56 protein-coding genes (1 of these 56 cut by a window edge) are annotated in these 56,500 nt (G+C 60.1%); 28 read left to right on the top strand and 28 right to left on the bottom strand.

Annotation, left to right across the window (positions count from 1 at the left end):
• The first annotated feature begins 129 nt into the window (after positions 1-129).
• The gene (locus ASC96_RS13100; protein WP_060503499.1) at positions 130-918 is read left to right on the top strand and encodes an SDR family oxidoreductase; all 789 of its coding nucleotides are present in this window, start codon (positions 130-132) and stop codon (positions 916-918) included.
• Positions 915-2,942 (top strand): excinuclease ABC subunit UvrC, encoded by a 2,028-nt coding sequence (gene uvrC / locus ASC96_RS13105; protein ID WP_060503500.1) that lies wholly within the window; start codon positions 915-917, stop codon positions 2,940-2,942. The genes ASC96_RS13100 and uvrC overlap by 4 nt, the downstream gene beginning before the upstream one ends.
• A gap of 63 nt (positions 2,943-3,005) precedes the next feature.
• Here the strand turns inward: uvrC and ASC96_RS13110 are convergent, their stop codons facing one another.
• From ASC96_RS13110 to ASC96_RS13120, 3 genes are all read right to left on the bottom strand, one after another.
• Positions 3,006-3,692: an alpha/beta hydrolase gene (locus tag ASC96_RS13110; RefSeq protein WP_060503501.1), complete on the bottom strand. Its 687-nt coding sequence runs from the start codon at positions 3,690-3,692 to the stop codon at positions 3,006-3,008.
• 108 nt (positions 3,693-3,800) lie between these two features.
• Entirely contained in the window at positions 3,801-4,532 is a 732-nt protein-coding gene (locus ASC96_RS13115; RefSeq protein ID WP_156393790.1) for a helix-turn-helix transcriptional regulator, read from the bottom strand.
• Positions 4,505-4,891, bottom strand: coding sequence for a hypothetical protein (locus ASC96_RS13120; RefSeq protein ID WP_060503503.1), 387 nt, complete (start codon positions 4,889-4,891; stop codon positions 4,505-4,507). Before ASC96_RS13120 ends, ASC96_RS13115 begins: the two co-directional genes overlap by 28 nt.
• A gap of 214 nt (positions 4,892-5,105) precedes the next feature.
• Between ASC96_RS13120 and pgsA the strand changes: the two genes are divergently transcribed.
• From pgsA to ASC96_RS13135, 3 genes are read left to right on the top strand one after another with little or no spacing between them, the layout of a single operon-like run.
• A complete protein-coding gene (gene pgsA, locus ASC96_RS13125; protein WP_060503504.1) occupies positions 5,106-5,693 on the top strand; it encodes a CDP-diacylglycerol--glycerol-3-phosphate 3-phosphatidyltransferase in 588 nt (195 codons plus the stop codon).
• Complete coding sequence (moaD, locus tag ASC96_RS13130) at positions 5,693-5,953, top strand: molybdopterin converting factor subunit 1 (protein WP_060503505.1); 261 nt, start codon at positions 5,693-5,695, stop codon at positions 5,951-5,953. Before pgsA ends, moaD begins: the two co-directional genes overlap by 1 nt.
• A gap of 4 nt (positions 5,954-5,957) precedes the next feature.
• A complete protein-coding gene (locus ASC96_RS13135) occupies positions 5,958-6,422 on the top strand; it encodes a molybdenum cofactor biosynthesis protein MoaE (protein ID WP_060503506.1) in 465 nt (154 codons plus the stop codon).
• A gap of 12 nt (positions 6,423-6,434) precedes the next feature.
• Here ASC96_RS13135 and ASC96_RS13140 read toward each other — a convergent pair whose 3' ends face one another.
• On the bottom strand, positions 6,435-7,331 hold the full coding sequence (locus ASC96_RS13140; RefSeq protein WP_060503507.1) for a branched-chain amino acid ABC transporter permease: 897 nt from the start codon (positions 7,329-7,331) through the stop codon (positions 6,435-6,437).
• Between the two features lie 65 nt (positions 7,332-7,396).
• On the opposite strand from ASC96_RS13140, the gene ASC96_RS13145 reads away from it, so the two are divergent.
• Together ASC96_RS13145 and ASC96_RS13150 are read left to right on the top strand one after the other, a co-directional pair.
• Positions 7,397-7,957 (top strand): CGNR zinc finger domain-containing protein, encoded by a 561-nt coding sequence (locus ASC96_RS13145; protein WP_060503508.1) that lies wholly within the window; start codon positions 7,397-7,399, stop codon positions 7,955-7,957.
• Positions 7,954-8,463: a hypothetical protein gene (locus ASC96_RS13150; RefSeq protein WP_060503509.1), complete on the top strand. Its 510-nt coding sequence runs from the start codon at positions 7,954-7,956 to the stop codon at positions 8,461-8,463. The genes ASC96_RS13145 and ASC96_RS13150 overlap by 4 nt, the downstream gene beginning before the upstream one ends.
• A gap of 90 nt (positions 8,464-8,553) precedes the next feature.
• Here the strand turns inward: ASC96_RS13150 and ndk are convergent, their stop codons facing one another.
• Positions 8,554-8,976: a nucleoside-diphosphate kinase gene (gene ndk, locus ASC96_RS13155; RefSeq protein WP_037108924.1), complete on the bottom strand. Its 423-nt coding sequence runs from the start codon at positions 8,974-8,976 to the stop codon at positions 8,554-8,556.
• Between the two features lie 99 nt (positions 8,977-9,075).
• The gene (locus ASC96_RS13160) at positions 9,076-9,765 is read right to left on the bottom strand and encodes a glutathione S-transferase family protein (protein WP_060503510.1); all 690 of its coding nucleotides are present in this window, start codon (positions 9,763-9,765) and stop codon (positions 9,076-9,078) included.
• 142 nt (positions 9,766-9,907) lie between these two features.
• Between ASC96_RS13160 and ASC96_RS13165 the strand changes: the two genes are divergently transcribed.
• Both ASC96_RS13165 and ASC96_RS13170 read left to right on the top strand, forming a co-directional pair.
• The gene (locus tag ASC96_RS13165) at positions 9,908-10,423 is read left to right on the top strand and encodes a DinB family protein (protein ID WP_060503511.1); all 516 of its coding nucleotides are present in this window, start codon (positions 9,908-9,910) and stop codon (positions 10,421-10,423) included.
• A gap of 116 nt (positions 10,424-10,539) precedes the next feature.
• On the top strand, positions 10,540-10,761 hold the full coding sequence (locus ASC96_RS13170) for a hypothetical protein (protein ID WP_060503809.1): 222 nt from the start codon (positions 10,540-10,542) through the stop codon (positions 10,759-10,761).
• Between the two features lie 11 nt (positions 10,762-10,772).
• On the opposite strand, the gene ASC96_RS13175 is transcribed toward ASC96_RS13170, so the two are convergent.
• A complete protein-coding gene (locus ASC96_RS13175) occupies positions 10,773-11,951 on the bottom strand; it encodes a low temperature requirement protein A (protein ID WP_060503512.1) in 1,179 nt (392 codons plus the stop codon).
• Between the two features lie 253 nt (positions 11,952-12,204).
• Between ASC96_RS13175 and ASC96_RS13180 the strand changes: the two genes are divergently transcribed.
• The 3 genes from ASC96_RS13180 to ASC96_RS13190 all read left to right on the top strand — a co-directional run bounded on the left by ASC96_RS13180 (position 12,205) and on the right by ASC96_RS13190 (position 16,470).
• Entirely contained in the window at positions 12,205-13,284 is a 1,080-nt protein-coding gene (locus ASC96_RS13180) for a GGDEF domain-containing protein (protein WP_060503513.1), read from the top strand.
• A 58-nt stretch (positions 13,285-13,342) separates the two neighbouring features.
• Positions 13,343-15,232, top strand: coding sequence for an ABC-F family ATP-binding cassette domain-containing protein (locus tag ASC96_RS13185; protein ID WP_060503514.1), 1,890 nt, complete (start codon positions 13,343-13,345; stop codon positions 15,230-15,232).
• A gap of 218 nt (positions 15,233-15,450) precedes the next feature.
• Positions 15,451-16,470 (top strand): transporter, encoded by a 1,020-nt coding sequence (locus tag ASC96_RS13190; protein WP_060503515.1) that lies wholly within the window; start codon positions 15,451-15,453, stop codon positions 16,468-16,470.
• A gap of 181 nt (positions 16,471-16,651) precedes the next feature.
• On the opposite strand, the gene ASC96_RS13195 is transcribed toward ASC96_RS13190, so the two are convergent.
• Entirely contained in the window at positions 16,652-17,557 is a 906-nt protein-coding gene (locus ASC96_RS13195; protein ID WP_060503516.1) for an EamA family transporter, read from the bottom strand.
• Between the two features lie 134 nt (positions 17,558-17,691).
• A complete protein-coding gene (locus ASC96_RS13200) occupies positions 17,692-18,555 on the bottom strand; it encodes a DMT family transporter (protein WP_060503517.1) in 864 nt (287 codons plus the stop codon).
• Positions 18,556-18,637: 82 nt separating this feature from the next.
• Here ASC96_RS13200 and ASC96_RS13205 point away from each other — a divergent pair, with 82 nt between their 5' ends.
• Complete coding sequence (locus tag ASC96_RS13205) at positions 18,638-20,056, top strand: PLP-dependent aminotransferase family protein (RefSeq protein WP_060503518.1); 1,419 nt, start codon at positions 18,638-18,640, stop codon at positions 20,054-20,056.
• Between the two features lie 17 nt (positions 20,057-20,073).
• On the opposite strand, the gene ASC96_RS13210 is transcribed toward ASC96_RS13205, so the two are convergent.
• Positions 20,074-21,291, bottom strand: a complete 1,218-nt coding sequence (locus tag ASC96_RS13210; RefSeq protein ID WP_060503519.1) for an MFS transporter — start codon at positions 21,289-21,291, stop codon at positions 20,074-20,076.
• 119 nt (positions 21,292-21,410) lie between these two features.
• Here ASC96_RS13210 and gcvA point away from each other — a divergent pair, with 119 nt between their 5' ends.
• Positions 21,411-22,325 (top strand): transcriptional regulator GcvA, encoded by a 915-nt coding sequence (gene gcvA / locus ASC96_RS13215; protein ID WP_060503520.1) that lies wholly within the window; start codon positions 21,411-21,413, stop codon positions 22,323-22,325.
• 81 nt (positions 22,326-22,406) lie between these two features.
• Positions 22,407-22,625 (top strand): hypothetical protein, encoded by a 219-nt coding sequence (locus ASC96_RS13220; RefSeq protein WP_060503521.1) that lies wholly within the window; start codon positions 22,407-22,409, stop codon positions 22,623-22,625.
• Between the two features lie 6 nt (positions 22,626-22,631).
• Here ASC96_RS13220 and ASC96_RS13225 read toward each other — a convergent pair whose 3' ends face one another.
• Positions 22,632-23,474 (bottom strand): GNAT family N-acetyltransferase, encoded by an 843-nt coding sequence (locus ASC96_RS13225; RefSeq protein WP_060503522.1) that lies wholly within the window; start codon positions 23,472-23,474, stop codon positions 22,632-22,634.
• 176 nt (positions 23,475-23,650) lie between these two features.
• On the opposite strand from ASC96_RS13225, the gene ASC96_RS13230 reads away from it, so the two are divergent.
• On the top strand, positions 23,651-24,577 hold the full coding sequence (locus ASC96_RS13230) for a Gfo/Idh/MocA family oxidoreductase (protein WP_060503523.1): 927 nt from the start codon (positions 23,651-23,653) through the stop codon (positions 24,575-24,577).
• 270 nt (positions 24,578-24,847) lie between these two features.
• On the opposite strand, the gene ASC96_RS13235 is transcribed toward ASC96_RS13230, so the two are convergent.
• Both ASC96_RS13235 and ASC96_RS13240 read right to left on the bottom strand, forming a co-directional pair.
• Positions 24,848-25,741, bottom strand: coding sequence for an MBL fold metallo-hydrolase (locus ASC96_RS13235; protein WP_082512058.1), 894 nt, complete (start codon positions 25,739-25,741; stop codon positions 24,848-24,850).
• A 15-nt stretch (positions 25,742-25,756) separates the two neighbouring features.
• Positions 25,757-26,311 (bottom strand): cysteine hydrolase family protein, encoded by a 555-nt coding sequence (locus ASC96_RS13240; RefSeq protein ID WP_060503524.1) that lies wholly within the window; start codon positions 26,309-26,311, stop codon positions 25,757-25,759.
• Between the two features lie 55 nt (positions 26,312-26,366).
• Between ASC96_RS13240 and ASC96_RS13245 the strand changes: the two genes are divergently transcribed.
• On the top strand, positions 26,367-27,380 hold the full coding sequence (locus ASC96_RS13245) for a helix-turn-helix domain-containing protein (RefSeq protein ID WP_060503525.1): 1,014 nt from the start codon (positions 26,367-26,369) through the stop codon (positions 27,378-27,380).
• Here the strand turns inward: ASC96_RS13245 and ASC96_RS32645 are convergent.
• The 3 genes from ASC96_RS32645 to ASC96_RS13255 all read right to left on the bottom strand — a co-directional run bounded on the left by ASC96_RS32645 (position 27,337) and on the right by ASC96_RS13255 (position 29,628).
• Entirely contained in the window at positions 27,337-27,585 is a 249-nt protein-coding gene (locus ASC96_RS32645) for a hypothetical protein (protein WP_156393791.1), read from the bottom strand. The two genes, ASC96_RS13245 and ASC96_RS32645, sit on opposite strands and share 44 nt — an antisense overlap.
• An 88-nt stretch (positions 27,586-27,673) precedes the next feature.
• Positions 27,674-28,123 (bottom strand): DNA polymerase III subunit chi, encoded by a 450-nt coding sequence (locus ASC96_RS13250; RefSeq protein ID WP_060503526.1) that lies wholly within the window; start codon positions 28,121-28,123, stop codon positions 27,674-27,676.
• A gap of 8 nt (positions 28,124-28,131) precedes the next feature.
• The gene (locus tag ASC96_RS13255; protein ID WP_060503527.1) at positions 28,132-29,628 is read right to left on the bottom strand and encodes a leucyl aminopeptidase; all 1,497 of its coding nucleotides are present in this window, start codon (positions 29,626-29,628) and stop codon (positions 28,132-28,134) included.
• 323 nt (positions 29,629-29,951) lie between these two features.
• Here ASC96_RS13255 and lptF point away from each other — a divergent pair, with 323 nt between their 5' ends.
• The 6 genes from lptF (at position 29,952) to rsmA (ending at position 37,581) form a co-directional block, all read left to right on the top strand.
• Positions 29,952-31,127 carry an LPS export ABC transporter permease LptF gene (gene lptF, locus ASC96_RS13260; RefSeq protein WP_060503528.1) on the top strand — a complete coding sequence of 392 codons (1,176 nt, stop codon included), beginning with the start codon at positions 29,952-29,954 and terminating at the stop codon, positions 31,125-31,127.
• Positions 31,124-32,209, top strand: a complete 1,086-nt coding sequence (gene lptG / locus ASC96_RS13265; protein WP_060503529.1) for an LPS export ABC transporter permease LptG — start codon at positions 31,124-31,126, stop codon at positions 32,207-32,209. Before lptF ends, lptG begins: the two co-directional genes overlap by 4 nt.
• Positions 32,209-34,542: an LPS-assembly protein LptD gene (locus tag ASC96_RS13270; protein ID WP_060503530.1), complete on the top strand. Its 2,334-nt coding sequence runs from the start codon at positions 32,209-32,211 to the stop codon at positions 34,540-34,542. Before lptG ends, ASC96_RS13270 begins: the two co-directional genes overlap by 1 nt.
• Before the next feature lie 232 nt (positions 34,543-34,774).
• Entirely contained in the window at positions 34,775-35,716 is a 942-nt protein-coding gene (locus ASC96_RS13275; protein WP_060503531.1) for a molecular chaperone SurA, read from the top strand.
• A gap of 9 nt (positions 35,717-35,725) precedes the next feature.
• Positions 35,726-36,754, top strand: coding sequence for a 4-hydroxythreonine-4-phosphate dehydrogenase PdxA (gene pdxA, locus ASC96_RS13280; protein WP_060503532.1), 1,029 nt, complete (start codon positions 35,726-35,728; stop codon positions 36,752-36,754).
• The gene (gene rsmA, locus ASC96_RS13285) at positions 36,754-37,581 is read left to right on the top strand and encodes a 16S rRNA (adenine(1518)-N(6)/adenine(1519)-N(6))-dimethyltransferase RsmA (protein ID WP_060503533.1); all 828 of its coding nucleotides are present in this window, start codon (positions 36,754-36,756) and stop codon (positions 37,579-37,581) included. The genes pdxA and rsmA overlap by 1 nt, the downstream gene beginning before the upstream one ends.
• A gap of 169 nt (positions 37,582-37,750) precedes the next feature.
• Here rsmA and gmk read toward each other — a convergent pair whose 3' ends face one another.
• The 7 genes from gmk to fabD all read right to left on the bottom strand — a co-directional run bounded on the left by gmk (position 37,751) and on the right by fabD (position 44,694).
• Positions 37,751-38,416: a guanylate kinase gene (gene gmk, locus ASC96_RS13290; RefSeq protein WP_060503534.1), complete on the bottom strand. Its 666-nt coding sequence runs from the start codon at positions 38,414-38,416 to the stop codon at positions 37,751-37,753.
• On the bottom strand, positions 38,413-39,300 hold the full coding sequence (locus tag ASC96_RS13295; protein WP_060503535.1) for a YicC/YloC family endoribonuclease: 888 nt from the start codon (positions 39,298-39,300) through the stop codon (positions 38,413-38,415). The genes gmk and ASC96_RS13295 overlap by 4 nt, the downstream gene beginning before the upstream one ends.
• A 156-nt stretch (positions 39,301-39,456) precedes the next feature.
• Positions 39,457-40,635, bottom strand: a complete 1,179-nt coding sequence (mltG, locus tag ASC96_RS13300) for an endolytic transglycosylase MltG (protein ID WP_060503536.1) — start codon at positions 40,633-40,635, stop codon at positions 39,457-39,459.
• 308 nt (positions 40,636-40,943) lie between these two features.
• Positions 40,944-42,203 (bottom strand): beta-ketoacyl-ACP synthase II, encoded by a 1,260-nt coding sequence (gene fabF, locus ASC96_RS13305; protein WP_060503537.1) that lies wholly within the window; start codon positions 42,201-42,203, stop codon positions 40,944-40,946.
• Positions 42,204-42,423: 220 nt separating this feature from the next.
• Positions 42,424-42,660: an acyl carrier protein gene (locus ASC96_RS13310; RefSeq protein WP_018327362.1), complete on the bottom strand. Its 237-nt coding sequence runs from the start codon at positions 42,658-42,660 to the stop codon at positions 42,424-42,426.
• Positions 42,661-42,985: 325 nt separating this feature from the next.
• Positions 42,986-43,723 (bottom strand): 3-oxoacyl-[acyl-carrier-protein] reductase, encoded by a 738-nt coding sequence (fabG, locus tag ASC96_RS13315; RefSeq protein ID WP_060503538.1) that lies wholly within the window; start codon positions 43,721-43,723, stop codon positions 42,986-42,988.
• A gap of 26 nt (positions 43,724-43,749) precedes the next feature.
• On the bottom strand, positions 43,750-44,694 hold the full coding sequence (fabD, locus tag ASC96_RS13320; protein ID WP_060503539.1) for an ACP S-malonyltransferase: 945 nt from the start codon (positions 44,692-44,694) through the stop codon (positions 43,750-43,752).
• 229 nt (positions 44,695-44,923) lie between these two features.
• On the opposite strand from fabD, the gene ASC96_RS13325 reads away from it, so the two are divergent.
• A complete protein-coding gene (locus tag ASC96_RS13325) occupies positions 44,924-45,967 on the top strand; it encodes an aldo/keto reductase (protein WP_060503540.1) in 1,044 nt (347 codons plus the stop codon).
• A 93-nt stretch (positions 45,968-46,060) separates the two neighbouring features.
• Here ASC96_RS13325 and ASC96_RS13330 read toward each other — a convergent pair whose 3' ends face one another.
• The 3 genes from ASC96_RS13330 to ASC96_RS13345 all read right to left on the bottom strand — a co-directional run bounded on the left by ASC96_RS13330 (position 46,061) and on the right by ASC96_RS13345 (position 50,282).
• Positions 46,061-47,053, bottom strand: coding sequence for a DUF1254 domain-containing protein (locus tag ASC96_RS13330; protein ID WP_060503541.1), 993 nt, complete (start codon positions 47,051-47,053; stop codon positions 46,061-46,063).
• 165 nt (positions 47,054-47,218) lie between these two features.
• Positions 47,219-48,625, bottom strand: a complete 1,407-nt coding sequence (locus tag ASC96_RS13335) for a DUF1254 domain-containing protein (RefSeq protein WP_060503542.1) — start codon at positions 48,623-48,625, stop codon at positions 47,219-47,221.
• Between the two features lie 757 nt (positions 48,626-49,382).
• Positions 49,383-50,282 (bottom strand): LysR substrate-binding domain-containing protein, encoded by a 900-nt coding sequence (locus ASC96_RS13345; protein WP_060503544.1) that lies wholly within the window; start codon positions 50,280-50,282, stop codon positions 49,383-49,385.
• Between the two features lie 225 nt (positions 50,283-50,507).
• On the opposite strand from ASC96_RS13345, the gene ASC96_RS13350 reads away from it, so the two are divergent.
• From ASC96_RS13350 to ASC96_RS13360, 3 genes are all read left to right on the top strand, one after another.
• The gene (locus tag ASC96_RS13350) at positions 50,508-51,131 is read left to right on the top strand and encodes a glutathione S-transferase family protein (RefSeq protein ID WP_060503545.1); all 624 of its coding nucleotides are present in this window, start codon (positions 50,508-50,510) and stop codon (positions 51,129-51,131) included.
• Between the two features lie 27 nt (positions 51,132-51,158).
• Positions 51,159-52,208 (top strand): LLM class oxidoreductase, encoded by a 1,050-nt coding sequence (locus tag ASC96_RS13355; protein WP_060503546.1) that lies wholly within the window; start codon positions 51,159-51,161, stop codon positions 52,206-52,208.
• A 161-nt stretch (positions 52,209-52,369) separates the two neighbouring features.
• The gene (locus ASC96_RS13360; RefSeq protein WP_060503547.1) at positions 52,370-54,586 is read left to right on the top strand and encodes an adenylate/guanylate cyclase domain-containing protein; all 2,217 of its coding nucleotides are present in this window, start codon (positions 52,370-52,372) and stop codon (positions 54,584-54,586) included.
• Between the two features lie 32 nt (positions 54,587-54,618).
• Here the strand turns inward: ASC96_RS13360 and ASC96_RS13365 are convergent, their stop codons facing one another.
• Positions 54,619-55,143, bottom strand: coding sequence for a YHS domain-containing (seleno)protein (locus tag ASC96_RS13365; protein WP_060503548.1), 525 nt, complete (start codon positions 55,141-55,143; stop codon positions 54,619-54,621).
• Positions 55,144-55,187: 44 nt separating this feature from the next.
• Positions 55,188-55,778 carry an ankyrin repeat domain-containing protein gene (locus ASC96_RS13370; protein WP_060503549.1) on the bottom strand — a complete coding sequence of 197 codons (591 nt, stop codon included), beginning with the start codon at positions 55,776-55,778 and terminating at the stop codon, positions 55,188-55,190.
• A gap of 603 nt (positions 55,779-56,381) precedes the next feature.
• Between ASC96_RS13370 and rpsF the strand changes: the two genes are divergently transcribed.
• Positions 56,382-56,500: the 5' end (the start) of a 30S ribosomal protein S6 gene (gene rpsF / locus ASC96_RS13375; RefSeq protein WP_037107253.1), read on the top strand. 325 nt of this gene lie beyond the right edge of the window; only the first 119 of its 444 coding nucleotides appear in the window; it begins with the start codon at positions 56,382-56,384; its stop codon lies beyond the right edge, outside the window.

Below are 56,500 nucleotides of genomic sequence, written 5' to 3' on the forward strand. Positions count from 1 at the left end.
AACAATATTAATAAAAAATATACTATAACATCTGAAAACAATTCAATTTAGCGCTTTTGCATTAATTTTTCCGAAACGAATGCGTGGGGCGGTTTCGCAATATTGGCGTGCCTCCTATATCCTTGCCGTATGCACACACACGAATCGCACGGCGGGACGCTGCCTTTGAAAACTGCATTGGTGACGGGTGGCGCCCGGCGCATCGGCAAGGCAATCGTTGAAGATCTGGCCGCGCACGGCTTTGCCGTGGCCATCCACGCCAATACGTCGCTTGCCGAGGCCGAGGCTCTGGCGGCGAACATCCGGGCGGCAGGTGGCAAAGCCGCGGCGATCGCCGCGGATCTGGCCGATACGGCCGCAGCGCAGACGGTCGTCGGCAAGGCAGTTGCCGCACTCGGGCCGATCGGTCTGCTGGTCAACAATGCATCCCTGTTCAAGAAGGACAGCCTCGACGAATTCGACGAAGCGGTCTGGGACCGGCATTTCGCCTTGCATGTCAAAGCACCATCGCTGCTGGCCCGCGACTTTGCCGCGCAACTGCCCGGCGGGAATTCCGGCCTGATCATTAATATCATCGACCAGCGTGTCTGGGCTCCAAATCCGAGATTTTATTCCTATATGTTGTCGAAATCAGCACTTCTGACGGCAACGGGAACGATGGCACAGGCTTTAGCACCGGCAATCCGCGTCAACGGCATCGGCCCCGGTCCGACATTGCCGAACGAACGGCAGGATAAGGAGGATTTCGACACACAGGTCGAGGCACTCATCTTGAAGCGTGGTCCCGCGCTCGACGAATTCGGCCGGACGATCCGGTTCCTGTTCGACACGCCGTCGATCACCGGGCAGATGATTGCGCTCGACGGCGGCCAGCACCTTGCCTGGGAAACGCCGGATATTTTGGAGATCGTGGAATGAACGGGCGCGTGTCCGGCGATGGCGGCATTCTCTATGATGAAAATGCCAGCGACGACGAAGACCTGATCGAGACGCCGGACGCGGCTGCGCCGGCGGCTATCGTCGACTGGGCGGAGACCAGCGCCATTCCCGACGGCTTGCGCGGCGCCGACCTGATCCAGGCCTTCGTCAAGCTTCTGCCCAACAGTCCCGGCGTCTACCGCATGTTCAACGAGGCGGGCGATGTGCTGTATGTCGGCAAGGCGCGAAGCCTGAAGAAGCGCGTCAGCAATTATGCGCAAGGCCGCCTGCATTCCAATCGCCTGACCAAGATGGTGCGCGAAACCGCCAATATGGAATTCGTCACGACGCGCACCGAGATCGAGGCGCTGCTGCTCGAAGCCAACCTGATCAAGCGCCTGCGGCCGCGCTTCAACGTACTTCTGCGCGACGACAAGTCTTTTCCCTATATCCTCGTCACCGGGGACAGCCGCGCACCGGCGCTGTACAAGCACCGCGGCGCCCGCAGCCGCAAGGGTGATTTCTTCGGTCCCTTCGCGTCGGCAGGCGCCGTCGGCCGTACCATCAACTCGCTGCAGCGCGCCTTCCTGCTGCGCACCTGCACCGACAGCGTCTTTGAAAGCCGCACCCGCCCCTGCTTGCTGCACCAGATCAAGCGCTGCGCCGCCCCCTGCACCCATGAGGTCAGCGACGCCGATTACGCAGAGCTTGTCACCGAGGCCAAGGACTTCCTGTCGGGCAAGAGCCAGGCGGTGAAGGCGACGATCGCCGCGGCGATGAGCGAAGCATCCGAAAACCTCGATTTCGAGCGGGCAGCGCTTTACCGCGACCGGCTGGCGGCGTTGTCGCATGTCCAGAGCCACCAGGGCATCAATCCGTCCGGCGTCGAGGAAGCCGATGTCTTCGCCATCCATCACGAAGGCGGCGTCTCCTGCATCCAGGTGTTTTTCTTCCGCACCGGCCAGAACTGGGGCAACCGCGCCTATTTCCCCAAGGCCGATCCGACACTCAGTTCCGCCGAGGTGCTCAGCGCCTTTCTGGCGCAGTTCTATGACGACAAGCCCTGTCCGCGGCAGATCCTGCTCTGTGAGACCGTCGAGGAACAGGAACTGCTGGCCGAGGCGCTCAGCGAAAAATCCGGTTACAAGGTCGCCATTCATGTGCCGCAGCGCGGCGAGAAGAAGGATCTGGTCGAGCATGCCGTTGCCAATGCGCGCGAGGCGCATGGCCGCAAGCTGGCCGAAACGGCCTCGCAATCGCGCCTGCTCGAAGGCTTTGCCACGACATTCAAGCTCGAGCGCATACCGCGCCGCATCGATATCTACGATAACTCGCACATCATGGGCACGAATGCCGTCGGCGGCATGGTGGTCGCGGGGCCGGAAGGTTTCGTCAAAGGCCAGTACCGCAAGTTCAACATCAAATCGACCGACATCACCCCCGGCGACGATTTCGGCATGATGAAGGAAGTGATGACGCGGCGGTTTTCACGCCTGCTCAAGGAAGAGGGAAAACCCGACCGCAACATCGAGATCGCCGAAGATGCGGCCTTCCCAGCCTGGCCAGACGTCATCCTGATCGACGGTGGTCAGGGGCAGATGACAGCAGTTCGCGCTATCCTGAAAGAATTGGATATCGAGGATTGCGTCGTTGCCATCGGCGTCGCCAAGGGTGTCGATCGCGAGGCCGGCCGCGAGCGGTTCTTCCCGCCGGGCGGCAGCCGCGACGGCTTCACTCTACCGCCGCGCGACCCCGTTCTCTATTTCATTCAGCGCATGCGCGACGAGGCGCACCGCTTTGCTATTGGCTCGCACCGGGCGCGGCGCAAGAAGGAGATGGTCAAGAACCCGCTCGACGAGATCGGCGGCATCGGCCCGACGCGCAAGCGCGCCCTGCTCCACCATTTCGGCACCGCCAAGGCCGTATCCCGCGCCGGCATCAACGACCTGATCGCCGTCGAGGGCATTTCGGAGGCGGTGGCACGGCTGGTCTACGACCATTTTCATGAGGATGGCACGAAGTAAGAATGGCGGGCGTGCTTGCCCGCCACCATTGCAAGTCCGGTCCGGGGATGAGGCCGGCCGGTGCTAGGCTTTTGCCGCCTCATCGATCAAGGCCGCGACTTCGACCGGCATCGACGCCAGCGAAGCATGGCTCGCCTTCAGCGTGATCACCTTCTTTGCGCCCAAACGGCCCGACATCCAGCGCTGGTTGTCGGGATGGATCATGTGATCCTCGCTGGAAATCTGGTACCAGCTGCTCTTGTTCTTCCATGCCGGATTGCTGATCTCGTTGCCGAATGTGCTGGCAAGCGGCGCCTTCTGGGTGATGCCCATGACCAGCCCTTCGTTGGCAGTCAGGTCCTGGCAGAAACTCTCGTGAAATTTCTCCGGCTTGACCCAGAGATAGCCGTCGCTGTCGGGTGCCAGGTTGGCGGCGGCAGCGGGCGGATTTTTGCCGGTGATGCCGCCGGGGCTCTCGCCGGCGTCAGGCGCAAACGCGGCAATATAGACAAGCCCTGTGACATTCGGCTGATTGCCCGCCTGGGTAATGACCGCGCCGCCGTAGGAATGGCCAACAAGAAGAACAGGCCCGTCGACCTGGGCAATCATCTTGCGGGTGCGCTCGGCATCGTCAGCAAGCGATGTCAGCGGCAACTCGACAGCCTTGATTGATCGATGGCCCAGACGGGCGAGTTCCACGATAACTTTGCTCCAGTGGGCCGCCCCGCCCCAGAAGCCGTGAACGAGAAGAATCGTCGGAACTTGTGCCATAAATTAATCTCCAGGTTATCGGATTGGAAATGACTGACAAGGATGGGTTATAGTCCCATCCCCATGCTCAGAAAATCCCTTTTCCATGACCGGATTGTGGCGCCGCCATCACGTCGCCAGCCGCCCCAGACCGGACAGCATCCGGGTCAACTCCGCCTGACGCCGTGTCCCCGTCTTGAGAAAAATACGCTTCAGATAGGTACGCACCGTTTCAAGCTTTAATCCAAGCTTGATCGACACGGCTTCCAGGCTTGCCCCGGAGGCCAGTTCACGCGCGACCCGCGCTTCCCCGGGGGTCAGATCGAACAGCCCGCTGAGGACGCGCATATCCGGCGCTCCGGCCGCGCAGACCGGCGTTGCGATCAGCACCGCAAAGCTTCGGGAAAAAATGTCGCGCGCATTTCTTCGAACAGGCATCAGGTGCAGGATCAGGGCCGGCGCGTTTCCCTCCGCAGCCAACGGGATGGATTGCACGTTTGACACCTGCGCGACGCTCAATTGCTCCAGCGCGGTGAGAACCAGTCCATTCGCCGCAAGGTTTTTCAACGAAATCCTGTTGCCGGCGCCAGTGCGGATGCGCGGTGCAAGCGCCTCCATATCCCCGTTCATGGCCAGAACCCGATTGTCGTCGCTGAGGACGGCGGCGGGAAGGCCAATCAATGACAGCGTCGATGTGATGCTCTGTGCCTGGCGGAAAATCATGCGCGACGAGATCAGCGCAGCGCGGGCGAGATCGCCTTTCAGGCTGTTGATGCGATCAAGCGCCTGACTTGAGAACGGCCCGTCTTCGCTGCGGGCAAGAAAATCAAAGATCAACGTGTGGCCCGAAGGTTCGGGCAAGACTGCTCCCAGCTCCAGCCAAGCCCGATCGGCCGCAGGAACGTGTTGTAGATGGCATCGTCTGCAATCTCGTCTGCGGTCATGATATCCACGTCGCGGGCAAAGGCCATCGGCGCCAACAACATGGAGCGTTCCGGGCGCGGATTATGCGGCCTCGCATCCGTCCCGGCATAGCGCTCCATTGCCTCTTCGATGTTTGGGGAACAGACCCACCGGATTGCCCCGCCGGTGTCGGCGGTCAGGATGCAGGCTGAAAAACCGCTCACCTCTTCCGCCAGACTGACGCAGACATCCGGCCAAAGCTCGGGAATGACCGCGGCTTCGTAGATTCGATCGATCAACGTCATGGCATCGGACATTATCTGCTCTTTGTTGGAGCATTTATTCGATTGTGCCTCATGGCCAACCGTTTTGCCAAGCGCAATGCGCAAACCCACCAAAAATGGGGGGATTGGTTCACCGTGCGTTCAGACGAATTCCGCCATAATTCGAGCCGATCTCTAATGACTGGTTGACGCCGCAGTCACAAAGTCCTTCATCTGTCACCAAAGAAATCGCAGAGAACCCGAATCGATGTCCACCACGCCTGCCGCCTACAACATTCCCAATCTCCTGACATATGCCCGTATTCTGGCCGTGCCGTTGATCGTCCTGTGTTTCTTCGTGGAAGGCAGACTGCAGAGTTCGGACTTCGCCCGCTGGACAGCACTGGGGCTGTTTGCCTTCGCCTCGATCACCGACTTCTTCGATGGCTATCTGGCGCGCATCTGGAAGCAGACCTCGAATATCGGCCGCATGCTCGATCCGATCGCCGACAAGCTGCTGGTGGCGTCCGTCCTGCTGCTCGTTGCCGCCGATGGCACGATTGCCGGCTGGTCGATCTGGGCTGCCATCATCATTCTCTGCCGCGAGATCCTGGTTTCGGGCCTGCGTGAATATCTCGCCGCGCTGAAGGTCAGCGTGCCGGTCACCCGCATCGCCAAGTGGAAGACGACGATCCAGATGGTGGCCATCGCCTTCCTGCTGGCAGGCCCCGCCGGCGACAAGGTCCTGCCCTACACGACCGAAATGGGCATCGGCCTGCTTTGGCTTGCCGCAGGCATCACCCTCTATACCGGCTATGACTACTTCCGCGCCGGCCTGAAGCACATGGTGGACTGATGACCAGCGTCAACCTCGTCTATTTCGCGTGGGTGCGTGAGCGGATCGGCAGGGACGAAGAAACGCTGGAGCTTCCCGACAGTGTGGTGACGGCGGGCGATCTGCTCGCCCACCTGAAGACACTCGGCGACGAATACGAGGCAGCGCTTGAGCATGAAAATGTCATCCGCGTCGCCATCAACCATGAACATGTCGAGCACGACGAAAAAATCGCCGGCGCACGCGAGATCGCTCTTTTCCCACCGATGACCGGAGGCTGAGGCCGTGGCTCCCGTCAAGGTTCGCGTCCAGCGCGACGATTTCGAACTTGCTGCGGAAGTACAGGCACTTTTGGCCGGCCGCCACGATATCGGTGCAGTCGTCACCTTTTCCGGACTTTGCCGCGACGAAGCCGGAACGCTGAGCGCGCTGGAGCTGGAGCATTATCCGGGCATGGCGGAAGCAGAAATCCGCCGCATCTGCGAAGAAGCCGTTGGCCGCTTCAGCTTGCAGGCCGCAACCGCCATCCATCGTTATGGCAAGATCGCGCCCGGCGAAAACATCGTGCTCGTCGTCACCGCCTCGCCGCACCGGCAGGCCGCGTTCGACGGCGCAAATTTCATCATGGATTTCCTCAAGACCGCAGCCCCCTTCTGGAAGAAGGAACATGCCGCCGATGGCTCCACGCGCGGCTGGGTCAGCGCCAAGGACGAGGATGACAGCGCCAGGGACCGCTGGACGAAGGATTGACTGGTCCAGCCGTCAGGGCTGAAACTGCTCCTTGCGCGTCAGCACCAAAAGCAGGACGAGGAACGAAAAGATCGCAAAATCCCGCCACAGCATTGGCCCATAGGCGCTCCAGAGCGTTTCGCTCAGGCCCATGGCGGCCGCGCCAACGGCCGCCAGCACCGGCGCCGTCTGCCCGCCGATCGCGGCAATGAACAGCACCTTGACCCCGAACACGATACCGGCGCCGAAATCCATCGTGCCATAATAGGCCGTGGCGAGAATGCCCGCGATCGCTGCCAGAAGCGAAGATAGGCCATAGGCGGCAATGAAGATGCGCCTGCCGTCGATACCGCAGAGTGCAGCCGCGCCCGCATCGTCCGACACCGCCCGCCAGGCACGGCCCCAGGCCGAGCGTGCCAGAAACAGATGCCCTGCCCCGACGAGCACTAGCATCAGCACCGTGTTCAAGAGCTGCACCACCGTCAGCGTCACCGGAAACTGCGGATCGGACCAGAGGGTCACCGGCGTATTGAGAAAAGGCGGCAGCCACAGGCTGCGCGTCTGCGCCGCGATCCGCGACAGCTCCATCAGCACCAGCGCAATGCCGAGCGAGACGACCACCACCGTATTGGCCGAGGTTGTCGCCAGCCGGTGCATGACCGAACGGCCGATCAAAAGGCCGGCCCCGAGCGTATAGACCAGCGCCGAAACAGCGCCGACAGCCAGGGCCGCTGGCAGAACCAGCCAGAGACAGTTCCAGGCAAAATCCGAAAACAGCAGAAACATCTGACCCGCAAAACCGAACAGCGCGCCATAGGTGAGGTCTGCCCGGCGGGTTACGGAAAAGGCAATGGAATAGCCGAAGGCGAGCAGCGCATAGAGAGCTGCGATAGGCAGGGCGCTGGCAAGCTGCTGCAGGAAATAGGCCATGACACATCCACTGATGACAAAATCAGTATAACTGGTAAAATACGTTTTACCAGTTAGGATATCGCATGACATTTTCCTGGACCCAGCATCGTTTTGCCGGTGGCGCGCTCGCTCTCGATGTCGCCAATTCGGTGATCCTGCGCTTTGACCCCGAGCGCCGGATCGACCGCTATGCCGATCCCGTTGCCATGCGCGACTTTGCCGCCGCGGCAAACCGGTTTTCGGTGGAGAAGGAACTATTCGGGACGCTGGAACCGGTGACGGTCGAAAACCGCGATGCGTTTCTCAATCTGCGCGAGACAACCGACCGGCATTTTCGCGCCAATGTGCTTGGCGCATCCACCGGAGCGGACCTTGCCGACCTGCTGGATGCGGCCTCCATCATCATCCGCAGGCATCCGGCAAAAACCGCACGTACGCCGCTTGATGCCGCCACAGCACGTTCGGCGCTCATGCTTGCCACGTTCACCGAACCGGAGCGGCTGAAAATCTGCCCCAATTGCCAATGGCTGTTTCTGGATCGCAGCCGCAACCGCAGCCGCACCTGGTGCGACATGACAGTCTGCGGCAATCGTGTGAAGGCAAACCGCCACTACCGGCGCCAGAAGAAGGAACTTGCCACATGACCAGCACACGCTTCGCCATGGTCCTTCTTGCCGCACTTGCGGGTCTTTCCGGCTGTCAACGCGAAACCGGACCGGACCCACTCGAACTCACCGGCAAGATGTTCGTCTTCAACTACCGCCTCGCCTATGCCACCTACATGATCACGCTGACGAAGACCGAACAGGTCGCCGATGGCAGCACGGTTACCGCCACATTCGAAGACCCATCGGGCGGCCCGCCCCTGACGCTTGACCGCAAGTTGTTTCCAAAACTCGACAAAGTGGTTCTCGAAAGTCCGGATGTCACCTGCGTGAAAAAGCAAAAACCCTATGCGGTGACCATCGAGGTCAAAGGTCCTGACGGCACTGTGCTGCAGACACTGAAGACCTCGGTCATCTCCAATCTCGACCAGGATATCATGCCGGCCGAAGCCCTGGTCGTCGGCCCGGCCTATGACAAGAACCCGGATGTCTTCAAGAACGGCAAGGCGCCAGAACATTTCCAGACGGCGAAATGCCCGGTTTGAAGCACCAAAACGTAAAAAGCCGGAGCGTTTCCGCACCGGCTTTTCTTCATTCATTTCAAGTCCTTCGGGCCAAAACCCTCAGGAATTGATTCAGCCGACGATTTCGGTGTCGGAGAACCAGTACTTGATTTCCTGGGCAGCGGTTTCCGGAGCGTCCGAACCGTGAACCGAATTTTCGCCGATCGACAGGGCGTGGGTCTTGCGGATCGTGCCTTCGTCGGCGTTGGCCGGGTTGGTCGCGCCCATGATTTCGCGGTTCTTCAGGATGGCGCCTTCGCCTTCGAGAACCTGAACGATCGTCGGGCCGGAGGTCATGCCTTCAACCAGTTCGCCGAAGAAAGGACGTTCCTTGTGAACAGCGTAGAAGCCTTCAGCTTCGCGGGTGCTCATCCAGACACGCTTGGAAGCGACGACGCGCAGACCTGCGTCTTCGAGCATCTTGGTGATGGCGCCCGTCAGGTTACGCTTGGTTGCGTCCGGCTTGATCATCGAAAATGTGCGTTCAATCGCCATTGTCTCAATTCCCTTGGTTTCCATAATCGGCGGCTTTTCCGCGAATTTGGCGGTTCAATAGCCGCCAAATCCGCGCAAAACAAGGGGGGCGGCGAAGTTTCACGCTGCTGTCACAGAGCGCCCGGCACCGTTATGGAGATCGAGGCAGCGCTCGAACCAGTCAAGGACCGGATCGCCCGGCTCAAGGATCGTCTTCGGCGAGACGATGCGCGACCATTGCAGCGGACCAAAGACGATATAGTCGGCAAACAGCGGCGTTTCGCCACCGATGAACGGTTGTTTCTTCAGTGTGGTGCGCAATGGCTCCAGCTTGGCGGCAAAGGTTTTCAGTTCACCGATCCCGGTTTCGGCGACCGCTTCCAGGCTCATCCCGAAGCGGGGTTCGCGCGAGGTGCGGAAAAATGCCTGGTCGGCCGGAGCAAGGCTGTCGTGGATATCCATCAGGATGATCCGGACAAGGGCCGGATGCAATGTCAGCTGCGACCAGCTTTCGACGAACCGTGCCATTGCCTGACCGCCCTCGCCGCCAAACAGCGATGGACGATCCGGATAGACATTGTCCAGATAGAGTGCGATGTCGAAACTGTCGCGAACCAACTGGTCACCGTCGCGCAGCACAGGCACCAGTGTCGTCGCGCCGTTTTCGATCGTCGGTATCTGCGTGAACCCGACCGCCTTGGTATAGTAGTCGAGCCCCTTGTGGGAGAGCGACAACATCGTCTTCCAGACATGCGGCGAAAACGGCCGGCTCTTGTCAGCGCCGCAGAGTGCGTAAAGGGTTCTATTCATGCCTGACCTCATCGATGGTGCGTGATCCGAGCCTTATTCGAAACCGGCAATCACGAACAATCAAATCAGTAAATTTCATGGGTCGCATCACCCACCGCGATGCGAATTGGCGCTAGACTGCAGAGAATCCTGGAGAACCGCGATGCTTGATCACTACAAGATGTTTGCCGACTACAACCGCTGGGCCAACCGCTTGGTCTATGAGGCCGCCGGCAAGCTTGACGACGCGCAGTATCGCGAAAACAAGGGGGCCTTCTTCGGCTCGCTGCATGCGACGCTCAACCATGTGCTATCGGCCGACCGGATCTGGATGAAACGCTTTACCGGCAGCGGCGAAGCGCCGAAAACACTCGACGGCATCCTGTTTGATAATTTCACCGCGCTATCGGCTGCTCGCGCTGCCGAGGACGATCGCATCGTCGCCTTCATCGCCGGTCTCAGCGAAGACGCGCTTGCCGGCCGCTTTACCTATACGCCGGTCAGCACCCCCGCTCCCGTCACCCAGCGCCTCGCCCCGCCACTTGCCCATTTCTTCAACCACCACACCCACCATCGCGGCCAGTGCCATATGACGCTGACGGCGCTTGGGGCACCGAGCCTTGGATTGGACATGAGCTATTTCCTGCGCACGCCGGAATTCCGGCATTACGCAGACTGACTCAACCAGCGGAAATCATTCGGCTCTTCGCGTCAGTCACATCAATGTCACAAGGCTTGAGCAAGTCAGCCGCGTCATAGTCCCTTCATATTTTAAGAATGGAGCAGGACAACACCATGGATTGGTATCCCATCGAAGCGCTTGAGGCCGGCAAACTGGCTGTTCTGCATTTTGAAAACCAGGGCGAACAGCGCTGGGTCGGATATATCCACGGTGACGGCATCTGCCATTGGCCGGAAAATGTGTCGGGCCGCCGCCCCGATGGCTGGCAGGATTTGTCCGCCCTGTTTGCAACGCTGCCCAAAAGCGCAAAGCAGATCGTCTCGGCATCCCTCTGACGCCTGCCCGGTTATGCGGCCCTGCCCTTGGCGGGCCGCAACGCCAGATATTCCCATATAGCGACAATGAAAAGAACCGCAGTCGCGGTGATCTGGATGACGTAATTGCTGCTGAACGGCACCAGCACGGCGCTTGCCGTCAGCAGAACCAGCCCGGCGATATGCGAGACCGGGATTTTCCGCGCAACCGCCATTTTCACCCAGATATTGCCCGCCAGAAACAGGATCGGGCCACCGATCATCGCCAGCGCATTTTTCAAAGAGCTATCCTCCTGCGCATGCGACAGGCTGAAATCCTCGCCGACTGCCGTCAGGATGATACCGGCAATGATCGGCAGGTGGCCGTAGGTGAACAGATTATGGGCCACGCTCTCCGGCCGCGAAGTGTTCTCCGCCTTGTCGGCCGCATCCGCCTGCCCGTGGTGGAAATAGATCCACCACATGAAACCGGTGCTCAGAAACGCGCTGCAGAACACGGCGAAGGTCGTGTTCGAGTTCATATGTTCAGCGGCGTTCTTGCCGGTCGTCAGGATCGCCTCGCCAAGGCAGATGATCACGAACAGGGCGCAACGCTCGGCCATGTGCTCGCCCGAAACATCCAGCGTTTCCGGTGGCGACTTTCCAAGCCCCGGCACGGCGTAGCGAAGTGCGGGCAACGCATAGTCGATGGCAACAGCCAGGCTCCACAAGGCGATCCGGCCTTCTAGGTCCATCATCGCGCCCGCCAGCCAGAAGACCGCCGAGGCCAGCGACCAGAGCGTGATCCGCACGAATGTGGTGAATGCGGCATCATCGACGCCGCGATAGGCGTAAAGCGTGAAGAGCGAACGGCCGGTCTGCATGGCGCAGTAGATCAGCGCAAACATCACCCCGTGCGCGCCAAAGGCTTCCGGCAGAGCAAGCGCTAAAAGCACGCCGCCGAACATCAGGCAAAACAGCATCAGCCGGACAGCCTCCCTGCCGGTGTGCAGCAAATTGGTCACCCAGGTAGTGTTGATCCAGACCCACCAGATCGCCAGCACCAGAAGCGCCGATTCAAAGGCGGCGGTCGGCCCGAAATCGGAAGCGAGCGTATGCGAGAGCTGCACGAGCGCAAAGACGAAGACGAGATCGAAGAACAGTTCTGGAAAGCTGGCGCTGGTCTGGTCCGGCTCTTCGGTGCGCAGCCAATTCGAACGTTTAAGCGGCATGAGACGCTCCGTGCTCGACGTTGACGCCGATTTTTTCACCGCTGCTTTTCACCCGACCATCCTGCGCAAGATATGTTCCCGCCTGCGGGGCATATAGAGCGCTGCCCTCTGCAGGCAACGGCGCAGTTCAAGGCGGCCCGGCAGTTGTGCCTGGGGTGAAACGCTCGCGCCTTTGACAGTCTTTTAATCCCGATGGTTTATCAGCAATGTCTTGCAACCACCGCGCATCAAGCGGTTTTGTGAAGGATAGGCTATGACGGACAAGCCCCAGCTCGATGGCAATCAGGCGCAGAATGCCGCGATCCTGCTCAAGGTCGCCCAGACCATGGCAAAGCTTGGCGTCGCGCCCTTTCCGCGCAATTACGAGCTGTTCTATGAGGCTCTGTCGGGCCACAATCCGCAGCTCAGCCGGGAATTTGCAGCCCTTGGCGCTCACCCCCAGCAAAACCAGATCGAACAGCTCGGCGTCAAATATCATCTCTCCGGGTTTGCCGCGATCGAGGCCGATACGATCCGCGCCGATACCGCCCGTTCGATCTCCGCGGTCAGCCATGCCTTGAAGGACAGCATCGCCAAGAAGGAGGTCTTTGCCGCGATGCTGCGTAGCTTCATCACCCGGCTGGAAACCGATCCCGTCGCCGGCATGTCCGATTTCGCCGACGATGCCGCGCGCCTGCGCGACGCGGTTGCGGTGTTCGAGCGGGAGGAAAAAGCTTTTGCCGCTGCCATGAACGAGACGGTGACGCAGCTTGGCGGCATCGACAGCGATATCGAAGCGATGCGCAAGGCCGCGACCCGCGATCCCATCACCGGCCTGCCCAACCGCATAGCCTTCTCGGCCAAGCTGACGGCGCTCTATGACGACGGCAAGGCTGTTGGCCCGGCAGCTTTGGCGCTTGTCACCGTTGAAGGCCTGCGCGAGATGGGCGAGCGCCATGGCGCCGCGGCCGTCGAGAAGGCACTGAAGAAGTTGGCGCCGGAATTCCGCAAGTCCGTCAAGAAGAACGATTTCGTCGCCCGCATCGGCACCGACGAGTTCGCCTTCGTCTTCCACGACGTTTCGGCCGATAACGCCGAAGCCATCGCCCAGCGCATCTGCGCCTCGGTCGAAGGCGTGCAGGTCGCCCTGCCGAACCGGGCGTTCACGACGCAGACCCTGTCGCTCTCCACCGGCATTTCCATGGCCTTTACCGCGTCGGGCGGCGTCGATCTGTTCACCCAGGCCGAGCTTGCGCTCAGAGCCGTACGCAGCGGCGGCAAGCCCGGTACATTGGTGTTCTCGGCCGCGATCGGCGGCCGGATAAAAAAAACCTACGCTCCACACGTCGCCTGATCAGTGTGCGGCGCGGCAAACCCTTGCCTTCTCGGCTGAGTTCGGCCAAAACGCCGCCATGATCACGCTCAATAACGTTTCGGCCCGCATCGTCGGACGCCTTCTCATCGACCAGGCCACGGTTGCGCTGCCGGCCGGCATCAAGGCTGGCCTCGTCGGCAAGAACGGGGCTGGCAAGTCGACCCTGTTCAAAATCATCACCGGCGACATGGAAGCCGAAACCGGCTCGGTTTCGATCCCCAAGAACGCCCGTATCGGCCAGGTGGCGCAGGAAGCCCCCGGCACCGAGGAGCCGCTGCTCGAGATCGTGCTGAAGGCCGACAAGGAGCGCGAGGCGCTGCTGGCCGAAGCGGAGACCGCGACCGATCCGCACCGCATTGCCGAAATCCATATGCGGCTTGCCGATATCCAGGCGCATTCGGCCGAATCGCGCGCCGCCAGCATCCTGGCCGGTCTCGGCTTCGATGCGGCCGCGCAGTTGCGGCCGGCCTCGTCGTTCTCCGGCGGCTGGCGCATGCGCGTCGCTCTGGCGGCCGTCTTGTTTTCCGAGCCGGACCTGCTTCTGCTCGACGAGCCGACCAACTATCTCGACCTTGAAGGCACGCTGTGGCTTGAGGATTACATCGCCAAATATCCGCACACGGTCATCATCATCAGCCATGACCGCGATTTGTTGAACACCGCGGTCAACGCGATCATCCATCTCGACCAGCAGAAGCTGACCTTCTATCGGGGCTCCTACGACCAGTTCGAGCGTCAGCGCGCCGAAGCCAACGAGTTGCAGGCCAAGGCAAAGGTAAAGAACGATGCGGCGCGAAAGCACCTGCAGTCGTTCATCGACCGCTTCAAGGCCAAAGCATCAAAGGCCCGCCAGGCGCAGTCGCGCGTCAAGGCGCTGGAGCGCATGGGGACGGTCTCGGCCGTCATCGAAGATCATGTTCAGGGCTTCAAGTTCCCTGATCCGGAAAAGGAAGCGGCCTCGCCGATCATCGCGCTGGAAAACGGCACCGTCGGTTACACGCCGGGCAAGCCGATCCTGCAGCATCTGTCGCTCCGGATCGATACGGACGACCGCATCGCGCTGCTCGGTTCGAACGGCAATGGTAAATCGACCTTCGCCAAGCTGATCTCCGGCCGTCTTCCCGCGACCGGCGGCTCGGTGCAGGTGGCACCGGGACTCAAGATCGGCTTCTTCGCCCAGCATCAGCTTGACGACCTGATCCCCGAACATGATGCAGTCGAGCATGTGCGCCAGCGCATGCCGGGTGCGACCGAGGGCAAGGTGCGCGCCCGCGTCGCCCAGATGGGGCTTGCCACTGCCAAGATGAGCACGCCTGCCAAGGATCTCTCTGGTGGCGAAAAAGCCCGCCTGCTGATGGGGCTTGCCGCGTTCGATGCGCCGAACCTTTTGATCCTCGACGAACCGACCAACCATCTGGATATCGACAGCCGCAATGCGCTGATCCAAGCGCTGAACGAATATACCGGCGCCGTCATTCTGATCTCGCACGACCGGCACCTGATCGAGGCGACGGCCGACCGGCTGTGGCTGGTGAAAGACGGCACCGTCTCCAACTATGACGGCGACCTTGAAGACTATCGCTCAACCATCGTCCAGAGTTCGCGCGGCAAGGGCAACAAGGACAAGGGCGCAGCCGTCGAAGACAACCGGTCCAAAGCCGAGCAACGCAAGGCCGCAGCCGACAAGCGGGCGGCATTTGCCCCCTTGAAGAAAAAGATCAACGATATTGAATCCTTGACGGCAAAGCTGGAGAAACAGATTCAGGTTCTCGACAAGGAGCTTGAAGACCAGGACCTCTACGAGAAATTTCCAGCCAAGGCAGCGGCCAAGGTCAAGGAACGCGCAGAGGTCGTCAGCAAACTGTCCAAGGCCGAAGAGCACTGGATGGAACTGTCGACCGAGTATGAAGAGGCGATGGCGAGCTGATCGACGGCCCCATCGGGGCGTGGACTTGCTATCAGGATCGGCGCTGCCTGCAACAGAGGCGCGACGCGCCTCAGGCCGCGAAGGTGTATTTTCAACGCGAATTACCACAAACACCACTTTGCGGCAATTCAAGCGGATCCCCTCATATTTATCGAACTGGCTAGCGGGCATCCGCCCGACTCGGTATATCTAGGCAATGTGCTTAGGGGGAAGATGACATGACAACGCCAAATAGACGCCACCGGTCAACTTCCCGGCTTCGTACACGCTCTGCCATCGGGCTGGGGCTGGCGGCTCTGTTGACACAAGTCTCTGCCGCTTATGCGGATGAAGGGGGCATCAGCGTCTATCTGCCAGGTTTCTATGGCAGCTTTGCTTCCGCGCCGACGGAACCGGGTTGGTCACTTGCAACCGTCTACTTCCACACGAGCGTCGATGCCGGGGCAGACGCGGCTTTCCCCCGCGGTGGCGGAGGTCAGGTCGACGTCGGCCTTGAGGGACGGAGCGATGCGGTGTTTTTCGTTCCGACCTACACCTTCGCGGAGCCTGTTCTGGATGGTGCGCAGGCCTCGGTCGGGATGCTGTTGCCCGTGCTGCGCAGCCGGGCACAAGTCGATGCGACGCTGACCGGCCCTCTCGGCGGGACTATTTCCGGAAGCCGCAGCGACACATTGACCGCATTTGGAGACATTGCGCCGTTCGGAACGCTGAAATGGAACGACGGCGTCAACAACTACATGGTCTACACGACTGTGAGCCTGCCAGTCGGGTCCTATGATGCCGATCGCATCGTCAATGCCGGGTTCGGGCATGCTGCCATCGATTCAGGCGTGGGCTATACCTATTTCAATCCCGCGTCCGGCAATGAATTCTCGATCACAGGCGGCCTGACCTACAATTTCGAAAATCCCGACACGGACTATAAAAACGGGATCGATGGCCATATCGACTGGGCTGCCTCGCACTTCCTCAATGAACAGCTCCATGTGGGGGTCGTCGGCTATGCCTTTCAGCAATTGAGTGGCGATAGCGGCGAAGGCGCTTCTCTCGGCGACTTCAAGTCGCGTGTGTTCGGCATTGGGCCACAGGTCGGATACAAATTCGCCGTCAGCGACGAGACGGCAGGCTATGTCAATCTGAAAGGCTTTTACGAGTTCGGGGCGAAGAACCGTCCAGAGGGTTGGAATACCTGGCTCACCTTGAGCTTTTCGCCCGCCAGCAAGCCCAAGGCGAATTAGCGTCCGCTGGATCAACCCGGCAATGCCCGATGATGGCGGCTTGCGGCGCGTTCCGGCTGGGTGATCGCAAAAGTCAGCCGGGCAATTTCACTGCGCAGCCGGCTTTGCGGCTGCATGCATTCCACGCCCAGGTTCTGAGGGGAACCAGTCCCGTCTCCTACCCGTGCGCGCATCTTGGCATTCACGCTGCCAACGGCCGTTTCCTGCCCGGGATGGTCATGGCCATGACGCCGGCGATCACGCAGGCAAGCCCCACCAAGGCTGTGCTGCTGATGCTCTCCCCCAGATAGATGACGCCGATCGCGACCCCGATGGGCACGCGCAGATAGGCCTGTGCGGTCGTGCCGACGGAACCAAGCGTGTGCACCAGCCGGAAATAGATGACAAAGGCCAGCGCCGTCGAAAACACCGAGAGGCACAGAAGCGCGAGAATGGAGGCTACGGAAGGCGCCAGCGTCCATGGCCGGTCGATGACAAAACTGAGCGGCATCAGGATGAAAGCACCGCAGATCAGCGATCCCGCCGCAGGCATCATCGGATCGAGAGCCTTGAAGCCGCGGCCGAAGATGGCGGCACCGGCATAGCAGATCGTCGCGGCGACGATCGCAAGCTGGGCCGGTATTTGTTCACCCGCCCCGTTCAACGCCCCGAGGCCAACGACCAGGGTAATTCCCGCGATACCCGCGACAACGCCAAAAAGCTTGCGTCCCGTCACCGGTTCGTGACGCGTCAACAGCGCCGTCAGCAGAAAGGCGAAGATCGGTGTGGTCGAATTGAGGATCGCCGCCAGACCGGCATCGACGGTTTTTTCCGCCCAGGCAATCAGGGTGAAGGGAATCGCGCTGTTCAGGCACGCCTGAAACAGGAACCGGCCCCATGTCGCCCTGTCCTTTGGCAGAGAGAGCCCCCGAAAATGCAGAACCACCAGCAGCAACAAGCCGGCGATCAGCGTGCGGGTGGCAATCAGCGTGATCGGGGGAATGGTCTCCACACCGATCTTGATGAAAGTGTAGGATGCACCCCAGAGCGTTGCGAGCCCCAGCAGCAGCGCCAGCTCTTTCCTCAGGTTTATCGTGTCCGCAGTCATGATCGTCTCGCCTCAGAGGAATTGTCAAATTCCATCCTGTTATAGCGACCGTAACGCCGGAATGCTTCGATGAACACCGAAGTGTAAAAGCTCGTTTGCGGGAACTCAATTAGCCACAGGCAAAGCCATCTTGTTTACCGGGCGAATTTTCGCGCACCGGCGACGCACAGAATGACCGCGACGGTGACCGCCAGCATCATGGAACTCACCGGCTCATGCAAAAGGGTTGCCGCCAGCGCCAGACCAAAGAACGGCTGCAGCAATTGCAACTGACCGACCGCAGCGATGCCGCCTTGTACAAGGCCACGATACCAGAAGATGAAACCAATCAGCATGCTGAACAGCGACACATAGGCAAGGCTGAGCCAGGTGGGCAATGCGACATCAGAGAATGTCGGTGGCATAAAGGCAATCGACAGGGCGATCATCACCGGCAGCGACAGGACGAGCGCCCAGGAGATCACCTGCCAGCCGCCGAGCGTCCGCGACAGTCTCGCCCCTTCGGCATACCCGAGCCCGCAGACGATGATGGCGGCAAGCATCAGTCCATCGCCTACGGGTGACGACGCGCCGCCCTGCAGCAGAGCAAAACCGGCCACCACTGCACTGCCGAGTACGGAGAATATCCAGAAGGCCGGCTTCGGTCGCTCGCCACCGCGCAGAACGCCGAAGATCGCCGTCGCCAATGGCAGCAGGCCGACGAAGACGATGGAATGCGCCGAGGTGACATACTGCAGCGCCAGTGCCGTCAGCAGCGGAAAGCCGGCGACCACGCCGAGGGCAACCACTATCAGCGAGATGATATCGTTTCGCGACGGCCGCTTCTGCCGGAAGACGACAAGCAGGCAGAGAGCCAGGACACCGGCAATCGCCGCGCGCGCCACCGTCAGGAATACCGGATCCAACTGCATCACCGCCACGCGGGTCGCGGGCAGCGAGCCACTGAAGATCACCACGCCGATCAATCCATTGATCCACCCGCTCGCCACCCGGTCCATCCGACACTCCTTCGTTTTCCCCTTATCGGCGGCGGTGGCTGGCAAAGCCAGCGACACTCCTATACAGTTTGGCAAAACTGTTATGGTATCGGATCACATACAGATGGCTGACGAAACGAAGAGCGGCACCCGGATAGCCATGGTCATCGCCACGATCAGGCAACGTATCGCGGGCCGCAGCCTGACATCAGGCGACAAGCTGCCGTCGATCCGTGCGTTTGCACGGACGTTGCAGGTCTCCACCTCCACCGTGGTCGAGGCCTATGACCGGCTCGCTGCTGAAGGAGTGATCCAGCCGCGTCCCGGCTCCGGGTATTATGTGGCAAGCCAGGCCGCCCCGTTTGCCGTGTCCGAAGCCGGGCCGAAGCTGGACCGGGCGGTCGATCCCTTCTGGGTGTCGCGCCAGTCGCTCGATGCAGCCAGCGATGATCTCAAGCCGGGATGCGGTTGGTTGCCGCCCTCCTGGCTGCCGGACGACGGCATGCGCCGCGCCTTGCGAACCCTGTCGCGCGCCGACGGCCCCTCGCTCGCCGACTATGGCACGCCGCTTGGCCTGCCACCGTTGCGCCAACTGATTGCGCGCCGAATGGGCGATCACGGCATCGACGCCTCGCCGGGCCAGATCATGCTGACGGAATCGGGAACCCAGGCGCTGGATCTCCTGTGCCGGTTTCTGCTCGAGCCGGGTGATACCGTCTTGATTGACGATCCCTGCTATTTCAATTTTCATGCGCTGCTGCGTGCCCATCGCGCCCGCATCGTCAGCGTTGCCTACACGCCCACAGGCCCGGATATCGAGCAATTCGCGAGGGTGCTGCAGGAGCACAAGCCGCGGCTCTACATCACCAATTCCGCCATTCACAACCCGACCGGGGCGACGCTGTCGCCGGTGACGGCGCACCGGGTGCTCAAACTCGCCGAACAGGCAGGGTTGACCATCATCGAGGACGATATCTTCGCCGATTTCGAGCATGTGGCCGCCCCAAGGCTGGCTGCCTTCGACGGGCTTGAACGCGTCATCCATATCGGCAGCTTTTCCAAGACGCTGTCGGCATCGGCGCGCTGCGGCTTCATCGCCACCCGCCCGGACTGGATCGAAGGACTGATCGACCTGAAGATCGCCACCACATTCGGCGGTGGCCCCCTGACCGCCGAACTGGTGCTGAATGTGCTGCGCGACGGCAGCTACCGGAAACACATGGAGGGGCTGCGCCTGCGCCTTTCCCGCGCCATGGCTGACGTCTGCGCCCGGTTGAAGAACCTTGGGCTCGTCCCGTGGATCGAGCCGCAGGCCGGGATGTTTCTATGGTGCCAGTTGCCGGATGGCCTTGATGCGGCAGAGATCGCCCGCGAAGCGCTGGCCGGCAACATCGTCCTTGCCCCCGGCAACGTCTTCAGCCTGTCGCAGTCGGCCACCAGCTTTCTGCGGTTCAATGTCTCCCAGTGCCAGGACGGCCGCATTTTTGAGGTCCTGCGAAAGGCAATCGCGCGGCAGCGCTAACCGGCCACCCGCAAATCTCAGGCGTCCTGCGATTGTGCGGCGGGCAGCTCCTCCTCGTCCGCGGCGGTTTTCTCTGTGCCGAAAATTTGGCGCGGAAAAAGCGGAACAATCAGCACCGGCAACAGCACCAGAAGATAGAAGAATGCCAACGGGCCGAAATGCTCCGCCATCAGTCCGGCGAGCACCGGTCCGGCGATGATTGCAAGCGACAGAACGAAAAACACCGTTCCCGCTCCCACCGACGGCCGGTCCCGGAAGAGCGATATGCCCCAGACGAGGAACCCGTTTCCCGGGGCGATGGACGAGACGCCGAACAGAATGGCTGACGTGAACACGGCAGCCGGATTGCCTGGCGCCACGGTAAGCAGCAAGTAGGATAGGCCGCAGACAGGCATGCTGATCGCAAGCAAGCCCCGGACACCAAACCGCCGCACCGCCTCCCCCGTGAACATCGCCGGCAGTCCGGCGACACCGAGCAGAACCCAGAAGAGCCGGTCGGCCGGGAAGGACATGCCGCCGGTCGAGACGATGAGGTCGACGGCGAAGGTCAGATAGGTGCTCAGAAGCAATCCATAGACAAAAAGCGACAGATAGAGCGGCAGACATATGGCGCGCAAAAATAGCCCCGGACGGAGAGGCAACCTTGCCTGCCCCCCTTCTCGGTGCAGCCGGTCCTCGGGAAGAAGCCAAGCCTGCCACAGCGTCACGGCGAGGCCAATGACGCCCATGGCGATCCAGACCTGCTGCCAGGACGATTGCAGCCAGTAGGCCGCCAATCCGGTGACAATCAGGCCGGGTGCCGCGCCAGCGTTGACCGCCGCAATGGCCCGCGTCTTCCATCGCGCCGACAGCCAGGCTTCGATTGCCTCGAACATCGCAGGCGACAGGATGCCACCACCGATCCCGGCAAGGACGATGCCACCAGCCGCGACTTCAAAGCGTGTCGCAAGACCGGTTAGCAGCAGGCCGCAGGTGGTGATCAGGCCCGCCGCGACAATCACGGTCCGCGGCCGGAAATAGATGGCGCTCGCCGAAGCAATGACGGTTGCCAGAAGATAGACGGCGGTATTGAGGCTTGCGATCAGGGCAAGATCGACAGTGCCAACATCGAAGTCCGTGCGAATGGACGGCAGGAAGAGGCCATAGGCATATCGCCCCATGCCATAGGTAACGCTGACCATGGCCACACAGCCGGCGATGAAGGGGAATGAAAATCCGTCCGGTGCGCGCTGCATGCCCTGTCTTTCAAATCCATTTTGCCGTGATGGCTTGCAGTGGGATATTCAGCATTGTTTCGCTTCGTGAAAGCGCATAATTCTATCCGTAACTGTTAGTTTTATTTGAAGCTCCGCTCATGGTTCGACACATTCCCGGAACGCGCTCGCTGCAGGTGCTCGAACTGGCCGGGCGGCATCTCAACTTCACCCGTGCCAGCGAGGAATTAAAGCTCACGCCCGCGGCCGTCAGCCACCAAATCAAGGAACTCGAGGCGCAGCTTGGCGTGACGCTGTTCGTCCGCAAGGGACGGTCGCTGGAACTTACCCGGGCCGGAGAAATCCTCTGCGAAGCCGCCTCCGACGCGCTGGCAAGCCTTAGAAGTGCTGCCAGCCAGGCCCGGAAAAGCCAGGAGCAGCACAAATTCCGCCTCAACGTCACAGCACCGACCTCGATTGCGGCGAAGTGGCTGGTGCCGCGGCTGGATCGGTTCGCAGCGAAGGAACCCAACGCCGAAGTCCGCCTCAACGTCACCTGCGACGTGCAGGATTTCGACCGGGACGAGGTCGATGTGGCGATACGCTTCGGACCCGGCGTCTATCCCGGCCTGCAGGCCGGCCGGCTGTTCGAGCACGTCATCTTTCCGGTCTGCAGTCCCGCACTGCTGCAGCGCGGCGCGGCCGTCTCAACGCCTGAGGATATTCTCCGCTATCCGTTGATCCACCAGTCCTGGAGCGGACAGGGCGTCGTCTGGCCAGACTGGGGCATGTGGATGCTGGCGGCAGGCGTCGATGGTTTCGATCCGCAACCGGGTTTGCTCTACAAGGATACCCATCTTGCCCTTCAGGCGGCGATCGACGGCCGGGGCATAGCGCTTGGCGACGAGGCGCTGGTGGCGGACGATCTTGCTGCGGGCCGGCTGGTGCGTCCGTTCGCCTTGTCGATTGCAGGACCGCCCGGCTTTGCCTATTTCGTCCTCTCGCCTCTGAAAGCGAGCCCGCTGGCCGCAAGCTTTCGAAGTTGGCTGCATGTGGAGGCGGGCCGCACCGCCTGAACCGGCATCCACAAGCAAACACTAAAATTTTACCAAAACCTTTAAGTCACCGTTCAAATGGAGGCTTTAACTTTCCGTTCCATGAAACACGAATCGCAAAATGCCTTCCGGTTCCGGCGCGTCAAATGGGGCGATCCCAGGCACGCGATGAATGCGCTGCGCAACAAGGAGCCGGTTTTCATCGAGGAGGAACCGGCGTCAAACCGCCTGTTCTGGACCCTCGTCGTGCTTCTGGTGATTGCGGTGTTCGTCAGCATCGTCATCTTCGGCAGCCATCGCAACCTGCCGTTTTGGAACTGACGCGCCCTATCCCAACTCGAAAGTGGTAATTCCGTAGATCTGACCGAGCGGCAGGTCCGGCGCAGGGCCGCGATACATCCGCGCCGTTTCGAAGACCGGCTTTAGATTGTAGCGATCACACAGCGCGCGGGCGGCCGCGTTCGGCTCGGGAATATCCAGATAAACCTGGCCACCGCCGACACTGGTCACCAGCTTGCGGAAAATCAGATCGGCGTTCGTTTCGCTGTCGGCAAACAGCGGACCGATCTTGTGACCCTCGCGGCAGGCGCGAATCGTCCCGTAACCAACGACTTCGGAATTGCGCAGGAGAGCAAAGCTTTCGCGCGTATCCATGGCTTTCAGCCATTCGCGCAGGAACGCATCTCTGCGCACCGGATTGAACCGCGCGTCATAATCGGCCAGCATCGGCACAAGGACGGGCGAGACAGAAACCAGTTCCGTGCCGGGCGGCTCGGTGCAGACAACCTCGCCGCCGTAGCGGAAATTGGCATGAGCATAGGCAAACCCGGACTTGCGGTAATTGTCCTGCTGGGCCACCACCCCATCCAGCCCCACCGTTCGGCTGCCTGCCTCCGAAAGCGCCCTTTGCCATAGCGCCAGACCGATCCCCTGCCCGCGATAATCGGGATGGGCCATGTAAAAACCCAGAAAGGCATAGGTTTCGTCGTAGCGCACCAGCGACAGTGCCGCAGCCATGGTGCCATCCTCTTCGGCAATCCAGTAGCCGTCCGGATCCGCCGCCCAAAACGCCGGCGCATCGTCGAAACCGGGGTTCCAGCCCTCCGTCGCAGCCCAGTCTATCAGGATATCGAGATCGGCGCGGCTGGCTTTTCGAATGATCGGGGACATGGCGACTCCTGTTTCAAAATGCAGACTACCCAAATAGCGCAGCTTGGCTATTGTCCACCACCGGCAAAGACGATTGTCTGCAAGTCATCGTTTACAGACTGCGACAGCCGCTTGCCCGGAACCGTCTTTCTGCTACAAAGCCCACCATAAAAGTCATACAAATCGAGCGACACATCATGAGCCCCATTCATATCTCGATCGTTGGCGTCGGCAAGATCGTCCGCGACCAACACCTTCCCTCCATCGCCAAGAATGCCGACTACAAGCTGATCGCCGCCGCCAGCCGCCATGGCGTCGTCGATGGCATCGACAATTTCAAGTCGATCGAGGCGATGCTCGACGCGGTTCCGGCCATCGATGCCGTCTCGCTCTGCATGCCGCCGCAGTTTCGGTATGCCGCCGCCCGTACGGCACTCGAAGCAGGAAAGCACGTCTTCCTCGAAAAGCCGCCAGGTGCGACCCTGAGCGAAGTCGCCGACCTTCAAGCGCTTGCGGATTCGAAAGGCCTGTCGCTGTTTGCCAGCTGGCACTCGCGTTATGCGCCCGCTGTCGAGGCAGCCAAGGCCTTCCTGGCTTCAACGAAGATCAACGATGTCAAGGTGATCTGGAAGGAAGACGTGCGCCACTGGCATCCGAACCAGGACTGGATCTGGGCCGCCGGCGGTCTCGGCGTCTTCGACCCGGGCATCAACGCCCTGTCGATCGTCACCCATATCCTGCCGAACCCGCTGTTCATCACCTCGGCAACGCTGGAATTCCCGGAAAACCGCGATGCGCCGATCGCTGCCTCGATCGTCTTCAGCGACGCCAACAACCTGCCGGTCTCGGCAGAATTCGACTGGCGCCAGACCGGCCATCAGAGCTGGGACATCGTCGCCGAAACCGATGCCGGCATGATGGTTCTCTCCGAAGGCGGCGCAAAACTGTCGATCGACGGCAAGCTGGTGCATGACGAACCGGAGCAGGAATACCCAGCGCTTTACGCCCGCTTCGCCGAAATCATCAAGGCGAAGACGTCGGACGTCGATCTCTCCCCGCTCCGCCACGTCGCCGACGCCTTCATGCTCGGACGGCGCAAATTCGTCGACGCGTTTTTCGATTGAGTCTTCAGTCTGCCTCCAACATCAAAGGGGCCGTGAAGCGATCCGCGGCCTCTAACTGAATGTGGAACCAACGCATATTTTGAGATCGAACCGCTTGCAGCACAAACATTCAGCTGCCGCCGGATGCCCATTTTGCAACAACGGCACGATGTCCGCTTTCGGCCCTGAGCGGACACCGGGGAGTTCGGCATCGCAATTGCAGAGTTAGGCCGCAATGCCCCGCGGCCTAACTTGTTGTTGATGGTATGTTCAGCAATCCTCGCCTATAGCTCAGACGGTTAGGGTTTCCCCGTCGGCTGGGATGAGCAGGCTTCCCGCGAAACCGCGTCTGTCGGCAAAATCTTTCAGATCAGCACGGCTGAGGATGCAATGGTTGATCGCCTCCATGTGCGTCGCGACGATCTTGGCTGCCGGGGCGGCCTTATGGACGGCCAAGACGTCTTCGCGTCCCATTATGATCGGGTCCAACCCGAGCACGACGGCGTTGCCCGTGTTGAGGATGATCACATCTGGCTTGTGCTGGGCCATACTGCTTGCGACGAAGCTGTTCCAAACGGTATCGCCTGCGAGATAGATCGTCTTCTGATCTGGATGGCTGAACACGACGCCGCAGACCTTTCCGAGGACCTCACCTGCAACAGCAAGTGTTGCATCCGAGCCGTGCTGACCTTCAGTCTTTGTCAGTTTCACGCCCTTGAACTCCGACGTGCCCGAAAGCACACGGACATCGCTGAAACCATCCTTCCTGATCAGCGCGGCATCCGTATCGTTCTGGGCGTAGATGGGCAGAGACTTTGGCAGTTTCGATTTCGCCGCTTCGTCCCAGTGATCGGGATGTAGATGGGTGACGATGGCTGCGTCGACATCGATGATCCTGTCTATGGGCATCGGCAGTTCGACGAGCGGGTTGCGAAGCTGGCTATGGGCCGTTCCAGGAAAACCCGGAAACGCGCCCTTGTCGGATAACATCGGGTCGACGAGGAACCGTGCTCCACCGTATTCGACGAGAAGGGTCGCGTTGCGGACCTGGGTGATTTTCGCGTTGCCGCCTTTGGTCGCGGTCTCGGCCAGGGAGAGAGAGGGCGATATCAACGACGAGGCAAGGGCCGCGCCGCCGATCATCAGCGTATGTCGTCGTGTTACGGAGTTCGTTTTGATATTCATGACAGGCTCTTTCGATCAGTTTTTGCTCTGCGAGGCGAGTTCGGCGGCAGACAGCACCTGGCCATAGGCGAACGCGAGTGCCGACATGTAGGCTGCGTGGACCTTGGCGGCGGAAACGACTTCACCTCTGAACTCGACATCGCGTGTGGCGCAGGCATCTTCGACAATGGTAGTACGGTAGCCGAGATCGACTGAGGCCCGTGCGGTTGCGTCGATGCACATATGGCTCATCGCGCCGACCAGAACGACATCCTCTACTGCCGAGGCATTGAGGACGCCGGCAAGGTTCGTTTCGCGAAACGCATTGGGGTAATTTTTTGTAATCACCGTCTCGCCTTCAGCCGGGGCGATCGCCGGAATAAACTCCGTGCCCTCGGTTCCGATAGCGAAGAACGGTGCTTCTGCGGGGCTCTCATGCCGGACATGGATGACGATGTCACCCTTGTTCCGGGCAGCCTCTACAACCTGCGTCGCCTTTGATACTGCCGCATCGATCCCCACCAGCGGAAACCGGCCCGAACCCAGATAATCCTTTTGGAGGTCGATGATGACCACTGCGCGTTTGCCCATCAGGCATCTCCTTTTCTGAAGTGATGAGCTAGAATAGTCGCGTCATTTGCACCATGTGAGTGGCGGTAATGACAAATGGCGGGTCGATATGGACAACGATGAGCTCATTCCTGAGATAGGCATTGTAGACTACGAGGGCGCACAGACAGCCTCGGTGCTCGGGATGACCGACCTCTTGGCCGCCGCCGAGGCTCGTGCGCGCGAGCGAGGCGGCGGCAACCAGTTAAGACTAAGAATTAGCCATTGGCGCACAGCTGCAGGCCAGAGTGCACCCGAGAGAACCTACGACACCCTGCCGGGAGCACTTGGACACCCAACGGTGATCATTGTTCCGCCCGGATTGGGCGATCTGCCTCCGACGGCCGAGGCAGAGGTCTATGCGGATTGGCTTCGCGAGCAACACGCCAAGGGCTCGGTGCTCGGTTCGGTCTGCAAGGGAGCATTCCTTCTAGGCGAGACGGGACTTTTTGCGGGGCGAACGGTCACGACCCACTGGACCTATGAGGAACAACTTGTCCGAACGTTTCCCGGCGTCTCGATCAACACGGACAGGATCATCATCGACGACGGTGATATTCTGACAGCCGGCGGCGTGATGGCCTGGATCGACCTCAGTCTCAAGCTGATCGAACGCTTTCTCGGTCCTAGCGTGATGTTGGATACTGCTCGTGCATTCTTGGTCGATCCCCCCGGTCGAGAGCAAAGCTACTATAGCGCCTTTTCTCCGCGCCTGAACCATGGTGACGCGGCCATCCTGAAGGTCCAGCATTGGCTTCAGGCCATTGAAGGAAAAGAGACCAGGCTAGGTGTCCTTGCCGAACAGGCTGGTCTTGAAGAGCGCACCTTCATGCGCAGGTTCCAGAAGGCTACCGGCCACACCACAGGCGAATATGTGCAGCGCCTGCGCATGCATAAAGCCCGCGATCTCCTGCAGTTTACCCAAGACCCCGTCGGTACGGTCGCCTGGAAAGTGCATTACATCGATCCGAGCGCGTTTCGAAAAGTATTCAATCGGATTGTCGGTCTCACTCCGGCGGAATACAGACAGCGATTTCGAGGTGGATTGTAGCTTGCGCCACGGCAGTCCCGATTTTTTGCTCCCAGTCGAGTTGGATCGAAGCTTCAAATACCCCGAGATATCCGGCCATTGGTTCGCAACGACATAGGCAGATCATGCAGTCCCATTGTTGCTGTCTCGACCATACAGAGCCGTCGACTTCAGTTTCAATGTCCGGTATTGGGCGCAAAGCCGACGTGATGCCGTCGACTTTCATGACCGCTTCCTGCAACAATACGCCTTCCACGTTCAAGCCAGAGGCTAACGGCACGATCCTTGGCCTCTTCGATTGATGCCCGAAAGCATCACGCCTTCTTCACCCAGCGCCCGTCCTGATTCTGCTGCCAATAGGTCAGCGTGTGCCCCTCGCCCTTCAGCACCTTCCAGTGCGCCCGCGCCCCTTCCAGCTGTTCCTGATCGTATCCATCGAACATGAACACCACCCGTTCATAGTCGCCGACCGGTGGCGGCATGGCGCCGTCGATGATGAAGCGGACGGTGGCGGCGTTGCCGTTCCCCTCGCCTGCCGTCAGGAGAATCGGCTGGTCGCCCGAAAACTCCGTCGCATCGGTGCCGTGCGGCAGGAAACTGTCATCCCGATAGGTCCACAGATGACTGTCGAGCATGTCGCGGCGCTCGTCGTTCAGCGTCTGGACGACGACACGCCAGCCGCGCTCGACACAACGGTCGAGCAACGGCGGCAGCGCGTCTTCGAGCTTGGATTCTGTCAGGTGGTAGAACAGGATTTCGGTCACGTCGCGGGTCAGTTCTCGTAATTGGCGCGGACCAGTTCATCCAGCAGCCGCACACCGAAGCCGGAGGCCCAGGACTGGTTGATCTCGTCGGTCGGTGAACCCATCGCGGTTCCTGCGATGTCGAGATGCGCCCAAGGCGTATCCTTGACGAAGCGCTTCAGGAACTGGGCGGCGGTGATGGACCCGGCGTAGCGACCGCCTGTATTCTTCATATCGGCAAACTTGCTGTCGATCATCTTGTCATATTCCTTGCCGAGCGGCAGGCGCCATAGGCGTTCCTGCGTGGTCAGCCCGGCCGCGGTCAGCTGCCCGGCCAGCCGGTCGTCATTGGTGAACAGGCCGGCATGATGGCTGCCGAGCGCCACCATGACGGCGCCAGTCAGCGTCGCCAGGTTGATCATGAACTGCGGCTTGAAGCGGTCGTTACAATACCACAGCGCATCGCACAGCACGAGCCGGCCCTCGGCATCGGTGTTGATGATCTCGATGGTCTGGCCGGACATCGAGGTGACGATATCGCCCGGACGCTGGGCGTTGCCATCCGGCATGTTTTCCACAAGGCCGATGATTCCGACGACATTCGCCTTGGCCTTGCGGCTTGCCAGCACGTGCATCAGGCCGGTCACGGCGGCAGCGCCGCCCATATCGCCCTTCATCTCTTCCATGCCCGCACCAGGCTTGATCGAGATGCCGCCACTGTCGAACACCACGCCCTTGCCAACGAAGGCAACCGGCTTATCCTTCGGCTTGCCACCCTTCCACTGCATGACCGCCAGACGCGGCGGCCGCACCGACCCCTGTGCCACGCCGAGCAGCGCACCCATGCCGAGCTTCTTCATTTCGCGCTCGGTGAGGAGCTCGACTTCGACGCCGAGCTTTTCCAGCTCCTTCGCTTTGGCCGCGAATTCGACAGGTCCGAGAATATTGGCGGGCTCGTTGACGAGGTCACGGGCGATGAAGACACCTTCGGCAATCGCCTGCGAATTGATCGCGGCCTTCTTGGCGGCAAGGACGGCGCCTGTGACGATCGTCACCCTGACCGGCTTGGGCGGCCCTTTCTGGTCGTCATCGTCCTTCTTCGTCGTCTTGTAGGCGTCGAAGCTGTAGGCATTCATCTCCATGCCGAGGGCGAAATCGGCCGCCGCCTTGCCCGACACCTCGATGCCCGGTGCATCGAGGAAAATCACCACCTTGTCGGCACCACGGATTTTCGACGCAGCAGCACCGCCAGCCCTCAGCCAGTCATGCGCCGCCAGCTCGGCACCATCGCCGATGCCAAGCACCACGATGCGATCGACGGGCGCGCCCTGCGGCGCAACGATGTCGAGTGTCCGTAGCGATTTCGCCTTGAACTTGGCGATTCGCGCAGCCTTTTCAATAATTGCGCCGGGATCGGCTTCCGCAGCCCCAGCCGCCTCTTTTCCGTCAAGAGTCTTCAGCAGGATCGCCAGGCCGCCTGACAGGCGCGCTGACTTGCTGAAACCGATTTCAAATTTCAATGACATGAAGAAACTCCAGAATTGCCTTTGGCCGACGCCAGTCTGTTACATGGCGGTTACAGTGGCAAACATTCGCCATCAACCGCAAGCCCGGAAACATGTTCATGCACCGTTGTCGGTTTCGATGACCTTGGCAAGGCGCCGCCTTGCGTTTACATGCTGTTAACTATCATTCTTTGCCGAGCCTTAGCCCTGCTCTTTTACAATTTGGTTATCGTGGAAAACTTGCAAACCGGTTCGATCAGCGCGATAGGGACATTTGGCTTGGCCATGCCCAGACTGGCGATGGCAAACCGGACATACGGCAGGAAGATGGGCCAGGACCCCGCATGAAACTGATCGAACGCTATATCCTGAAGCGGGCAACGGGCATGTTCTTTGCCACGCTTTTGCCGCTGATGGCGATTGTCTGGACGACGCAGGCGCTGGCAAGCGTCAATCTGGTTACCGATAGCGGCCAGTCGGTGCTGGCCTTCATGCGCCTTGCAACGCTCGTCCTGCCGTCGATCATTCCCCTTATTCTCCCCTTCGCGCTGGTCATCGGCGTGGCACAGACGCTGACGGCGATGAATGCCGATTCGGAGTTGACGGTGCTAAATGCCGCCGGCAGCTCCCGCATGATGATCATCCGGCCGATCATCTATCTCGGCCTCGCGCTCAGCGCGGTGTCGTTCACCGTCGATAACTTCGTCGAGCCTTATTCGCGCATGGCCGTGCGCAAGATGATTGCTACCGCGCATGCCGACCTTCTGTCGTCGGTCGTTCAGGAAAACACCTTTCGCAAGATCGCCGATGGCCTCTATGTCCAGGTCGCCTCACGGCGCAGCGGCGGCGTCCTGCACGGCATTTTCGTCGCCGATTCGCGCGACCCTGCCTACGAACTCGTCTATTATGCCCGCGAAGGCGCCGTTGATGACAGCGGTTCTGCACTGGTGATGAAAGACGGCGAGGTGCATCGCAAACTGCCCGACGGCAATGTTTCGATCATCAAATTCGACAGCTACGCCTTCGATCTGACCGATATGACGAAAGCAGCCGGCCAGGCGACGATCCGCGCCAAAGACCGGGACCTGCCCTTCCTGATCAATCCCGATCCGAAGGACCCGGTCTATGAGAAAAATCCGGGATCTTTCGAGGCGGAACTGCATCGCCGTCTCACCGAATGGACATATCCGCTACTGTTTGCCTTGATCGCGCTGGTCTTCAGCAGCGATGCCCGCTCGCACCGCGAAGCTCGCGTGCATCCGATGATCACGGCGCTTTTGACCTGTCTGTTCATCCGCTGGACAACCTTCTATGCGGCCAACAGCGCCGAGGAATCGCGCTTCTTCATCCCGATCATGTATTTGATCCCGCTTGGCACCGGCTATCTGGCGATACGGCAGTTGATGGGCAACAGGCGGCTTGAAATTCCTCTCACGCTGGAGCAGAAGGTCAACGAGATTCTGGTTCGCCTGCGCCTGACCAAGGCCAACCCGGCATCTGACGGGAACCAGGTGAAATGATCTTCACGACGCTCGGGCGTTATTTTTTCAAGCGATACGCGATCACCACATTCTGGTTCCTCGCCGGTATCTTCGCGTTGATCTTCATCATCGACTTCAGCGAACTCGCCAACCGGATGTCGCAACTGCCGCGCTACTCTGTTACCGGGGCGCTGTTGATGACGACGTTCCGCATCCCGATGATTTTGCAGCAGACAGTGCCTTTCGTCGCCCTGTTTGCTGGCATGGCCGCCCTGATTTCACTCAATCGCCGCTATGAACTGGTGGTGACACGCGCCGCCGGCATCTCCGTTTGGCAGTTCCTGCAGCCTTTCGTTATCGGCGCATTCCTGTTCGGCGTTGCAACGGTGATCGTGCTCAATCCGATCGCATCCTGGGGCACGAAACAGGCAGAAGCGCTTGAGGCTGAATGGGGCAGTTCATCCTCGGCCGTCTCGGCAATTTCCATCCCCTGGCTGCGCCAGATCTACGGAAAAGACGATACGATCATCGGCGCCCGGTCCGTTCAGGACGAAGGCAAGACGCTGATCAATGTGACGGTGATCCATTTCGATCCGCTTGGCACGATCGTTTTAAGGCAGGACGCCGCCTCGGCAAAACTGGAAGATGGTTACTGGCTTCTTAATGGGGTGACGGAAACCCGCAACGGTGAGCTGCCACGCCGCCTCGCAACGGTACAACTGCCGACCCATCTGAAGCCGGAATTCGTCCAGGAAACGTTGACGAAGGCTGATTCTATTCAATTTTTCGACCTGAGGCGCAAAATCGAAGTAGCGAAGTCCTTCGGCTTCCCGACCAATGCGATGGAAACCCAATTCCACTCCATGCTGGCGCTCCCGCTGCTTCTGGTCGCAATGACTCTGATCGCTGCAAGCGTCTCGTTAAAATTTAGCCGGTTTAACCAATCGAGACCGGTAATTCTCGGTGGAATCCTGTCGGGCTTCGTGCTTTATGTCGTCACCGTGCTTGTCAAAGCATTCGGGAGCAGCGGCATAGTGCCTCCGTTCGTTGCAGCCTGGTTGCCAGTTGTTGTAGCGATGGCGCTGGGTTCGACGATTCTATTGCATGAGGAGGATGGCTAGTGGCGGCAAGCAACCGCAAACATATCAGGCTGCTGGCGGCCATTCTGCTTTCCGGTGTTGCGCTGCAGGTGCTGACGCCGATCGCACCCGCATGGGCACAAGACACCAATATCGATTCGCTCAATCCGAAGCTCCCCGAAGACGCCAAGATGCTTCTGTCGGCCAACGAGCTCGTCTACAACAAGGATGCGGAGCGCGTCATCGTACGCGGCGCAGTCCAGATCAATTATGGCGGCTACCAGATGGTCGCCCAGCAGGTCGAATACAGCCAGAAGACCGGGCGCATCATTGCGACCGGTGAAATCGAGCTGATCGAGCCCGGCGGCAACAAGGTCTATGCCGACCAGATGGACGTGACCGACGATTTCGGCAACGGCTTCATCGAGCGGCTGCGGGTCGAAACCACCGACCTGACGAAGCTCGCCGCCGTGACCGGCGAGCGGCGCAATGGCGAGGAGATGATTCTCAACAACGCCGTCTACACGGCCTGCACCCCCTGCGCGACCGATCCCGACCACAAGTCGCTCTGGCACGTCAAGGCGCAGCGCATCGTTCAGAACGGCAAGACCCATACGATCCGTATGGAGAATGCCAAGTTCGAGCTGTTCGGCAAGCCGATCCTGTACCTGCCGGTGCTCGAGGTTCCTGACCAGACGGTCAAGCGCAAGAGCGGCTTCCTCATTCCGAAATTCGGCTATACCCAGAAGCTCGGCGCCGGTGTCAGCATTCCTTATTACTGGGCGATCTCGCCCTATATGGATGCGACGGTCACGGCAACCGGCCTCAGCCGCCAGGGTTTCCTGCTGCAGGGCGAGTTCCGCCAGCGCTTCGAAAACGGCGAACATATTCTCAGCATGGCTGGGATCAGTCAGCTGAACCGCAGCAGCTTTACCGGCAACACCGTCGACGCCCAGGAAACCAATCGCGGCATGATCGGTTCCAAGGCCAAGTTCGATATCAACCCGCGCTGGACCTTCGGCTGGGATGTTCTCGTCCAAAGCGACAACAACTTCGCCAAGACCTATGAGCTTTCGACCTTCGACGGCACGACCTTTACAAACCAAGTCTATCTGTCGGGTCTCGGCAAGCGCAATTCCTTCGATGCCCGCGCCTTCTATTTCGATATCCAGGATGCCGATCCGGACAGCATCGCGGAAAACAAGCAGGCCGTCGCTCAGGTTCTCGATTATTCCTATACCCACCCGGCACCGGTGTTCGGTGGCGAGTTGACCGCCGATATCAATCTGACAAACATCAATCGCAACCGCGAGGATGAGCTGGAAATACCGGGCATTGTCGATCGCTTCCGCGGCCTTGAGGGCACGTATCAGCGTTTCACGGCCGACCTTGAGTGGAAACGCAATTTCATCGTTCCCGGTGGCCTGTCGCTGACGCCGATCCTGGCGGCTCGCGGCGACCTGATCGGATCGTCGATGACCGATCCGGGCATCGACTATACCGGCAACTTCAACAGCGACGACGCCACCACGCGGCGGATGCTGACCGCCGGTATCGATGCACGTTACCCCATCCTTTTGGCGACCGACTACAGCAGCCACATCATCGAACCGATCGCCCAGATTTTCGCCCGGCCCAATGAGGAATATGCTGGCGGTTTGCCGAACGAAGATGCGCAGAGCTTCGTCTTCGACGCGACATCGCTGTTCGACCGCGACAAGTTCTCGGGTTATGACCGTATCGAAGGTGGAACACGCGCCAATCTTGGCGTGCGCTATACCGGTGCTCTTGGCAACGGCTATGCCTTGCGTGCCATCGCCGGCCAATCCTTCCATCTTGGCGGCGTGAATTCGTTTGCAACCGACGACCTGGTCAAGGCCGGTGCGAATTCGGGCCTTGAAACCGACCGCTCCGATTATGTAACGATGATCGGCATCGACGCGCCTTCCGGCATCACAGCCAGCCTCAGTGGCCGCTTCGACGAGAAAGATTTCAACATGCGCCGTGCCGATGCGACGCTTGGTTATCAAGGTATCTTCTGGCAGACGGCCCTCACCTATACCAGTATCCAGGCACAGCCACTTTATGGCTCGACCAGTGATCAGGATGAAATCCAGACGGCTGCGGCCTACAAGTTTGCCGATTACTGGTCGGTGTTCGGATCGATTACGTACGATCTGAACAGTAATGTCATCACCCGCAATGGCATCGGCATCACCTATGACGACCGGGATACGATCTTCTCGCTGGTCTACAAGGAAGAGCGCGACAGCAATCAATCCATTGCCAATGACTGGTCGATCGGCGCGCGTATCAGCTTCCGTACACTCGGCGATATCTACGTTGGTGACACGAAGTTTGACGGCTTGAACTGAGGCGCGCCGCCCTGATGGCGCCCTCGTCTCCGCTGTAACAGCCGTTTTCTAAACGTGCTGTCACAGAGAATTGACGGCCGAAGCGCTATTTTGCGGCGAACGGCAGGTCTTGTCATTGTTCGGCCGCATGTATTATGCATCTGTTGCGCAGAAATGCGCAGGATGATGGCGCTTGGCATGAAGACCATGGCCCGGACACAGGATGTCCAGGGCAAATGAAAAGGACTAAAGAATGGGCGGGAAGCTTTCGATCACGCGCACGGTTTCGGCAATAGTTCTTGCCTGCGGCCTGGCTCTTTCCTCCGCGCCGGTCACTTACGCCGCAAGCAAGGTGGTTGCTGTCGTCAACGGTTCGCCCATCACATCCGGCGACATTGCCAAGCGCGCTGCTTTCATGCGCCTGCAGCGACAGAGCGGCGGCCCGGGCGCTGCCCGCGAGCAGATGATCGATGAAGCCCTCAAGCGCGAGGAAGTTCTGCGCGTCGGCGCCTCGGTCAGCACCACGGAAGTCGAAGGCGCCGTTGGGCGCTTCGCCGCCGGCAACAAGCTCTCCGTTCAGCAGCTGTCGCAGGTTCTCGATCAGGCAGGGGTCGGCATCGATCACTTCAGGAACTATGTCGCCGTTGCCATGAGCTGGCCACGGGTCGTCAATGCCCGCTTCGGCGGCGGCGGCGGTGGACGCCTGTCGAACGAAGACCTCGTCCGGCGCATGCAGGAAAACGGCGGCAACAAGCCGGTCACCACGGAATACTTCCTGCAGCAGGTGATCTTTGTCGTGCCCGCCGCCAAGCGCAACGCCATCATCGGCAAGCGCCAGGCTGAGGCCAATGCGTCGCGCTCGAAATTCCCGGGCTGTGAGCAGGCAAAGGTCTTTGCTGCCACGATGCGCGACGTATCGATCCGCAATCTCGGCCGCATGATGGCGCAGGAGCTTCCGGCCGACTGGAAGCCACTGATCGAAAAGGCTGGCGACAACGGCACGACCGGCACCCGCGTCACGGAACGTGGTGTCGAATATCTCGCCATCTGCAAGAAGCGCGAAGTCTCTGACGATCTGGCTGCCGAAATCGTTTTCCGTGCCGAAGATCTCGGTAAGAAGACCGGTGGGGAAGATCCCAACAGCAAGCGTTACATCGAGGAACTGCGCAAGCGCGCACAGATCATCGAAAAGTAATAAAACAGCATGAACCCGACGCGCGCCAGGCCGCTCGCCCTGACCATGGGCGATCCCGCCGGGATTGGCCTCGACATTACCCTTGACGCCTGGATCAACAGGCAAGCCTGGCAGACGCCGCCGTTCATTCTGATCGGCGATGCCGCTGCGCTTGAGGCCAGAGCCCGTGTTCTCGGCCATAGCGCTGCCATCCGCGAAACGGATTGCGCCAGCGCTATCAGCATCTTCAACGATGCTCTGCCAGTGCTGCCAGTGGCCTGCGCGGCAGCTGTCACGCCCGGCATGCCGGACTCCACCAATGCAGCCGCCATCACCGGTGCCATCGAAACCGCGGTGCGGCTGACGATGGAAGGTTCCACCTCCGCCATTGTCACCAATCCGATCGCCAAGTCGGTGCTCTATGACGCCGGCTTTCAATTTCCAGGCCATACGGAATTTCTCGCCGACCTCGGCGAGCGCCTGACAGGTGAGCCGCTGCTTCCGGTCATGATGCTTGCCGGGCCGAAGCTGATGGCCGTTCCGGTGACGATCCATATCCCGCTGAAGGATGTGCCGGAGCAGTTGAGTGCCGATCTGATTTACCGCACCTGCGCGATCACCGTGCGCGACTTGAAGGAACGCTTCGGTCTTGCCTCCCCTCGCGTCGCCGTTGCCGGTCTCAATCCGCATGCGGGTGAAGGCGGCGCACTTGGGCTGGAAGACGATGCAATCATCCGCCCCGTCATCGAACGATTGAAGATCGAAGGCGTCGATATCACCGGCCCCCTGCCCGCCGACACCATGTTCCATGACCGCGCCCGCGCCACATACGATGTAGCGATCTGCATGTATCACGATCAGGCGCTGATCCCTGCCAAGGCGCTCGGCTTCGACGACAGCGTCAACGCGACGCTCGGGCTGCCGTTCATCCGCACCTCGCCGGATCACGGCACGGCGTTCAGCCTTGCCGGCAAGGGCATTGCCCGCGCCGACAGCCTGCTGGCAGCACTGCGGATGGCACAGCAATTGGCCGATAATACCGCACGAGGAGAAAACTGATGGCAGCGATCGACGGTTTGCCGCCGCTGCGCGACGTTATCGCCCGCCACGGCCTGGATGCTAAAAAGGCGCTCGGCCAGAACTTTCTGCTCGACCTCAACCTCACCCAGAAGATCGCCCGCACGGCTGGTCCGCTTGAGGGCGTGACGGTGATCGAGGTCGGCCCCGGTCCGGGCGGCCTCACCCGCGCCATCCTGTCGCTGGGCGCCAAGAAGGTCATTGCCATCGAGCGCGATTCCCGCTGCCTGCCCGCTCTTGCCGAAATTTCGGATTTCTATCCCGGCCGTCTCGAAGTGGTCGAAGGCGATGCGCTGAAGACACGGTTCGAGGAGCTTGTCACCGAGGGGCCAGTCAAGATCATCGCCAACCTGCCTTACAATGTCGGCACGCAGCTTCTGGTCAACTGGCTTTTGCCGAAGGTCTGGCCGCCGTTCTACCAGTCGATGACGCTGATGTTCCAGCGCGAAGTGGGCCTCAGGATCGTTGCCGAAGCCGATGACGACCATTACGGCCGCCTCGGCGTGCTTTGCGGCTGGCGCACGAACGCCCGCATGGCCTTCGACGTACCGCCACAAGCCTTCTCACCGCCGCCGAAGGTCACGTCATCCGTGGTGCATCTCGAACCGCTCGAAAACCCGATCCCCTGCTCGGCAGAAGCCCTCGAAAAGGTAACGATGGCCGCCTTTGGCCAGCGCCGCAAAATGCTGCGCCAGAGCGTCAAATCGATCGGTGGAGAAGCCTTGCTGGCCAAGGCCGAGATCGACCCGAAACGCCGGGCGGAAACACTGTCGGTGGAAGAGTTCTGCCGGTTGGCGAATTGTATGTAGCCTGTCCTCTTCTCCCCAGCGGGGAGAAGTGCCGAGCGCATTCGAGGCGATGAGGGGGAGCTTTCCACGAATCGGAAGCCTGCCGCCCCCTCATCTGGCCCTACGGGCCACCTTCTCCCCGCTGGGGAGAAGAGAGAGCAATTGGCACCTGATCCCTAACCAGAGACCATCAGAGCTTCGGCGTTTCCGTCAGCAAACCATTGACGAATTCGAACAGTCCCGGACGACGGTCGCGGCGAAGCCGCTCGGCCTCGACAATGGCCTTGACGGAGGCGAAGGCGCTGTCGAGATCCTCGTTGACGACGATATAGTCATATTCCAGCCAGTGCTCGATCTCCGAGCGCGAATTGGCCAGCCGCGTGGCAATCACCTCTTCGGTATCCTCGGCACGCCGATGCAGACGGGACTGCAGTTCGGCCATGGTCGGCGGCAGGATGAAGATCGAGACGACATCGCCGCCCATCTTTTCCTGCAACTGCTGGGCACCCTGCCAATCGATATCGAACAGCATGTCCTGCCCTTCCGACATCGCCGTCTCGACGGCATCGCGTGGCGTGCCGTAGAAATTGCCGTGAACCTCGGCCCATTCCAGCAGCGCATCGGTCTGGCGCAACCCCTCAAATTCGCGGATCGACTTGAAGAAATAGTGCCGCCCTTCGATCTCGCTCGGACGCCGCTTGCGCGTCGTGACACTGACCGAAATGCTCATATGCGGATCGGATTCGAGCAGGTTGCGCGCAATCGTCGACTTGCCCGCGCCCGAAGGCGACGAGATCACCAGCATGAGACCGCGGCGCTGAATGGCTTTGGTGGACGTTTGGCTCACGGGGTTCACTCCAGATTTTGGACCTGTTCACGGAACTGGTCGATGACGACCTTCAATTCAATACCAGCGGCAGTGACCGCAGCGGCATTCGACTTGGAACAGATGGTATTTGATTCGCGGTTAAATTCCTGAGAAAGGAAATCGAGTTTGCGGCCGACAGGGCCGCCTTTTTGCAAAAGATCCCGGGCTGCCGTCACATGGGTGCGCAAGCGGTCGATCTCCTCGCGGATATCGGCCTTGGCCGCCAGCAGTGCCACTTCGGCATAGAGACGTTCCGGATCGATCTTCGAGCCGCCGTCCATCACCAGGGCCACCTGGCTGGCAAGGCGGGCGGTAATGACGGCCACACTGCGCGACGGGTCTGCCTCGATCTCGCTGGTCAGCGTCTCGATCCGGTCGATCTGTTCCAGCAAGACCCGGCGGAGCGCCACGCCTTCCCCCTCGCGCATCGAGGTCATGTCGGAAAGGGCCTGACGCAATCCGGCGAGGATATCGCTATCGCGGGTGGCGCGCTCGCCCTCCTGTTCTTCCGGTTCGCGAAAATCAACGATGCCGCGAATGGACAGAAGCGTATCGAGGCGCAGTGGCGCCGGATCGATGACATCGCGCAACTGCTCGCGCAACGACAGGACGGCTGAAAGAGCCCCCTGGTTGATCACCGGCTCGACGCTGGTTTCGCTGGCGCTGACGGTGAGGTTGACCTGCATGTTGCCGCGCGCGAAGCTCTCACCGGCCAGCTTGCGGACGTCCGTTTCCAGATGCTCCGTGCCCGTCGGCAGCCGCAACCGCAGATCCAGCCCCTTGCCGTTGACCGAACGGAGTTCCCACGCCCAGCGGTAACGTCCGCAAGTCCCCTCGCGGCGGGCAAATCCCGTCATGGATTGCAGCGGCATCGTTTTTTCCTCCGGCCCGGCAGTATTCTCCTCAACGAAGTGTCGGAAGCTGCGGAACTTTGAATTGTTGCATGAATGTGTACGGCCCCGGCACGGTCAACCGCAAGGGTCAAGCGTACCGGAGCCGTGTCATCCACAAGCCTGATGGAGGCCCGATTATTCCTGGGCTGGTGCGGTCTCCGCCGCTTTCGCCGCAGCGGCCTTTTCGGCCTCGATCTTGCGCCAGCGGCGGACATTGCTGTTGTGTTCATCGAGCGTGGCGGCAAACACATGCCCACCCGTGCCGTCGGCGACAAAATAGAGGTCGGACGTGCGCGACGGATTGGAAACCGCTTCGAGCGCTGCCCGGCCTGGATTGGCGATCGGTGTCGGCGGCAGGCCCTTGATCATGTAGGTGTTGTAAGGCGTGTCCTTCTCGAGGTCAGACTTCAGGATCGGCCGGTCGGTCGGTTTGCCATCACCGCCAAAAATCCCATAGATGATCGTCGGGTCGGACTGCAGCCGCATGCCCTTTTCCAGGCGATTGATGAAGACCGATGCAACGCGCGACCGTTCATCCGCAATGCCGGTTTCCTTCTCGACGATCGATGCCAGGGTGACGAATTCTTCACGGCTGGCAATCGGCAAGTCCGGATCACGCCGGTCCCAGATCTGATCGACAAGCTGCTTCTGTGCCGCTGCCATCTGCGCGACGATTTCAGCCCGCTTGGTACCACGCGAAAACTTGTATGTATCCGGACGCAGCGTGCCTTCTGCCGGCATTGCCGCGGGAAGGTCGCCTTCCAGAACGGGGTCACTGCTCAATCGGGAGAACATCTGCTTGACCGTCAGGCCTTCCGGCAGCGACACCGAATAGAGGATGGACTTGCCCGATTTCAGGAGCTGCATGATCTCCTGCATCGAGGAACCGGCCTTGATCTCGTATTCGCCGGCCTTCAGCGTATCGTTGTCATCGAGATAGGCCTCCGACATGAAACGGAAGACGCGACCATCGGACACGATATTGTTGCGCTCAAGGCTGCTGGCGATTTCCTGGATGCCGGCGCCATTGCGCACGATGAAATTCGTATTGGCCGTCAGCGGGCCGTTGTCCTCATAGGCGGACATTGCATAGTAAACCGTACCGGCTGCCGCGATCGTCAGGCAGACGATCACGGTCATCAGGAAATTCAGAAAGATAACGACCTGGCTTTTTGCCTTGCGCGACCGCTTTGGCGGCTGCGGCACTTTTTCTGGACGAAGAGCTTCGCTCGCCGATTTCGGGATGATCGGGCCGTTATTGCCCGCCTCGTTGCGGCCGAAAGGCGCTGCGCTGTTTTCGTTTGCGTCGTTCACTGGTGTCCTGGGTCTGGAATTCGCGTCATGCACGTCTTCATCCCTGATGCGAACTCCAGAAGAGAAACAGGAATGAGAATCACCTTGTTGCGATTGTAGCCGCAGTACGCTTTTGGCCTTGTGTCAGTATGGACACAAGGCACTGGGCTGACGATACCGGTTCAGTCGCAAACGTCCGTATGCCATGTTTGAACCGAGCAATGCGGCAAAAGCACGATAGTGGGAGAATTATCGTGCTTGCGGGGTACGCCGGAATGATACCGGCGTTGATGACGGGCCGCCATCCGGCAGGCCCGCTATATCCAAAATCAGGCGTAACGACGCAGAACCAGCGAGGCGTTGGTGCCGCCGAAGCCGAAGGAATTCGACAGGGCGACATTGATCTCGCGCTTGCGCGCCACATGCGGCACCAGATCGATCTTGGTTTCGACCGACGGATTGTCGAGATTGAGCGTCGGGGGAGCGACATTGTCGCGGATCGCCAGCGCGCAGAAAATCGCTTCGACAGCACCGGCTGCACCAAGCAGGTGGCCAATCGCCGACTTTGTCGATGACATCGAGACCTTGCCCGCATGCTCGCCGAGAACGCGCTCGGCAGCACCCAGTTCGATCGTGTCGGCCATGGTCGATGTGCCGTGGGCATTGATATAGTCGATATCGCCTGCCGACAGGCCAGCGCGCTTCAGAGCCATCTGCATGCAGCGATACGCGCCGTCGCCGTCCTCGGCCGGTGCCGTGATATGGAAAGCGTCGCCGGAGAGACCGTAGCCAACGACTTCGGCATAGATTTTGGCGCCGCGCGCCTTGGCGTGCTCGAGTTCTTCCAGCACGACGATACCGGCGCCCTCGCCCATGACGAAACCGTCACGGTCCTTGTCATAGGGGCGCGATGCCTTGGTCGGGTCGTCATTGTGCTGGGTGGAAAGCGCCTTGCAGGCGGCAAAGCCGGCCAGCGCAATGCGTGAAATCGGTGACTCCGTCCCGCCGGCGACCATCACGTCGGCATCGCCCAGGGCGATGAAGCGGGCGGCGTCGCCAATGGCGTGGGCGCCCGTCGAGCAGGCGGTAACGACGGAATGATTGGGGCCGCGCAACTTGTGGCGGATCGATACCTGGCCGGAGGCAAGGTTGATCAGGCGGCCTGGAATGAAGAAAGGAGAAACCCGGCGCGGGCCACGGTCGCGCAGCGTGATGCCGCCTTCAACGATGCCTTCGAGGCCGCCGATGCCCGAGCCGATCATCACGCCGGTGGCGATCTGGTCTTCGTCGGTCTTCGGATGCCAGTCAGCGTCGGCAAGCGCCATATCGGCGGCGGCCATTGCATAGACGATGAAACTGTCGACCTTGCGCTGCTCCTTCAACTCCATCCAGTTGTCCGGATTGAAGGTACCATTGGTGCCATCGCCGAACGGCAGGCGGCAGGCGATTTTTGCGGGAAGGTCTTCGACTTCGAATTCTGTGACTTTACGGGCGGCGTTTTCGCCGGCGATGAGCCGCGACCAGGATATCTCAGTCCCGCAGCCCAAGGGAGATACCATGCCGGTACCGGTGATAACGACACGTCTCATGCCCGTGATCCATCCTGCCTGTTCGTTCCAGAACCGGACCGGACCTCGCGCAAAAAACCGGATCCGTACATCCTATTCCGTGATGCTGTACTGCGTGATCTCAGGTACGGAAGCCTTGAGGCTTTCCTTGATCATGCTTTTTGCTCTCGTAACGGAGAGCGCGCCCCATGAAGGGACGAAAGGCGGGCCGCAAAGCGCCCCGCCCGAACACGGCCTGATATTAGGCCTGTGCCTTCTCGATGAACTTGACAGCGTCGCCGACCGTCAGGATCGAATCCGCTGCATCGTCAGGAATTTCGACGCCGAACTCTTCTTCGAATGCCATGACCAGTTCGACGGTGTCGAGCGAGTCAGCGCCCAGATCGTCGATGAAGCTTGCGCCTTCCGAGACCTTTTCGGCATCGACGCCAAGATGATCAATAACAATTTTCTTTACGCGTTCTGCTACGTCGCTCATGTCGGATTCCTCGACCTTTGTTTTTCTCAACGATGCCGTTCTGACATCGGTACCCTATTAACGCCTGACAGATCAAGACGATCCGCCTGGCAATTCGTTCAACCGGAAGCGGGCAAACCACGCCTGCCAAAGCCAGCATATACCGCATATCTTCCGATCGACTGCGCACAGTCATGGCCCGCTTAACACGGTTTAAGTCTGCCGCAAAGTCCGAAAATGGCCGGGAATGGCTTGGTCAACATGCAATTCCCGGTATTTCGGCCCCACATCTCCGATAGAGCCGGAAACGTGGTGGCACAGGCCTTTGACGGCCTATGCCAAGGGGTTAGATCATCGCCATGCCGCCGTTGACATGGATGGTCTGGCCGGTGACGTAGGCCGCCTCGTTGGAAGCCAGATAAGCAACCGCCGACGCCACTTCGCCGCCGGTGCCCATCCGCTTCATCGGGATGGCGCCCATGATGGCGTCCTTCTGCTTGTCGTTCAGCTTGCCGGTCATCGCACTTTCGATGAAGCCCGGGGCGACGCAGTTGACCGTCACGTTGCGGGTGGCGATTTCCTGGGCAAGCGACTTCGACATGCCGATCATGCCGGCCTTGGCGGCACAGTAATTGGCCTGGCCCGGATTGCCGGTCACGCCGACGATCGAGGTGATGTTGATGATGCGGCCATGGCGGCGGCGCATCATCGGATGCGTCAGCTCGCGGGTCAGCCGGAAGACCGAGGTCAGGTTGACTTCGAGAACGGCATCCCAGTCTTCGTCGCTCATCCGCACGAACAGGCCGTCCTTGGTGATCCCGGCATTGTTGACGAGGATGTCGACGCCGCCGAGTTCGGCTTCGGCCTTTTCGCCGAGCGCCTTGACGGCATCGCGATCAGCCAGATTGGCCGGGAAGAGATGAACACGCTCGCCAAGCGAATTGGCAAGCTCTTCCAGCTTTTCGACGCGGGTGCCGTGCAGGCCGACGATGGCGCCCTGCGCATGCAGGATGCGGGCAATCTCTTCGCCGATGCCGCCGGATGCGCCGGTAACGAGGGCCTTGCGGCCAGACAGATCGAACATGGTCTTGGGTCCTTGTTGGGTTCGGCTTAGCCGAGCAGAGCTTGAAGCGCCGTATCGATATCGGCGGGAGAATTGACGGCGATGCCGGTGACAGTCTTGTCGATGCGGCGCGCCAGGCCGGTCAACACCTTGCCGGAACCAACCTCGTACAATGTCGTCACATCATGGGCGGCAAACCACTCGACGGTCTCGCGCCAGCGGACCTGGCCGGTGACCTGCTCGACCAGTAGCTTGGCAATCTCGTCCGCATCGGTGACCGGGGCTGCGCGCACATTGGCGATCAGCGGCACGGCCGGATTGTTCTTTGCGACCGTGGACAGCGCCTCGCGCATGGCGTCGGCAGCCGGTCCCATCAGCGTCGAATGGAAGGGAGCGGAAACCGGCAGCAGGATGGCGCGCTTGGCGCCTTTTTCCGTCGCCAGGGCAGCCGCCTTTTCGACAGCCGCCTTCTCGCCCGAAATCACCAGCTGGCCGCCGCCATTGTCATTGGCGATCTGGCAGGAACCGAGGGCGGATGCTTCCGTGCAGACGGCATCAACATCCGCATGCTCAAGCCCGATGATCGCTGCCATCGCGCCTTTGCCGACCGGAACCGCCGCCTGCATGGCGTTGCCGCGAATGCGCAAGAGCCGCGCCGTATCGGCGAGCGAAAACGTGCCGGCGGCACAGAGTGCGGAATATTCGCCAAGCGAGTGGCCGGCGACGTAGGAAACCTTGGATTTCAGGTCGAGACCTTTTGCTTCGAGGACCCGCAGCGCCGCGATCGACACCGCCATTAGCGCCGGCTGGGCGTTGGCTGTCAGCGTCAGCGTTTCCTCGGGACCGTTCCACATGATATCGGAGAGCTTTTCGCCGAGTGCGTCGTCGACTTCGGCAAAGACGGCGGCGGCTTCCGGAAAGGCCTCGGCCAGATCCTTGCCCATGCCCAGCGCCTGGCTGCCCTGTCCTGGAAATGTGAATGCAATTGCCATGAGGTTATTCCTCGTCATGCGCAGCCTGGCTACGCCGTTTCATTCCAACCCATTGCCGGCAAACATAAGGCAGGCAGGAGCTTTTTCCTCTCCATTCACATTCCTGACGCATGAGTCAAGCTTTCGAGCCCCAAAGCCGGCGCCTGTGCACGGCTCTGCTTTTCTCTTGCGCCGCAGCAAACAGCCTCTACATTCGCCGCCGGACACAGTTTGAGGCACGTTAAGCACCATGAAATACAACACACTCGGCCGCACCGGCATCACGGTTTCGGAAATCTGCCTGGGCACCATGACCTGGGGCACGCAGAACAGCGAAGCGGAAGCGCATGAGCAGATGGATTATGCCGTCGGCCAGGGCGTCAACTTTTTCGACACTGCTGAGCTTTACCCCGTCACTCCGGCCGGCCCCGAAACCATGGGCCTCACCGAAGACTATATCGGCACATGGCTGAAGAAGAGCGGCAAGCGCGATGACATCGTCGTCGCCACCAAGGTCGCCGGTCCCGGCCGTCCCTATATTCGTGGTGGAACGCCTGCGAGCCCCAAGACCATGCGCGAAGCGCTTGAAGTCAGCCTGAAGCGCCTGCAGACCGATCATGTCGATCTCTACCAGATGCACTGGCCGAACCGCGGCCACTATCATTTCCGCCAGTCGTGGACCTATGATCCCTCGCATCAGGACACGTCCGCGACGATCGACGATCTCCACGCCATCCTCGAAACGCTGGGCGCCTTCGTCAAGGAAGGCAAGGTCCGCGCCGTCGGCCTCTCCAACGATACCGCCTGGGGTACGATGAAGATGCTGGCGCTTGCCGAGAAACTCGGGGCTCCCCGCATCGCCTCGCTGCAAAATGAATACAATTTCCTCTACCGCGCCTTCGACCTCGATCTGGCCGAAGTCAGCCATCATGAAAATGTCGGCCTGCTTGCCTATTCGCCGCTCGCCGCCGGTCTTCTCTCCGGCAAATACCTGAACGGCGCCAATCCGGAGGGTTCACGCCTGTCGATCAACGGCGACCTCGGCGGCCGCTACACCGAATATCAGGAGCCCGCAGTCCAGGCCTACGCGGCGCTGGCTCGCGAACACGGTCTAGACCTCGCCCAGATGCAGCTCGCCTTCAGCCTCACCCGCCCCTTCATGACCTCGGTGATTATCGGCGCGACGAGCATGGCACAGTTGAAGACGAATATCGGCGCAAAGGATGTGGTTCTGTCAGCCGACGTGCTGAAGGGCATTGCGAAACTGCACAAGATGTATCCGGCGCCCATCTGAAACATTCGGCCGGAAGGCCACACCGTCCTTTCGCGGGCGGTGTGGCTCTGACGTATTCAAGGCGCTCCCGCATGAATGTGCGGCACAGCCGGCCTACCGGACAGGCTTAGGCTCGGGGAAGGTCCAGGAGCCATCGAGAATGTCCGCGCGTGGACGATACAGCCTCACCGTGTAGTTCCAGCCCTTCATGACCGGCAGGCAATTGGGGATTTTCCCGTCGCAGCCGCCGAACTGCACCGAAATCGATCCGTCCGGATTTTTCTTGGCCGTCACATTGTTGAGCGAATAGGAATTATAGGGATTCTTTTCGTAGTAGCCCCCGGCATCGTAGAGACTAATCGACCAGAAGCCATCGACCGGAACATCCTTGACGTCGAGCTTGTAGACGACCGTTCCATCGTTGTTTGCCGGTGTAATGTTGAGGTAGGTCGCATCCTTGTCGGGGTTTCCGCCCCATCCGGCAGCACTGGCAACGAGATGGCGGACTGGATCCACGTCAGTCTTTGATCCGAACGCCCTGTTGAAATCCGGCATCGTCGTCGCCAGGATCAGCAGCGCGTCGCGCACCTTCTTCTGGCTGGCCTGGTCCCATTCCGGCAGGTCGAGTTTTCCCGGTCCTCCGGGCTGCTCAACATTCAGCTTGTCCTGAAGCGCGTGCACCTGCTTGACGTCGTCCGGGCTGTTCGGATCGACGAAGGTTCGAACCCCCACAACGGCATACCGGGTTCCCACCCCCTCCCTCGTCAGGGTGGTCGTCCCCGTGTAGGAAACCGTCGAGATGTAATGATCCTGGTTGATCACCATGAGCGACATAAAACGCCCGCCGGCGTCAGGCAGGGCGATACTGACTGGCCCTGCGTCGAGATCCACAACCGCCGACGAATACAGAGTGTCCCGGTTCAGGCGGATGACGGTCTGCTTATCGACATCGGCCGGCTCGCGGCGATGAAGAAATGTACCTAAGCCGCCCTCCCCGGCGAGATTATGGAAATAGAGATCGCTTTCCGCACGGATGAAATTATCGACGGTTACCGCGTCAGCGGCAAAAACGTCCGGGATGTGCAGAAGGAATGCCAGTCCAAGCATTCCGGCCCTTGCTGTAACTATACGGATCATTTCATACCTCTATCTAGCTGGCGTGAACGAGAACCGGCGCTTTCCCAGCGGCCGCCCACTGCTTCCTTCTTCGCAGCTGCATGGCCATAAAGTAGGGACCGTTGCATCGGGCAGGCACAATTGCCGGAACCAAGTCTATTTCCGGACCTGCTCAACGTCCGAAAGCACCCATGTCTTGTCGAACAAGGCCTTTGTCGGTGCATAGAGCCGGAACATCAGTTCGAAGTCCCGCTTTGGATCGGTCGGTATCCAGTTCATATCTTTGCCATCAGGCGCTTTCGGTCCGAGGAACAGATCGACCGAGCCGTCGGCATTCTTGATCAACTCCGGGATCTGCGACGAGCGGCTGGCGCGCGGCATGTTGCGGATCAGCGCATGGGTCTCACGATCATAGGCGGTCAGCGACCAATATTGCTCAACCGGCACGTTCGCAGGCACATTAAGACGGTATGTTTTTGATCCGTCAAAGGTCTTGCCATCCTTGTCCTTGATGGAAATTAAATAGAACTGGCCCGTTCCGAGGCGTTTGATGCCAATGTAGCCGTAGCTGTAAGTCAGGCCGCGAATATCGACGGGATAAGCGTCAGGCTCGTCGAAGGAGGCGGATGCGGCTTTGACCAATTCGGGGTTGGCCGGAAAATTCCAGCGTCCCTTGTCATAGAAGGGTATCAGTTCCGAGGCATATTTGGCTTCGAGCCACTGCTGCGCCTCATGAACACCAACTTCAAGCTGCTTGCTCGTTTGCACATCCGGTTCGAAGGGTTTGCCCTTCTGGATGCCAAGCGTCCTCAACTGGTCGATCATCACCCGGTCACGTGGCAGCCACGGTTCGGTTTGGATGATGCGGTCGAGCGATTTGAAAAAGCTGGCATCGTAGCGGATGGTGCTATCGAACAGTACGTCCTTGGCGTCGCTGAAAACCGTCTCCGATGGGTTGGCCGCCTGCGATAACGGATAGACCTTCAGTTTCTTTCCGTAGGCAACCGACTTCTCGATATCGGCTTCGCTATGGCTGGGGAGATTCGACCGGAGCAGCGCGTAGCCGCCATAGGTATCCGACTTCAGCGGGATGTAACCGTCTGGGATCTTTTCGGCGTAACCAGGCGGCAGGATGAGATATTTGCCGCCCTTGCCCTGATCCGCCCCCATAGGCCCCGCGTCCTCAAGCGGCATCTGCCAGACGTTGACGATGTTGCCGTTGATCGAGCCGCCTTGCGCAGGTGGTACCTCGATGACGATCGGCCCAACGTCCTTTGTGTTGGTGAAGGTCATCAGATAGATCGCGTCCGGATTGGGCGTCAGCGTCTGGTTGTGCCAGTCGAGTGGCCGGGACCAGTAGACGATCTGGTTGACCTTACCCTTCGTCTTTGCCAGCATTTCCTGCAGCATCAGATCATAGTTGACGGCCGGAATACCCCAGATGACGGCTTCCACAGCGCGGCGCTCAAGCGTACGTTGCCGCAATTCTTGAGGAGAGAAGGCCGCGACGGTCGTCGAGATCATCGCCGTGGCCAGCACGGTAACGAGGAACAAGCGTCTCATAACAATACTCCTTTGGATGCGGGTATCACAGGAGCACTTAGCGGCCGGGCGGGGAAGTACGTTACGGTTACAATGGTCGCAATGCACCGCACGGCAAGGGCTCGGGTGATATCCTGGGCAAAAATCATCCCCGCAAATCCCCGCCCTTAAAACCAGTGCCATACTCGCTGCGTCCCATCACGGATACACCGGAAAGCGTTGCCGGCGAGGTGGGGCCGGTGCCCGGATGGTTTGGCGAAACGCGCGCGAAATCCCCGGGGCTGCGTGAAAGGTGGTTCTCCTCCGGTTCGCAAATGAACCGGGCGTGCCGGGTGGTCACACCGTTCTTGGACGGTCCAGGGCCAAACCCCGCCGGATTGAAAGGCTTGGCGGATAAGCGGCCGGGCTGGGGCATTGGAGGNCGGTTCGCAAATGAACCGGGCGTGCCGGGTGGTCACACCGTTCTTGGACGGTCCAGGGCCAAACCCCGCCGGATTGAAAGGCTTGGCGGATAAGCGGCCGGGCTGGGGCATTGGAGGCTTTCCGGTCAGAGCGGAAAGCGCAGAAGAACCTGAGAAACGCGGCAAAAGACATAGAACGGGGCGCTGAGAGGTGTCACCTATTACTACTTTACGAGGCAGCTTTCAGCGCCCCGGCCAAGTTGCTCTTTGACACCCACGGCGACATTTTCGCGCGGGGATGGATCACGATGCGCGTCTGACGGCGTTAAGAAGAGAAAACACGCCACCTTCTGTCATGCATATTTTTTCAAAAGCCCTCAGATGGGCACGAGGCTCCCTGACGCCTCTTCCTTCAGCCAGCCGATGAAGTTTTGCACCGTGCTGCGAGTGGCAGTGTGCGGATGCGTGACGGCGTAATAGGCAAAATCGGTTGGCCAAGGTGTGTCCAACACAAGGGCAAGACGGCCAAGGGCAATCTCCTCGGTAACATAAAGGTCGCGGACCAGGGCCATTCCCTGACCAGCGATAGCGGCACGGACGAGCAGGAAATCGTCGTCGAATGAGGGGCCACGCCCGGCACGCTGATCGTCGGGTACACCGAGGGCCTGAAACCACATCGGCCAGTCCGCCCGTGCGCCATCCTGAAGAAGCGGATAGGCAAGGCAATCTGCGGGAGTGTTGATCGACGGTCCGTCCCTCAACAACGCAGGCGCTGCGACCGGCAGGAGGACCGGCGCCATCAACAGTTCCGAAACGAGGCCCGGATAGCGGCCAAGACCATGCCGTATCGCAACGTCGACGCGATCCCTTTGCAGATCGGCGAGTTCCGCCGTCGCCTCGACACGGACCTCGATATCCGGATGCCGGGCAGCAAACCGCCCTAGGCGAGGCACCAGCCAGGATGCGGCAAAAGATGGCTCCGTGCTGACGGTCAGTGCCGGTGGGACGTTTGCTGTTTCCAGAATTTCAAGACTTCGAGCGATCTGGTCGAAAGCCAGAACAAGCGCCGGGTGAACTCTCTCGCCAGCTTGCGTCAAACGGACACCATAGCGGGTGCGGGTGAACAGGATCACGCCGAGCCGCTCCTCCAGCTGCCGGATCTGCTGGCTAATGGCCCCGGCTGTGACACCCATCGCATCCGCGGCTTTCTTCAAGCTGCCATGGCGCCCGGTTTCAGCAAACGCCCGCAGCGCAAGAAGAGGGAGAACAGGATTCAAAGATTAGCCTACCTAAACTCTAAGAGAAGATTGAATCGTTTTTTATCGGTACCTATTCAATCTATTAACAGACAGGTGGCCGTCACACAAATTTAGAAAAGCGTATATCAAAAAGAGACACAGAACAGATGCCTAACCTAGTCCATGGACGAATTTCCACGACCACAGTCATGAATGGGTCAGCGGATCACACCGGATTTTTATCTCCCCAGCAGGACAACCTGAATGATTGACCTTTATACCGACGCCTCCCCGAACGGGTTCAAGGCAACAATTGCACTCGAAGAGCTCGCCTTGCCCTATCGCCTGCATCATATCGCCATCGACAAGGGCGAACACCGGCAACCGGCCTTCCTGGCCCTCAATCCACACGGCCGGATTCCCGTGATCACCGATCACGAGACTGGCGTCACCCTGTTCGAATCTGCCGCCATCCTGCTCTATCTCGCAGAAAAAAGCGGGCAGCTTCTTCCGCAGGCACCCCTTGCGCGATGGGAAGCGATCAAGTGGCTTCAGTTCCACTCATCGAGCCTCGGACCCCTTTTGGGCCAGCGGGTGCACTTCGAAATGTTTGCTGGCACAAAAATACCCGATGCAATCGAGCGCTACCGCCGCCTGACCGAAGATGCGTTCGCCGTGCTCGACGGCCAGCTGTCGGCGAATGAATGGCTGGCGGGTGACACTTATTCCGTCGCGGATATCGCCAATTTCGGCTGGACCCACATCGCCACGATCTGCGGGTTTGGCCTCGCTCATCACCAGCACCTTACCCGATGGCACGATCAGGTTGCGCTTCGCCCCGCCGTCCAGCGCGGCATTTCCCTTCCGGCTCCGGCAACGGGCCCTTGAGCACGCGTTTCACAGGATACCATCACGATGAACATCATCAACAACACTGTATCGACGGACAGCCTGCCTGGAGGCGCTTCCTTTGACGCCTTCGCGGCGCATCCGGGCTATCGCCGCATGTTCGCACCCGGCCACCTGACCATCGGTATCTTCCTGCCGCTGCGTTTCTGGCAGGGTGACATGCGGGTGCTGGAAGGCCAGGCCGAGCACGTTGCCGATATTGATCGGCGCGGTTTTGCGGCCGTGTGGGTCCGCGACGTCCCGCTCTACGATCCGAACTTCGGTGACGCGGGACAGGTCTTCGACCCGTTCACCTATCTCGCCTATCTGGCGGCGAAGACCGAACGCATTGCGCTGGCAACCGGAAGCGCGATCTTTAGTTTGCGCCATCCCATCGACCTTGCGAAAATGTCGACAACGATCGACCATCTGTCGGGTGGGCGGCTGGTGATGGGCATTGCGTCTGGCGACCGGCCTGTCGAGTTCCCGGCTTATGGCATTGATTTCGACACGCGAAGCGCACGTTTCGCCGAAACCGTCGCCTGGTTTCGCCAGCTTGTCGCCGCAGGCCAACCTTCCATCCGCGGAACTCTGGGCACGATCCAGGAGGCGACCCTCATGCCCAAGGCCGTAACAGGGCGTATCCCGCTCATTGTGACAGGATCAAGCCGGCAGTCGCCGGAATGGGTGGCTGAGCACGCGGATGGCTGGCTGACATATCCGCAGGCTACCCATACCGCGGATGGCCCCAAACGGCTTGCCGCCAACATCCGTGCATGGCGCAATCTTATCCCTGATGGCGGGTTCAGGCCGCATATGACCAACGAATGGCTCGATCTGGTCGATGATACCGACTTCCCACCCACCCCGCTGCAGGGCGGTTTCGTGCTCCGAACCGGCAGAAAAGGCCTGATCGCGCTGCTTCATGCGTGGCGGGAGGCCGGTGTCAATCATGCGGCCCTTGGCATCCAGTTTTCTCAACGCCCTGTTAAGGAGATTATCCAGGAACTGGCCGAGGAGGTCCTGCCGCACTTTCCCTCGTTTGAAGGTCATGAGCGGGTGGGAGCAAAATGGTGAGGGATATCGGCGCGAAGGATGAGGTGCTGCCAGCCGACGTCATGAAAGGCGGATGGGGCCGGCAGGCCTGTCCTGACAGCTCTTGATTCGGACAGCCGCGATGGCATCGGCGATAGACCTACTGTAGGATAATGCCCAGAGCACGCCGAGAAAGCCCGGATATGGAGCGCCATCTCGCAGCAATCCTGATCGCCGATGTCGTTGGTTACAGTCGTTTGAGCCAGATCGACGAGGAAGGCACGCGCGTTCGTTTCCAGACCGACATGAAACAGATCTTCGAGCCGGCGATTGCTGAGCACAATGGCCGGCTGGTCAAGACCATGGGAGACGGCGTGCTGGTGGAATTCCATAGCGTCGTTGATGCCTTGCGCTGTGCGATAGGCGTGCAGCAGCAGAAAGCAAAGCAGAATGCCGCCACGCCACCCCATCTCCGGCTTGAGTTCCGCATCGGTGTCAATCTCGGCGACATCATCGTCGAGGGGGAGGACATCCATGGCGACAGCGTCAACATTGCGGACCGGATACAGGCGCTGGCCGAACCGGGCGGCATCGCCATTTCCGGAACGGCCTATGACCAGGTGAAGACGAAGCTTGCGGTCGGCTATGCCTCGCTCGGCGAACAGAAGGTCAAAAGCATCAGTGAGCCTATCCGGGTATACCGGATTTTGCTGAACCCGGCAGTGGCGGGCATAACGATTGGCGCCCCCAGAAAACGGCGTTCCTGGCGGGTTCCGGCCGCAATGGTGGCGATACTTGCCCTTCTGTTGGCGGGTGCTGCCTTCTGGTGGCAACCGTGGACACTTCTCCAGACGCCTGCGGCCGTGAACCGTCTGGCTTACCCGCTGCCGGACAAGCCCTCGGTCGCCGTATTGCCCTTTATCAATGTCAGCGGCGACAAGGAACATGATCACCTTGCTGAAGGGCTGACAGACGATCTCATCACCGAACTGTCGAAGGTGTCCGGCCTATTCGTCATCGCACGCCATTCCGTTTTCGCGATCGGCGATGCATCCGGAAAGATTCAGGACGTGGCTGCGGAACTCGGCGTCCACTACGTTCTGGAAGGCACATTGCAGCGGGCGGGAGCAAGATTGCGGATCAACGTCAAGCTGATCGATGCGCTCACCGGACTGTCGCTCTGGGCCGAACGCTACGATCGCCAGTATGCCGACCTCTTTGCCGTGCAAGACGATGTCATCGGCAAGATCATCTCGGCCCTGGCCGTCAAGCTCAGCGAGGGCGAGCGGGACCAGTTGGCGCGAATCCCCACCGACAATCTGGAGGCCTACGATTATTATCTGAGAGCGGAACAGGAGGGCATAACCTATAGCGACGTCGAGACCTATCGCAGGACCCTGTCGTTTTACCAGAAAGCAATCGATCTCGATCCAAACTTTGCCAATGCTCACGCCGGCATCGCCCGCGTCGCCGTCGATGTCTGGCGCAACGACTACACCTATCTCTGGTCGGCGGCCGTGGCCCGCAAGATCGCCTACGACGCGGCGGGGCAAGCCTTGAAGCTGGATGCCAAAAACGCCAGGGCGCTGGCTGTACTTGCCTTGCTTCAACTGGTCGACGGGCGGGAGACCGAGGCGATTGCGTCCGCCAACCAGGCGGTGGAAGCCCAGCCAAGCGATGCGGAAGCCTTTGGAAATCTGGCACTCATTCTCGCCCACACCGGTAGCCATGAACAGGCCATCGCTGAAATGGAGAAGGCTCTGCGGCTTGACCCCTCCCCGCCGCCAAGTTTTCAGCTCCTGGCCGGCATCGTCTTTTACACGGCGCGCGACAACGAGCGGGCCATCCCCTTCATGGAAGCGGCGCGGATAGCGCTGCCCAACGCCGAACCGGTGCATGAATATCTGGCGGCGGCATACATGACGCAGGGCGACCGGACGCGCGGTGCTGAAGAAAAGGCAAGGTTGCTTGAACTGTTTCCCGACAGCAATCTGACCTATTACGGCTATCTCTATGACTACTGGCACGAGGACGACCTGCAGTATCACCTGACCGGCCTGCGGGCAGCCGGCATTCCCGAATGGCCTTTCGGGTTTGAAGGCGCCAAGGCCGATCGGCTCAGCGGGGCAGACCTGCGAAATCTGGTGAACAACAAGACATGGACCGGCAAGCACAAGAACGGCACCGATTTCATCCAGTATTTCGACACGGCAGGAAACACCGCCTATCGCAGCGCCAATACCAGCATTACCGGTGTGACCGAAATTCAGGACGACCGCCTCTGCGAGACGTTTGCCGGCTATTTTCTGGATCGCATGGTCTGCGGATATGTCTACCGCAACAGGGACAAGCAGAACCCTGCCGCGCAATATGTCCATGTCACGCCGCAAGCCCTGAAGTTTTTTTCGCTATCCCCCTGACGGAAGACACAAACCCGGCGGCGGCGGACGGATCAATTGACGCTCTTGCGCCAATCCTTGTGCAGCTTTTCCGTGACAAGGGTTTGCTGGACTTCTGCCCAATGCTTTTGTGAATTGCCGACCTTGGCCGGGTTCTTTTCAAAACCGTCGGCAGCACCCGGATCATAGCTGATATAGAGTTTTCCTTCGATGATCCGCCAGGCTTTCGGATCGATATTGGTGGTCACCGTACCAAGCGAGACACCGTCGGCACAATATCCGCCATACTGCGGCGCATATCTGGCCGGTTCCTTTATGAAGAGGTCCCGGTTTTCGGCGCTCACAAAATGCCAGGTCGCGCCCAGCCAGTGATGACTGTATTTCTCTGATCCTTCCACGGCTTCATTCTGCGTGAAATAGGCAACCGGATCGTAACCTCGAATCGCCACGTCGCCGAAATAGCCCGTGTTGACCAAGGGATCCTCGGCCGCCGCGCCAGAGGCAAACAGCAGCAAACCGGCAAGACCTGCGGCCACTGCTGCACGCGTGACAAAGGTTTTTCGCTTAGCATCAGACATAACATGCTCCGTTTGGCCGGCCGGCGTGCGGTTTGAAGGAAAACTCACTTTCGTTTCGTACATTCGGTGTAGAGCCACTCGCCAACGATACCGGCTTGCTGGCAGACAGCGCCTGCCTTCAAAAGCAGGCCTGCGGCCTCCCAATGCTCCCGCCAACCGGCCTGGGTCAAAGGCGTCACGCCGTTTCGTTCCTTTGCCTCGATGTCCGCCTTGCTCTCCAACAGAAATGCGACCACATCCGTGCGGCCCTCTTCGGCGGCCGCGTGAAGCGGCGTCATATGATAGAAATTCCTGTTATCGTTCACGGCCGCGCCCTTCGCGACAAGTAGCTTCACGACATCAAGATTTCCGCCATAGGCAGCGGCATGCAAGGCAGTCAGTCCGCCTTTATTGCGCACCTCGATGTCAGCGCCGCGTTCCAGCAGAACGGCAACGACGTCCGCATGTCCGGCAAGCGATGCGAGAACAAGCGGCGGATCGCCCGCGCCATCGGGTTCCGCCACATCAGCACCCTGATCCAGCAGGTGTTTCGTGCCCGCAACATCTCCATTTTTGGCCGCATCGTGCAAAGGGCCAGCCAATACAACCGACGCCCAAAACATGGTCCCAACAACGGAAGTGCAAAGAAAATTCATCTCTCACCCACCCATCCCGCTCTGGTTTGGCAACAGCCGAAGGGTATTTAAGATATCATGAATGTACCCCTGGAACAAGAATCGCACGGGAAAGTCGCCGTTTTGGGCAGAGGCGATCCGGTTCCCGCCACGATAAAAATTATCCCCGTAACCCACGGCGATCCTTCGCGCGGCGACGATGCATGTTGTGGGTGCGACAGATACCGGACCACTCCCTCCACTTGTGGGTAGGATTAGGGAGCAGCAAGGCCACAGGCGCGGAGCACAAGAAGCCCCTCCCGGCCCGTTAAGCCACCCTCCCCACAAGGGGAAAGGAAAGAAGGGCCGCCCGCCCCCTAAATTCCCCTCACCCCTTGCTTCCTGCCCGAAAATGCGTATAAGCGCGCTGTTCGCAACACCCGGTCTTCTGGCTGGTGGCTGAACGGAGGGCCGGTTTCCCTTAAGAGACCTGTCAGGACCTAAAGGGGTCCAGCCTCCCGTGTCTCCGCTCTCGACCGTCTCGAAACAACACTTTCTTGCCGGCTGCTCGCAGCCACTTGAACAGTCGTTGAGGCTTAGCCGCCGATTTCCGGGTGACGATTAACGCAAGAAAGGCAAAGCCTCATGGCTCTTTATGAACATGTATTCCTTGCCCGGCAGGATATTTCCGCACAGCAGGTCGACGCTCTCGTCGAACAGTACAAGGGTGTACTGGAAGCTAACGGCGGAAAAGTCGGGCGCGT

Origin of the sequence: Rhizobium sp. Root1204, from assembly GCF_001424965.1 — a bacterium.
GTDB lineage: Bacteria > Pseudomonadota > Alphaproteobacteria > Rhizobiales > Rhizobiaceae > Pararhizobium.

Coding starts and splice junctions, on each gene's coding strand:
- ASC96_RS13100 (WP_060503499.1), top strand. CDS start 130: ATGCACACACACGAATCGCACGGCGGGACGCTGCCTTTGAAAACTGCA.
- uvrC (WP_060503500.1), top strand. CDS start 915: ATGAACGGGCGCGTGTCCGGCGATGGCGGCATTCTCTATGATGAAAAT.
- ASC96_RS13110 (WP_060503501.1), bottom strand. CDS start 3,692: ATGGCACAAGTTCCGACGATTCTTCTCGTTCACGGCTTCTGGGGCGGG.
- ASC96_RS13120 (WP_060503503.1), bottom strand. CDS start 4,891: ATGTCCGATGCCATGACGTTGATCGATCGAATCTACGAAGCCGCGGTC.
- pgsA (WP_060503504.1), top strand. CDS start 5,106: ATGTCCACCACGCCTGCCGCCTACAACATTCCCAATCTCCTGACATAT.
- moaD (WP_060503505.1), top strand. CDS start 5,693: ATGACCAGCGTCAACCTCGTCTATTTCGCGTGGGTGCGTGAGCGGATC.
- ASC96_RS13140 (WP_060503507.1), bottom strand. CDS start 7,331: ATGGCCTATTTCCTGCAGCAGCTTGCCAGCGCCCTGCCTATCGCAGCT.
- ASC96_RS13145 (WP_060503508.1), top strand. CDS start 7,397: ATGACATTTTCCTGGACCCAGCATCGTTTTGCCGGTGGCGCGCTCGCT.
- ASC96_RS13150 (WP_060503509.1), top strand. CDS start 7,954: ATGACCAGCACACGCTTCGCCATGGTCCTTCTTGCCGCACTTGCGGGT.
- ndk (WP_037108924.1), bottom strand. CDS start 8,976: ATGGCGATTGAACGCACATTTTCGATGATCAAGCCGGACGCAACCAAG.
- ASC96_RS13160 (WP_060503510.1), bottom strand. CDS start 9,765: ATGAATAGAACCCTTTACGCACTCTGCGGCGCTGACAAGAGCCGGCCG.
- ASC96_RS13165 (WP_060503511.1), top strand. CDS start 9,908: ATGCTTGATCACTACAAGATGTTTGCCGACTACAACCGCTGGGCCAAC.
- ASC96_RS13170 (WP_060503809.1), top strand. CDS start 10,540: ATGGATTGGTATCCCATCGAAGCGCTTGAGGCCGGCAAACTGGCTGTT.
- ASC96_RS13175 (WP_060503512.1), bottom strand. CDS start 11,951: ATGCCGCTTAAACGTTCGAATTGGCTGCGCACCGAAGAGCCGGACCAG.
- ASC96_RS13180 (WP_060503513.1), top strand. CDS start 12,205: ATGACGGACAAGCCCCAGCTCGATGGCAATCAGGCGCAGAATGCCGCG.
- ASC96_RS13185 (WP_060503514.1), top strand. CDS start 13,343: ATGATCACGCTCAATAACGTTTCGGCCCGCATCGTCGGACGCCTTCTC.
- ASC96_RS13190 (WP_060503515.1), top strand. CDS start 15,451: ATGACAACGCCAAATAGACGCCACCGGTCAACTTCCCGGCTTCGTACA.
- ASC96_RS13195 (WP_060503516.1), bottom strand. CDS start 17,557: ATGACTGCGGACACGATAAACCTGAGGAAAGAGCTGGCGCTGCTGCTG.
- ASC96_RS13200 (WP_060503517.1), bottom strand. CDS start 18,555: ATGGACCGGGTGGCGAGCGGGTGGATCAATGGATTGATCGGCGTGGTG.
- ASC96_RS13205 (WP_060503518.1), top strand. CDS start 18,638: ATGGTATCGGATCACATACAGATGGCTGACGAAACGAAGAGCGGCACC.
- ASC96_RS13210 (WP_060503519.1), bottom strand. CDS start 21,291: ATGCAGCGCGCACCGGACGGATTTTCATTCCCCTTCATCGCCGGCTGT.
- gcvA (WP_060503520.1), top strand. CDS start 21,411: ATGGTTCGACACATTCCCGGAACGCGCTCGCTGCAGGTGCTCGAACTG.
- ASC96_RS13220 (WP_060503521.1), top strand. CDS start 22,407: ATGAAACACGAATCGCAAAATGCCTTCCGGTTCCGGCGCGTCAAATGG.
- ASC96_RS13225 (WP_060503522.1), bottom strand. CDS start 23,474: ATGTCCCCGATCATTCGAAAAGCCAGCCGCGCCGATCTCGATATCCTG.
- ASC96_RS13230 (WP_060503523.1), top strand. CDS start 23,651: ATGAGCCCCATTCATATCTCGATCGTTGGCGTCGGCAAGATCGTCCGC.
- ASC96_RS13235 (WP_082512058.1), bottom strand. CDS start 25,741: ATGAATATCAAAACGAACTCCGTAACACGACGACATACGCTGATGATC.
- ASC96_RS13240 (WP_060503524.1), bottom strand. CDS start 26,311: ATGGGCAAACGCGCAGTGGTCATCATCGACCTCCAAAAGGATTATCTG.
- ASC96_RS32645 (WP_156393791.1), bottom strand. CDS start 27,585: ATGAAAGTCGACGGCATCACGTCGGCTTTGCGCCCAATACCGGACATT.
- ASC96_RS13255 (WP_060503527.1), bottom strand. CDS start 29,628: ATGTCATTGAAATTTGAAATCGGTTTCAGCAAGTCAGCGCGCCTGTCA.
- lptF (WP_060503528.1), top strand. CDS start 29,952: ATGAAACTGATCGAACGCTATATCCTGAAGCGGGCAACGGGCATGTTC.
- lptG (WP_060503529.1), top strand. CDS start 31,124: ATGATCTTCACGACGCTCGGGCGTTATTTTTTCAAGCGATACGCGATC.
- ASC96_RS13275 (WP_060503531.1), top strand. CDS start 34,775: ATGGGCGGGAAGCTTTCGATCACGCGCACGGTTTCGGCAATAGTTCTT.
- pdxA (WP_060503532.1), top strand. CDS start 35,726: ATGAACCCGACGCGCGCCAGGCCGCTCGCCCTGACCATGGGCGATCCC.
- rsmA (WP_060503533.1), top strand. CDS start 36,754: ATGGCAGCGATCGACGGTTTGCCGCCGCTGCGCGACGTTATCGCCCGC.
- ASC96_RS13295 (WP_060503535.1), bottom strand. CDS start 39,300: ATGCCGCTGCAATCCATGACGGGATTTGCCCGCCGCGAGGGGACTTGC.
- fabF (WP_060503537.1), bottom strand. CDS start 42,203: ATGAGACGTGTCGTTATCACCGGTACCGGCATGGTATCTCCCTTGGGC.
- ASC96_RS13310 (WP_018327362.1), bottom strand. CDS start 42,660: ATGAGCGACGTAGCAGAACGCGTAAAGAAAATTGTTATTGATCATCTT.
- fabG (WP_060503538.1), bottom strand. CDS start 43,723: ATGTTCGATCTGTCTGGCCGCAAGGCCCTCGTTACCGGCGCATCCGGC.
- fabD (WP_060503539.1), bottom strand. CDS start 44,694: ATGGCAATTGCATTCACATTTCCAGGACAGGGCAGCCAGGCGCTGGGC.
- ASC96_RS13325 (WP_060503540.1), top strand. CDS start 44,924: ATGAAATACAACACACTCGGCCGCACCGGCATCACGGTTTCGGAAATC.
- ASC96_RS13330 (WP_060503541.1), bottom strand. CDS start 47,053: ATGCTTGGACTGGCATTCCTTCTGCACATCCCGGACGTTTTTGCCGCT.
- ASC96_RS13335 (WP_060503542.1), bottom strand. CDS start 48,625: ATGAGACGCTTGTTCCTCGTTACCGTGCTGGCCACGGCGATGATCTCG.
- ASC96_RS13350 (WP_060503545.1), top strand. CDS start 50,508: ATGATTGACCTTTATACCGACGCCTCCCCGAACGGGTTCAAGGCAACA.
- ASC96_RS13355 (WP_060503546.1), top strand. CDS start 51,159: ATGAACATCATCAACAACACTGTATCGACGGACAGCCTGCCTGGAGGC.
- ASC96_RS13360 (WP_060503547.1), top strand. CDS start 52,370: ATGGAGCGCCATCTCGCAGCAATCCTGATCGCCGATGTCGTTGGTTAC.
- ASC96_RS13365 (WP_060503548.1), bottom strand. CDS start 55,143: ATGTCTGATGCTAAGCGAAAAACCTTTGTCACGCGTGCAGCAGTGGCC.
- ASC96_RS13370 (WP_060503549.1), bottom strand. CDS start 55,778: ATGAATTTTCTTTGCACTTCCGTTGTTGGGACCATGTTTTGGGCGTCG.